The organism is Janibacter terrae NBRC 107853 (assembly GCF_001591405.1).
GTDB lineage: Bacteria > Actinomycetota > Actinomycetes > Actinomycetales > Dermatophilaceae > Janibacter > Janibacter terrae.
In genome coordinates this window covers 1-57,063 of the sequence record NZ_BCUV01000007.1, presented here as the reverse complement: position 1 = coordinate 57,063, position 57,063 = coordinate 1, and the positions used below count along the sequence as shown (strand labels likewise).

The window sequence follows — 57,063 nt, the reverse complement described above, 5'->3', positions numbered from 1 at the left end:
CGACCTGCTCATGCGCGCGATCGAGCACGGCGTCTCCCCGCACGACCTCGCGCGGCTCGGCGTCGAGCACGACCGCCCCGAGTGGGTCGCCGCCGCGCAGGTCGCCCGGGAGTACGACGAGGTCACGGCGCTGTCCAGGCCGGGCGCCTTCGACCCGGCCTGGGTGCTCACCGCGTCTGCCGAGCTCCTCGAGGACGACCCGGAGGCGCGCGAACGGGTGCGCTCGGGCCTGCGGCTCGTCGTCGTCGACGACGCCCACGAGCTCACCGCGCCTGCGGCTCGACTGCTGCGGGTGCTCACCGGGGACGGCGTCGACCTCGTCCTCGTCGGTGACCCGGACGCGACCGTGCAGGGCTTCCGCGGCGCCGACCCGCACCACCTCGTCGGCGATTGGGGCGGGCGGACGGTCATCGACCTCGTCCTGCGCCGGGGGTACCGGATGCCCGAGGCGGTGCACGCGGCCGCGGCCCGCGTCACGCCCAAGATCGCGGCGCTCGGCGGAGGCCGGCAGCGCGCAGCGGCCGCTGCCCGGCCCGGCGGCAGCGTCGAGGCCCACGTGCTCCACTCCAGCGCGCAGGAGGCGGCCTTCATCGCCCACGAGCTGCGCCGGGCCCACCTGCTCCACGGCGTGCCGTGGTCCGAGCTGGCGGTCGTCGTGCGCGGCTCCGCGCGCCAGGCGACGCTGCGCCGGGTGCTCGCCGCCCGCGGGGTGCCGGTCCTGGCCGACGCGCACCGGGTGCCGGTGCGCGACGAGCCAGCGGCACGCCCGCTGCTCCACCTGCTCTCCCTCGTCGTCGACCTCGCCCGGGGGCGCCTCGACGCGCTCCCGGCGACCGACGTCGTCGACCTGCTCGCCAGCCCGCTCGTCGCCGCGGACACCGTCGCCATCCGTCGGCTGCGTCGCGTGCTGCGGCGGGAGGAGCTCGCTGTCGAGGGCACCCGCACGAGCGACGAGCTGCTCGGGGAGCTGGTCCTCGACCCCGAACGGTTGGCCCACCTCGGTGAGGATGCGGCTCCGCTCCTGCGGCTCGCCACCGTCCTCGCGGCCGGGCGGGCCGCGGCGCCGACCTCCGATGACGGCCGTGGGTGGGCGAAGGGGGTGACCGCCGAGTCCGTCCTGTGGCAGCTGTGGCAGGCCACCGGCCTCGCCGAGCCCTGGCGCGCCACCGCGCTCGCCGGGGGACCCGCGGGCGCGCGCGCCGACCGCTCGCTCGACGCGGTCGTGGCGCTCTTCGACGCGGCAGCCGCGCACCAGGACGCCCTGTCGGCCTCCGGCCCGGACGCCTTCCTCGACGCCGTGGCCGGTCGGTCGGTCGCGGCGGACTCGCTCGCCGCGCGCAGCCCCGACCCGGACGCGGTCGCGCTCGTCACCCCGCAGACGGCGGCCGGCAACCAGTGGCACACCGTCGTCCTCGCCGGCGTCCAGGAGGGCGTGTGGCCCGACCTGCGCCTGCGCGGCTCCCTGCTCGGCTCGGAGCGCCTCGTCGACGTCGTCACCGGGCGCGACCGCGCCGGAGCCGGGGCGGCCGCCGCGGTGCGGCACGACGAGACGCGGCTCTTCCACGTCGCCCTCACGCGGGCGAGCGAACGGGTGCTCGTCACCGCCGTGGCCGCCGAGGACGAGCAGCCCTCGGTCTACCTCGACCTCGTCGACCCCCTGCCCGACGACGGACGTCGTCGTGAGCCGACCGACGTGCCCCCGCCGCTCGACCTCACCGGTCTGGTCGCCCGGCTGCGCCAGCAGCTCGTGGGCACCGAGGGCCACCCGCGCTCGCCCGAGGAGGTGGCCCGTGCCGTCGCCCGGCTCTCCTACCTCGCGGCGGCGGGTGTCCCCGGCGCGGACCCGTCCTCGTGGTGGGCGCTGCGCGACCTCACCGACGCCCGCCCCGTGCGGGCGGAGGGCGTGCCGGTCGGCGTGAGCCCGTCCAAGGTCGCCCAGTTCTCCGAGTGCGGCCTGCGGTGGCTGCTGCAGTCGGCCGGTGGGCAAGGGCCGAGCAGCACCTCGATGGAGGTGGGCACCCTCGTCCACGACATCGCCCACGAGCTCGGCGACGCGGGCGAGGAGGCCTTCCGCGCGGAGCTCGAGCGTCGGTGGCCCCAGCTGGGCATGGCTCCGGGGTGGGTCACCGAGCAGAAGTACGAGCGCGCGCAGCAGATGATCCACTGGTTGGCCGAGTACCACCGGCGCTCCGCCGCCGAGGGGTGGCGGCCGGTGGCGACGGAGGAGCGCTTCCGCGTGGAGCTCGGTCGGGCCGTGCTGAGCGGCAGCGTCGACCGGCTCGAGGCCGATGCCGACGGGCGCCTGCGCGTCATCGACTACAAGACCGGCAGCTCTGCGCCGACGGCGGCGGAGGTCGCCGAGCACCCACAGCTCGGGGCCTACCAGGTCGCCGTGGCCGAGGGCGGCTTCGGGCAGCACGGCAGCGAGGTGGCCGGGGCTGCGCTCGTCCAGCTCGGTCGCGGGCACTCCTCGGGCAAGGCCGTGCAGCAGCAGGACGCCATCACGGGGTCGGCGGAGCCGCGCCGCTTCCACGACCTCGTCACCGACACCGCGGAGGGAATGGCCGCGGCCACCTTCGTCGCGACGCCGAGCGAGAAGCAGTGCCGGATCTGCCCGGTCCGCTCCTCCTGCCCGGCCCACGAGGAAGGGGGGCGGCTGCGATGACGCCACCGCCGAAGATCTCCGCCGTCGACCTCGCCCGTGCGCTCGGTCAGGAGCACCCGCCGACCGACGAGCAGCGCCGGATCATCGAGGCGCCGCTCGCCCCGTTGCTCGTCGTCGCCGGCGCCGGGTCCGGCAAGACCGAGACGATGACCGCCCGCGTGGTCTGGCTCGTCGCCAACGACCTCGTGACGCCCGAGCAGGTGCTCGGTCTGACCTTCACCCGCAAGGCAGCCGGGGAGCTCGCGGAGCGGGTCGCGCGACGGCTCGCGACGCTCGAGCGGGTCGGCCTCTGGAGCCCGGCGCAGGACGCCGACGCCGACGGGCTCGGCGGCACGCCCACCGTCTCGACGTACCATGCGTACGCGGGTCGGCTCGTGCGCGAGGGCGCGCTGCGCCTGGGCTACGAGAAGGACTCGCGGATGCTCTCCGAAGCGGCCACCTGGCAGCTCGCCCACGAGGTCGTCATGGCCTGGGACGGGCCGATGGAGGACCTCGACAAGGTCGAGTCGACGGTGACCAGCGCCGTCGTGTCGCTCGCCGGTGAGCTCGCCGAGCACCTGCGCACCCCCGGCGACATCGAGTCGCTCACCGCGCGGACCCTCGCCCACCTCGAGGCGGTCGAGGCGAGCGACAAGGCGCTGACCAAGGACTACCGCAAGCAGGTCATCACGCCGATGAGCGAGCAGCGGCTCATCCTGCCGATCGTCGAGCGCTACCTCGAGGTCAAGCGGGAGCGCTCGGTCATGGACTTCTCGGACCAGATGGCGCTCGCGGCGGCGCTGGCGACCCGCTTCCCCGACCTCGGTCGCGCGGAGCGGGAGCGGTTCCGTGTCGTCCTGCTCGACGAGTTCCAGGACACCTCCGAGGCACAGATGGTCCTCATGCGCCGGCTGTTCGCACCGGACGGGCAGGTCCCGGCTGCGGTGACGGCGGTCGGCGACCCGCACCAGTCGATCTACGCCTGGCGCGGCGCGAGCTCGACCACCCTGTCGACCTTCCCCGAGTACTTCGCCACCGAGGGGCGACCTGCGCCCGTCGAGCACCTGTCGATCAGCTGGCGCAACGACGAGACCATCCTGGAGGTCGCCAACGCCGTGGCCGGTGAGCTGGCCGCGACGACCACGGTGCCGGTCGCCCCCCTTCGTCCTCGGCCGGGGGCGGGGCGTGGCCAGGTGGAGGCGCTGCGCTCGCTCACCGCCCACGACGAGGCGGCGGCCATCGCCGCGTGGATCAAGCCCCGGCACGGAGGGGGTCTGCGCACCGCCGCGGTCCTGTGCCGCAAGCGCTCGCAGTTCACGGCCGTCGTCGACGCCCTCGCGCTCGCCGGGATCCCCTACGAGGTCGTCGGTCTCGGCGGCCTGCTCCTCACCGCCGAGGTCGCCGACGTCATCGCGCTGCTCACCGTCGTGCAGGACCCCGCCCGCGGCGACCGGCTGATGCGTCTGCTCACCGGACCGCCTGGCCTGCTCGGCCCGGCCGACCTCGACGGTCTCGGCGCGTGGGCACGCCACCTCGGTCGGCAGGCCGCGGCCGAGGTCGCCGACGGGGCGCCGACGCCCGGTCCCGAGGACGCGGTGACGATCATCGACGCGCTCGACCAGCTGCCGGAGCCGGGGTGGGCGGGCGACGGCGGCCAGTCCATCTCCGCGGAGGGGCTGGCCCGGCTGCACCGTCTCGCCGGGATGGTGGCTCGGCTGCGGCGGCACGCCGGCATGCCGCTGCCCGACCTCGTCGGCGAGGCCGAGCGCGAGCTGGGCGTCGACGTCGAGGTGCTCGCGCGGCCCGGCTGGTCGCCGGGTGCGGCGCGCGCCCACCTCGACGCCTTCGCCGACGTGGCAGCGCAGTTCTCCTCGAGCGCGGACCGGCCGACGCTCGGCGGGTTCATCGACTGGATCGAGGCCGCCGTCGCCGAGGAGCGCGGCCTGGAGAAGCCCGTCGTCGAGCCGACCAAGGACGCCGTCCAGGTCCTCACGTGCCACGCGGCCAAGGGGCTGGAGTGGGACGTCGTCGCGGTGCCCGGGCTCGTCGAGGGCGGCTTCCCGGCCCACGCGTCGCGGGCCTCGTACCGGGACGGGGACTGGGTCCTCGGCCAGGTCAACGAGTCCGGGTGGATCTCGGGCCTCGACGGCGTGCCCTACCCGCTGCGCGGCGACCGCGGCGGGCTGCCCGTCCTCGACCTCTCGCTCGGTCAGGCCAAGGCGCTGCAGGACGAGCTCAAGCGCTACCGGGCCGAGGGCGGCGAGCACGCGCTGCTCGAGGAGCGCCGGCTGGCGTACGTCGCGTGCACCCGCGCGCGCAGCCAGCTGCTGCTCGGGTCCTGGGTCTGGGGGCCGACGGGCGCGACGCCGCGGCTGCCCTCGCGGTTCATCGAGGAGGCCCGGGCGACGGGCGTGGTCCGCACGATCGAGTGGGCGGCCATGCCGCAGACCAAGGACGAGCCCAACCCCGCGCTCGCCGTCGGCCGCCAGGTCGTGTGGCCCGGGGACGACGTCGCGCCCGAGCGGCCGGGACTGGCCGCCGCTGCCGTCGCGATGGTCGACGGGACCGACCCCGGCACCGACCTGGGTGCCGACCCCCTCGACGACGAGCTGCGCATCCTGCTCGAGGAGCGCGAGCGACGGCGGCGGGCGCGTGGGGCCGATGTCGCGGTCGAGCTGCCGGCGCACCTGTCGACCTCGCAGCTGGTCGGGCTGGCGCGGGACGCGCAGGCCTTCGCGCTGGACCTGCGCCGGCCGATGCCCCAGGCACCGCAGGTCGCGGGGCGGCGGGGGACGGCCTTCCACGCGTGGGTCGAGGAGCACTACTCGCGGGCCGGGCTGGTCGACATCCTCGAGCTGCCCGGCAGCGCGGACGAGTCACTCGGCGACGAGGACCTCGCGCTCATGCAGGAGCACTTCCTCGCCAGCGAGTGGGCCGAGCGCGTGCCCCTCGACGTCGAGCTGTCGCTCGAGACCGTGATCGGGGACCACGCGATCCGTGGTCGCGTCGACGCGGTCTTCGCCGACGACGACGGCGGGGTGACGGTCGTGGACTGGAAGACCGGTCGCCCGCCGCGGGGCGAGGAGATGGCCGTGCGTGCGGTGCAGCTGTCGGCCTACCGGATCGCCTACGCGCGCTGGCGCGGGATCGACCCGGAGCGGGTGCGCGGAGCCTTCTTCCACGCCGCGACCGGCGAGACGACGCGCCCCGAGCTGCTCGACGAGGACCGCGTGGCGGCCCTGCTCACCGCCTCTGCCTGAGGAGCGCGGCTCAGGACCGCTGGGTGTCCGGGGAGACGACGTCGTCCTCGTCGTCGTGGCCGAGCGGGGTGATCTCCGCGGTCTCGTGCTCGCCGTCCCCGGGCGAAGGGGGTCGCTCGGCGTCCGCCACCGGCAGGGTGACCGGGGTCGGGGCGCCGGCCCCCTCGACGACGACCGCGTCCTCCTCGGAGTCGGCGGAGGCGTCCTCCGGCTCAGGTCGGGCCCCGGTGGGCTGCATCTCGATCGGCTGGGTCTCGGCCGGCTGGGTCTCGGCCGGCTGGGTCTCGGTCGGCTGGGTCTCGGCCGGCTGGGGCGGCACGGTCGGTGCCGCGGCGGCAGCGCGCTCCTCCTCGGCGGCCAGCTCGTCGTCGAGCCGGCGCAGGCGGGAGGCGTGGCCCTCGGCGGCGACGTCGTCCCCCGCGGCGACCGCGTGCATCATCGAGCGCACGAGCTGCATCTCGTGGACGAGCCGCGCGCGGCGCTGCAGGTGGCGGTCGGGGCGCTCGACGCGGGCGTGGGCGTAGGCCTCCAGGACGGTGTCGAGGGTCTCGGGGTGCAGCGCGCCGACGAGGGCGGCCAGGTCGTCGGCGGGGTCGGCGACCTGGGCGTGCTCCCAGGCGAGGAAGCCCTTGACGTCCGGCTCCTCGCCGTCGTCGGGGGTCGCGAGGATCGTGCTCGGCCCGATCGCGCCGTGCGTCGGGGTCGTCGTGAAGCGCCACAGCGAGACGTCCTCGAGGGTGCGCTCCCACCGGGTGAGCAGGCCCGTCGGCACCCGACCGGTGGCTGCCGCGCGGTCGAGCTCGGCGAGCCGGCGGGCGCGGTAGGCGTCCGCGTCGTAGACGGGGACGCCGGCCTCCTCGTAGATGCGCCGGTCGAGGCTGTGCAGGTGGGCGAGCGCCCGGCCGAGGCCGGCGGCGAGCTTGGTGCCCGGGGCGATCGACTCCAGGTCGACCATGCGCCCGGTGAGGTACGTCGTGACGGCGGCGCGTCCCCCTTCGGGCAGCGCGACCCAGCCCTTGACGGCCGGGACCGGCATCGTCAGGCGACGGGCCAGCAGCGCGAGGAGCGCCGCGGACTGCTCGAGCTGCGCCGACGCGGCGGGCGTGCGCGGCGAGCGGATGACCCACCGCCGGTGCTCGTCGTCCTGGACGAAGGCGACCTCGAAGGGGTGCGACGCGTCGGTGACGACCCCCTCGACGGAGTCGGGGTCGAGGCCCGGCACGGCGGCGCTGGCCAGGGCGGCGAGTTGCAGCGGTCCACGTGAGGTCACCCGCCCACCGTACGAGTCGGGCGGCCCGGATGCCGGGAGCGACGCCCTCCGGACCACGAATCGGGCCCGGGCCTAGGGTGGGCGACGTGGACCACGACCCGATGCGCGACCTGCCCATGACGGATCCGATCCTCGACCGCGACGGGCCCGCGCGCAGCGAGCCGGGACTCCTCCGCGGACTCCTGGAGGACCCGGCCACCCGGGTCGTGGAGCTCGTCGGTGACCGGGTCCCCCTTCGCCCGGACCGCTCGTTGGCGCTGCGCCCGCCGGCCCCGGAGGACGCCGACACCCTCCTGCTCTACCTCGGCCGGCACGAGGGCGTCGCGCACCTCGCCGCGTGCCGGCCCACCCCGCCCGGCAACCCGGTGCCGCGCGAGGAGCGGCTGGACGCCGCCCCCTTCGCGGGTCTGCGCGAGGTCGCGGTCGACCTGAGCCCGGCGCAGGCCTCGCTCTTCGCCACCGCGCTCGGCCTGGCCAACTGGCACGTGCGCCACCCGCGCTGCCCGCGCTGCGGCGAGCCGACCGAGGTCGTGCAGGCCGGGTGGGTGCGCCGCTGCACGCGCGACGGATCCGAGCACTACCCGCGCACCGACCCGGCCGTGATCATGGCCGTGACCGACGCGGACGACCGCCTGCTCCTCGCGCGCAACATCGGCTGGCCCGAGGGCAGGTTCTCGGTGCTCGCCGGGTTCGTCGAGCCGGGGGAGACCATCGCCGGCGCGGTCGTCCGCGAGGTCGGCGAGGAGGTGGGGGTGACGGTGACCGACGTGCGGTTCGTCGGTGACCAGCCGTGGCCCTTCCCGGCGTCGCTGATGATCGGCTGCACCGCGCGGGCCACGACGAGCGAGCTGACCTGCCAGCCCGACGAGATCGCCGAGGCGCGGTGGTTCACCCGCGAGGAGTTCCGCGAGGAGCTGCTCGCCGGGTACGTCAGGGCGGCGGGGCGGCTGTCGATCTCCGGGCGGCTCATCGAGGGCTGGCTCGGCGGGCGGCTCGACGAGGTCGGCTGAGCGGGTCGTCAGGCCCGGGTGAGAGAGTGCCGGGGTGATCGACGTGACCGGCCCGCAGTCCGCCGACGACGTCCTCGCCGCGCTCGACCCCGAGCAGCGCGAGGTCGCCGCCAACCCGAGCGGCCCGATGGCCGTGCTCGCGGGTGCCGGGACCGGCAAGACGCGGGCGATCACCCACCGCATCGCCTACGGCGTGAGCGCCGGCGCGTACCAGCCGCAGCGGGTGCTCGCGGTGACCTTCACCGCCCGGGCGGCCGGCGAGATGCGCACCCGGCTGCGCGACCTGGGTGTGATCGGTGTGCAGGCGCGGACCTTCCACGCGGCGGCGCTGCGCCAGCTCCACTACTTCTGGCCGCAGGCGATCGGCGGGGCGGCGCCCGAGGTCATGGCCCACAAGGCGCCGGCGGTCGCCGAGGCCGCGTCGCGGATGGGCATGCGGCTCGACCGCAGCGAGCTGCGGGACGTCGCCGCCGAGGTGGAGTGGTCCAAGGTCTCGCTCCTCACCCCGGAGACCTACGCCGCAGCGGCCCGACGGGCCCGCCGCGAGCCTCCGGGCATGGACCTCACCGCGATGGCCCGCCTCATCTCGACCTACGAGGACGTCAAGGGGGAGCGGGGCGTCATCGACTTCGAGGACGTGCTGCTCCTCACCGTCGGCATCCTCGAGGAGCGCGAGGACATCGCGCGCACGGTTCGCGACCAGTACCGGCACTTCGTCGTCGACGAGTACCAGGACGTCAACGCCCTGCAGCAGCGGCTGCTCGACCTGTGGCTCGGCGGGCGTGGCGACATCTGCGTCGTCGGCGACCCCGCGCAGACGATCTACTCCTTCACCGGCGCCACGCCGCAGCACCTGCTGCGCTTCACCGACACCCACCCCCAGGCGTCGACCGTGCGCCTCGTGCGCAACTACCGCTCCACGCCGCCGGTCCTCGCGCTCGCCAACAAGCTCCTGACGGACCCGAGCGGCCAGCGTCGCGGTGGGGCCGTCGAGCTCGTGGCCCAGCGCGAAGGGGGAGATCCACCGCGCCTGACCGCGCTCGACGACGACCCGGCCGAGGCCGCGTGGGTCGCCGACCGGGTCAAGGAGCTCGTCGCCGCCGGGCGGCCGCTGCGGGAGATCGCGGTGCTCTTCCGGACCAACGGGCAGTCCGAGGCCTTCGAGTCCGCCCTCGCCGACGCCGAGATCCCCTACCTCGTGAAGGGCGGGGAGCGCTTCTTCTCCCGCAAGGAGGTCCGCGAGGCGATCCTGCTCCTGCGCGGGGCCGCCCGCACCGACGACGGCAGCAAGCCACTCCCTTCGCTCGTCGGGGACGTGCTCGGCGGCATGGGCTGGCACGAGGACGCGCCCGCGAGCACCGGGGCCGTGCGCTCGCGGTGGGAGTCGCTCAAGGCGCTCGTCGACCTGTCCGCGCGACTGGCCGCCACCAGCCCGCAGGCGCGGCTGCCCGAGCTCGTCCGCGACCTCGACGAGCGAATCGCCGCGCAGCACGCCCCGGACGTCGAGGGCGTGACGCTGGCGTCGCTGCACGCCGCCAAGGGCCTGGAGTGGGACGTCGTCTTCCTCGTCGGCTGCTCCGACGGGCTGCTGCCGATCATGATGGCGGAGGGCGCGGACGAGATCGAGGAGGAGCGACGCCTCATGTACGTCGGCGTCACCCGCGCCCGCGAGGTGCTGCACCTGTCGTGGGCGCGCGCCCGGACGCCAGGGGCCCGGGGGACACGGCGGGTCAGCCGCTTCCTCGACCAGACGGCCGGCATCCTCGGCGAGGGCGCGCGGTCGACGCCGAAGAAGTCGTCGGCGCCCCGCGGGAGCAAGCTCAAGGCGGCGCGCCCGAAGGTGTGCAAGGTGTGCGGCACCGAGCTCGGCACCGCGACCGAGCGGGCCTCCGGCCGCTGCCCCGACTGCCCGCCGTCGTACGACGAGGCGACCTTCGAGCGGCTGCGGTCGTGGCGCCTCGCGGTCTCGCGGGCGGCGTCGGTGCCAGCCTTCGTCGTCTTCACCGATGCCACGCTCGAGGCGATCGCCGAGGCGGCGCCGACGCACCAGCGGGACCTCTCCGCGATCAGCGGTGTGGGCCCCCGCAAGCTCTCCCTCTACGCCGACCAGGTGCTCGCCGTCATCGGTGGGGCGGACCCCGACGAGGTCGCGACGGCCGCCGCCGAAGATCCTGCGGACTGACCGGGGAACATCCGCAGATTTAATGGGTTGGCGCGCTCCCACCGGGTGGTCTACGTTTGATCCTGTCAGTCGGGACGTGCGCGAGCGTGTGGCCCGAAGAGCGCAACCGACGAGAGGAGGGCAGCACCCATGGACACGATCACCACGATGATCCTCGCTCCGATGACGGCTGCCCTCGTGCCGTCCGCCGACCTCCTCGGCGGCGCCACCGGCGTCTTCATCGATCGCGACCGCACGGTCGCCGAGCCGAAGACCCCCTTCGTCGTGGACCCGCGCCCTGCAGGACTCTCCGTCTAGTCGAGACGGACCCAGGTCCTCCCTCTCAGGCCGCGGCATCCCACACACCGGGAACCGCGGCCTTCGTCGTGCTCGGACGTCGCCGCCCCACCCCTCGAACAGCACAGCACCGCACGCTCGCCACAGGAGACCCCGTCGTGACCGCACTGACCACCCACCCACCGATACAGCGGCTGAGCATCCTCACGCCCTGCCAGGTCGAGGATCCGGAGATCTGGTTCGCCGAGACCCCCGCCGGCGTCGAGTACGCCAAGGCCCTCTGCCGGGACTGCCCCTTCCGGGAGCTGTGCCTGGACGGCGCCCTCGAGCGCCGCGAGCCCTGGGGCGTCTGGGGCGGAGAGCTCTTCGACTCCGGCCGCATCATCCCCCGCAAGCGGCCCCGCGGCCGCCCGCGCAAGCACCCCGTCCCCGCGTGAACGACCCCTCGAGAGGAGGTACCGCGATGAAGTTCCTCAAGCTGCCCCGGCTGCGTCCCCTCGACCAGCCCTTGTCCTACGTCCCCGACGTGGAGCGTCGCCTCGCCGAGGCCCGCCGCCACGACCGTCCCGTTCACCTGAGCTTCCGATGATCGGATCTCCCGTCGCCGAGACTCGGGTGATGGCTGCTATTACGAGTGAATAGCAGCCATCACCCGAGTCTCGGCGCGCGGCGAGTGCCGTGGGAGGCTGGAGCGCATGGCACCCTCCCTTCGCATCGCCCAGGACGAGACGGCCGACGAGCTGCTCTCGAGCGACCCCTTCGCCCTGCTGCTCGGGATGCTGCTCGACCAGCAGTTCCCGATGGAGCGCGCGTTCGCCGGGCCGGCGAAGGTCAAGGAGCGCTTCGGCACGCTCGACCCCGCGGCGCTGGCGGAGGCGGAGCCGGAGGCCTTCGCGGACCTGTGCGCGACGCCGCCCGCGGTGCACCGCTACGGGCGCTCGATGGCCGGCCGCATCCAGGCCGTCGCCGCCGTCGTGCGCGACGAGTACGACGGTGACGTGACGCGGATCTGGACCGGTGTCGAGACCGCCGAGGTCGTGCGACGGCTCAAGGCGCTGCCCGGCTTCGGTGACCAGAAGGCGCGCATCTTCGCCGCGCTGCTCGGCAAGCAGCTCGGTGTGCAGCCCGCGGGCTGGCGCGAGGCGATCGGCCCGTACGCCGAGGACGGCTCCCGCCGCTCGGTCGCCGACGTGACCGACGAGACCTCGCTGCAGGAGGTCCGGGACCACAAGAAGGCCGCGAAGGCCAAGGCAAAGGCCGACAAGACCAGCGGGGCCTAGACCGCGGCGAACCCGGGGAGGTGGCGCTCCATCGCCCCGCGCGCCGCGACCGTCGCTCCCAGCTGGCACAGGACCCCGGTGGAGCCGAGGAAGACGCGGTGGATCATCGCGTACTCGCGCGGCATGTTGATCCGCAGCCCGGTGGCGAACTCCGGCGCGCGCAGGTCGGTCACCCCGCGGGTCACCGAGCGCAGCCACTCGCGGGTGAAGGCGTGCTCGGGCTCGCGGAGCGGCTCGATGAAGGGGAGCAGGTAGCGCAGCAGCTCGTCCGCGTCGAGCTCGATGCCGGGCAGGACGAAGCCCTCGGCGCGCAGCCCCTCCAGGACAGCGGCGCTGTCACCGGCGAGTGCGTGACGCGCGAGGGCGCCGATGACCGGCGGGAAGCCCTGGGGCAGGCGGGCGACCGCGCCGTAGTCGACGACCCCGAGGCGCCCGTCGGGGGTGAGGCGGAAGTTGCCGGGGTGCGGGTCGGCGTGGAGGAGCCCCGCGCGCGCCGGGCCCGACAGCATGAACCCGAGGTACAGCTGCCCGACCCGGTCGCGCACGTCCTGGTCGGCCTCCCGGATCACCTGTCCGAGGGGCGCGCCGTCGAGCCACTCGCTGACGAGCACGTGCCGGGTCTGCAGGACGACGTCGGGGACCGCGTAGTGCGGGTCGTCGCGGAAGGCCTCGGCGAAGGCGCGCTGGTTGGCGGCCTCGAGCGCGTAGTCGAGCTCCTCGTCGGCGGCAGCGAGCAGCTCCTCGGTCACCGGCTTGACGTCGAGCGCCGGCATCCACGTCGTCGCGACCCGGGCGAGGCGGGCGATCTGCTGCAGGTCGGACCGGAGCGCCTTGTCGGCGCCGGGGTACTGCACCTTGACCGCGACCCGTCGCCCGTCGGGCATCGTGCCCCGGTGGACCTGCCCGATCGAGGCGGCGGCGACGGGCGTGTCCTCGATCTCGAACTGCTCGCGCCACCGCGGACCGAGGTCTCGGACGAGCACACCGTGCACCTCCTGCGTCGTCATCGGGGGAGCGGCGTCCTGCAGGCGCACGAGCATCTCGCGGTAGGGCTCGACGAGGTCCTCGGGCATGGCGGCCTCGAGGACGGAGAGGGCCTGCCCGACCTTCATCGCGCCGCCCTTGAGCTGGCCGAGCACGGCGAAGAGCTGCTCCGCGGTGCGGCGCTGGATCTCCTCGTTGACGACGTCGGCCGGCGTGCCGGTGAGGCGTCGGCCGATGCCGCGGGCGCTGCGCCCGGCATGGCCGAGCGGGAGCGAGGCGAGGCGCGCGGCCCGGCCGGCGGCTCCGCGTGGGATCTGGGTCACCCGGCCATTGTGTCGCCCCATCCTGAGCGCGGGGCGGAACCCCCTTCGTCCGTGGGTGTCGCGACCGGACGCGCGCTCGGTTGGCCGCACTCGGGGCAGCCCGGCTGGGCCGGCCACCGGTGGCGCTCGAGGGTCGGGCCGGGCGTCGCGACCTCGAAGGACCACTCGGGCCACTCGACCCGCCCCGCGGCGTGGTCGAGGACGAGCGCGGCCGCCAGCCCGGCCGCGAGGAGGCGAAGGGCGGGACGCCCGTCGGCCGGTTCGGGCCCGGTGACCCGCGGCCGGGTCAGCTGGGCGCGCAGGGTCGGCCACCCCGGGTCGAAGCCCGCCCGGGTCAGGTCGAGGCAGTGCAGGCACGGCCGGCCTCCCGGCGCCAGGACCGGGCCGATGCTGGCGTGCTCGGGCTGGCACCACAGCGGCAGGACCGCGGTGCCCCGGGCGAGCCACGGGTGGACGGCGAGCGGGTCTGCGGGCGCGGGGCTCACGACGACGGCCAGGTCGGCGCTCCCTTCGCCTCCGGGACGCACCCGCGCGACGTCCACGTGCTCGCCCTGCCGCAGGACGTCGACGAGGAGGGCGGGCAGCGCCCCGGCCCCGACGACGGCGACCCGGGGCGTGCGCCCGGCGTCGACGGGGGAGAGGACGCCGCGCCCGACGAGCCGGTCGAGGACCTCGGTGGCGCGGGCAGGGTCGATGCCCTCGAGCGCCGCGGTCGTCACGGCCTCGGTGAGCGCGCGGGCGGGGTCGAGCGAGGCGAGCCAGCGGCACTCCGCGTCGGTGAGCCCGACGAGCCGCACCGAGCGTGGTCCGACCCCGAGCTGGACGCTCCCGTCAGGCCGACGAAGGGGACGCAGGCGCGCCCCGCGCAGGTGGGGGGATGGGTGCATGGCGACTCGCTCGACTCGGGTGCGTGGTGCTCTGGGGCACCACTCTGGCCGAGTCCGCGATCGCGCGGCCGCCGTCATCCACAGGCCCCACCCGAACCCGCATTCCCTTGGGGCAATGCACGATCGAGGCTGCATTGCCCTAGGGGAATGCGACCTCGGTGGCGTCGGCGGCGAGGGCGAGGACGGAGGCGTCCGTGTCCGGCGGCAGGGCGTCGACGGGCCACCACGCGACGTCGAGCGACTCGTCGGAGACGACCGGGTCGACCCCGGCACCGGCCACGGCCACCCAGCGCAGGTCGAGGTGCTCGGTGCACCGGCGAAAGCCCGACCCGAGCGCGTGCCGGTCGAGCTGGGCCAGCCCCGGCAGCAGGGTCAGCGCACCGGCGGGCAGGCCCGACTCCTCGACGGCCTCGCGCAGCGCGGCGGCGGCGACCGACGCGTCGCCGGGCTCGATGTGCCCGCCGAACTGCAGCCACCGTCCGACCTTGCGGTGCAGCGTCAGCAGCACCCGCTCCCGAGCCTCGTCGACGACGAGGCAGGAGGCGGTGAAGTGGGCGGGGGGGCCCCCCTTCGCCAGGACGTCAGGGGAGGCACCGGCGTGCGCGTCGAGGTGCCCGAGGTACTCGGCGCGCAGCGCCTCCTGGGCGGCGTCCGGCGCCGACCACGAGGTGAGCAGCGCCCGGAGGTCGTCCTCCCGGGTCACTCCTCGTCCGCCTCGCGCAGGATCGACTCGAGCGCGGCGTCGAGGTCGCTCGTGTCGGGCCCGCCGGCCGCCGTGCGATCGACGAAACCGAGCACGTCGTCGAGGTCGGCGCCCGTGGGCGCGACGTCCGGGTGCGCCCACACGCCGTCGCGACCGGTCGCGCCGAGCCGCTCCTCGAGCGCGGCGAAGAGGTTGGCGGCGTCGCGCAGCCGGCGCGGCCGCAGCTCGAGCCCGACGAGCCCGGCGAAGGTCCGCTCGGCCGGCCCACCCGTGGCCCGGCGCCGCCGGATCGTCTCGGTCATCGCGGCCGTGTGCGGCAGGTGCTCGCGGGTCGCCTGCGCGGCGACGTGGTCGACCCAGCCCTCGACGAGCGCGAGCAGCGTCTCGAGCTGCACGAGCGCCTGCCGTTGTGCCGCCGTCGGGCTCGGGTGCAGGAACCCACCGGTGAGCGCCTCCTGCAAGGCCTCTGCGTCGGTCGGGTCGGCGTCGCGCACCGCGGAATCGATCGCGTCGGTGTCGATGGCGATGCCGCGGGCGTAGGACTGGATCGCCGCGAGGATCTGCGGGCCGATCCACGGCACGGCGGTGAAGAGGCGCATCCGCGCCGCCTCGCGCGCCGCGAGGTGCAGCCACACCTCGTCGAGGCTCACGTCGAGCCCGTCGGCGAACCGCGCGACATTGCCCGGGAGCAGCGCCACCCGCGTCGTGAGCAGCGGCACGCCGGCCTCGGTCGCGGTGAGGGTGTCGGCCGACAGCGTCCCCACGGCCTCGGCCGTCTGCGCGGTCATCAGCTGCGAGGCCATCGTGTCGACGAAGGGAGCCAGCTGCTGCGTGAGTGCCGACAGGTCCATCCCGGGCGGCAGGCCCATCGCCTGCAGGTCGGGGGCGTCGGGGCCCTGCAGGCGTGAGGTCATCGACTCCCGGATCGCGGCGGACAGGCCGTCGGCGACGGGGTCGACGAGCGAGGCCCACACGGGCATCGTCGCCTCGATCCACTCGGAGCGGGAGAGCGCGGCGCCCGTGAGCGAGGGCGCCTCGAGCTCGGTCACCTGGTCGAGCCACATCGAGGCGACGTGCACGGCCTGCTCGGCGAGGACGGCCTCCCTGGTGCCCATCTCGTGATCCTCGGACTCGGCGACCTCCTGGGCGGTCGTGGTCGCGGAGGTGACGTCGACCCCCTTCGTCATGGCCCCGGGGGTGAACATCGACCTGACCTGCGAGGTCATCGCGGCCACCTGCGCGGGGTCGGCGTCGGCGATGCCCATGGCCTTGAGCTGCTCGAGGACCTGGGGTGGCAGGTCGCGGCCGCCGTTGAGGTCACGGAAGATCTTGGCGATCTCCGGTGGCAGACCGTCGTCCCCGGGGGAACCGGACGGGGTGCTGGGGTCGTTGCTCACGCTGGCGTCTCGTCTCTTCCTGAGAGGATGTGCTGTCCCCCAACCCAACCACGAGCGGTCCCGGATGGTTCCCACCCGGGCAGGAGGCCCTGTGAGCGATCCGACCCACACCACGTCGCGCAGCGAACGCGTCGCCACGTGGCTCATCGTGGTCTCGTTGGTCCTCCTCATCGTCGTCCTCGCGGGCACCTTCATCAAGGTCCCGTACGCGGTGGAGAAGCCCGGGCCGGCCACCGACACCCTGGGTCGCCTCGACGACGGCAGCCCGCTCGTCCGGGTCGAGGGCGCCAAGACGTACCCGACGGACGGCGCGCTGTTCTTCACGACGGTCCGCGTCCTCGGTGGCCCCGAGCGGCACATCAGCGGCTGGGAGTGGGTCGCCGGGCACCTCAACCCCGACGCGCGCGTGGTGCCCGAGGAGCAGATCTTCCCGAAGGACACGAGCGAGCAGGAGATCGAGCAGCTCAACGAGGCCCAGATGCAGGGCTCGCAGAAGAACTCGATCGCCGTCGGCATGCGCAGCACGGGTACCAAGGTCCCGCAGCGCAATGTCGTCGCCTCGATCGCCACGGGCCTGCCCGCCGACGGGGTGGTCAGGCTGCGCGACCGGGTCACCGCGGTCGACGGCAAGCCGGTCGCGCACGTCGCCGACATCGTCGCGGCGATCTCCGACCGCCAGCCGGGCGACGACGTCGAGCTGGGCATCACCCGCGGGGGCACGGCGCGCGAGGTCACGGTCAGGACGGCGGACCTCGGCGGCGGCCGCGCCGGCGTCGGGATCGGCGTCGAGGCGACGTACGACTACCCCTACGAGGTGCGCATCGACGCGGGCAACGTCGGCGGGCCGAGCGCGGGCCTGATGTTCGCCCTCGCCGTGCGTGACCGCCTCACCCCGGGCGCGATGACCGGCGGTCAGCAGATCGCCGGCACCGGCACCATCGACGACGCCGGCACGGTCGGCCCGATCGGCGGCATCGCGCAGAAGATGGTCGGCGCGCAGGACAGCGGGGCCACGTGGTTCCTCGCGCCCGACAGCAACTGCGCGGACGTCGTCGGCCATGTCCCGGACGGCCTGCACGTGGTCCCCGTCGGGGACTTCGAGGAGGCGTCCTCGACCGTCGAGGCCATCGCGAAGGGGGAGACCGCGGACTTCCCGACGTGCGAGGACGTCGTCAGGCAGTAGCGACCGTCTCCGCTCCCTGAGGAGGTCGCGAAGCGACCGTCTCCGCTCCCTGAGGAGGTCGCGAAGCGACCGTCTCCGCTCCCTGAGGAGGTCGCGAAGCGACCGTCTCGAAGGGTCAGTCCTCGAGCGTCGCCCGCAGCGCGTGCACCAGGCCCGGGGCGATGTCCTCGCCGGTGGCGACGCGGTCGTCGCGGTCGTTGGCCCGCTGGCGCAGCAGGCACACGGCGCGACCATCGCGGTGCACGGCGACGAGCAGGCGCACGTCCTCGCGCTGCGGGTGGGCCGCGAGCGCGGTCATGGCGTCCGCCGGGTCCTCCGGCAGGTCGCGCTCGGCGCCCGGCGGGATGACGATGCGCTCGACGGCGAGGGCGACGCCGTGGACGGTGTCGGGCCAGGCCATCCGCCCGAGGAGCGACTCGATGTCGGCGGTGCGGGGCAGGTCCTCCTGCTCGATCGCCGTCAGCGCACCCGGCGCCCGGTCGGCGGGGGAGCCGAACTGCGCGGCCAGGCCCGGCTCGGTCGCGACGAGCTCGGCGGTGTCGACGAGGGCGAAGACGCGCGGGTTCTGGTCCCACCCGGCCGAGGCGACGTGGCGCTCGGTCTCGAGGGCGGTGACGGCCAGGGGCTCCGTGGTGGACCCGGCCGGGGGCTCGGGGGACGTGTGGTCAGGTGACGAGTCGGGCACGGGGACCATGCTGCCCCATCGGCTCCCGGGTGGGCTGGGTACGGTAGCCCCACCATGAGCAGCGCGAGTTGGCCGGACGACGACAGAGGGGCGCCGCCGCCCCGGGACGAGGGTCCTCCACCCTCCCGACGCGTGCCCCGACGACGGTTGGTCCGGGTGGCGGTCGCCATCGGTGTCGCCCTCGTGCTCGTGACGCTCGCGGCGAGCCTGTGGACGGAGTCCCTGTGGTTCGGCTCGCTCGGCTACTCCGGGATGTGGTGGTCGCGCCTGCGCACCCAGCTCGTCCTCTTCGTCGTCGGCGCCCTGGTCACCGCCGTGCCGATCGGCGTGAGCCTGTGGCTGGCCTTCCGCACCCGGCCGCTCTCGGTCCCGATGACGCCCGGCGAGCAGGCGCTCGCCCAGTACCGACGGGCCATCGAGCCCTTCCGCAGGGTGACGGTCCTCGCCCTTCCCGCCGTGCTCGGCATCCTCGGCGGTCTGGCCGCCGCCGGTCAGTGGCAGACCTGGCTGCTGTGGCGCAACGGCAGCGGCACCGGGGTCTCCGACCCCGAGTTCGGTCGCGACGTCAGCTACTACCTCTTCGCGCTGCCGTGGTGGAGCTTCGTCGTCGGCTTCCTCACCGTGGCCGCGATCTCCTCGCTGCTCGCGGCGGTCTTCGCGCACTACGTCTACGGCGGCATCGTGCCGCCCGGTCGCGGACGCTCCACCCGCGCCGCCTTCCTCCACCTGGCGATCATCGCCTCGGTCCTCGCGCTGCTGCGGGCGTGGAGCTACCTCCTCGACGCCCACGGCCTGACGACGCGCGAAGGGGAGGTCCTCACCGGTGTCGGGTACACGGGCGCGAACGCCATCATCCCGACGAAGTACATCCTCGCCGTCGCCGCGGCCGTGTGCGCCGGGCTCTTCCTCGCGTCCGTCCGGTCACGCTCGTGGCGGCTGCCGCTCATCGCCGTGGGCACGCTCGTCGTCCTCTCGGTCGTCGTGGGCGCGATCTACCCGGCGCTGGTCGAGACGTACAAGGTCTCCCCGTCGCGCAACTCGCTCGAGGAGCCGTACCTCCAGCGCAACATCGACGCCACCCGCGCGGCGTACGGCGTGACCGGGGTGTCCACGTCGACCTACGACGCGGTCTCCGACGTCTCCTCGGGGCAGCTGCGCGAGGACGCGGCGTCGATCCCGGGCATCCGCCTGCTCGACCCCTCGGTGATGAGCGCGACCTACCAGGAGCTGCAGGCGCAGCAGCCGTACTACACCTTCCAGGACGACCTCGACGTCGACCGCTACGACGTCGACGGCGAGACGACCGACGTCGTCGTCGGCGCCCGGGAGCTCGACCTCGCGAAGGTCCCCGCCGACCGGCGGGACTGGGTCAACGACCACACGGTGTACACGCACGGCTACGGCCTCGTGATGGCCCGCGGCACCCAGGCCCGCGCCGGCAACCCGCAGTGGATCTCGCCGGAGAGCGAGATCGGGGAGTACGAGCCGCGCATCTACTTCGGTGAGGAGATGGACCACTTCTCGATCGTCGGGGAGGGCGACACGTCGACGCCGCGCGAGGTCGACCGCCCGACCGGCGGTGAGGAGTCGCGCTACACCTACCAGGGCAAGGGCGGCGTCTCGATCGGCTCGTGGCCGCGCCAGCTGGCGTACGCGATCACCCACCGCGACACCAAGTTCATCCTCTCCGACGCCGTCGGCTCGGACTCGCGGATGCTCGAGCACCGCACGCCCAGGGAGCGCGTCCAGCGCGTCGCGCCGTGGCTGACCCTCGACGACGACATCTACCCGACGATCGTCGACGGCCGCATCCAGTGGGTCGTCGACGGCTACACGACCTCGCAGAACTACCCGTACTCGACGGCCTTCTCGCTCTCGGGCGTGCAGACGGGCCAGGTCTCCTCGGTCCAGACGCAGCAGCAGAGCTCGCTCGTGGGTGACCGGGTCAACTACATGCGCAACTCGGTCAAGGCCACGGTCGACGCCTACGACGGGACGGTCAACCTCTACAGGTGGGACGAGACCGACCCGATCGTCGACGCCTGGGACAAGGCCTTCCCGGGGACCCTGAAGAGCAAGAGCGAGATCAGCGGCGACCTCATGTCGCACCTGCGCTACCCGGAGGACATCTTCCGGATGCAGCGGGCGGTCCTCGCCGACTTCCACGTGACCTCCGCGGCCGACTTCCGCGCCGGCCAGGACCGCTGGCGGGTGCCGGACGACCCGTCCCGCGGGGACGACGGCGTGGCCCAGCCGCCCTACTTCCTGTCCCTGGCGATGCCGGACCAGTCCTCCCCTTCGTGGTCGCTCACGTCGACGTACATCCCCCGGGGGTCGCGCAACGTCATGGCCGGCTACCTCGCCGTGGACGCCGACGCCGGTGACGTCAAGGGCAAGCCTGCGTCCGGCTACGGCGACCTGCGCCTGCTGTCGGTGCCGCGCAACACGACCGTGCCCGGCGTGGGCCAGGTGCAAAATGACATCGTCTCGTCCAACGCGACGTCGGGCGAAGGGGGGCAGACCCTCACCGACTACCTCAACAACGCCAACCGCGGCGGGTCGCAGGTCTCCTTCGGCAACCAGCTCGCGCTGCCGGTCGGGGAGGGCTTCCTCCACGTCGAGCCGATCTACCTCTCGTCGGCCTCCGGCACGAGCTACCCGCAGCTGCGGATCGTCGTCGTGACCTTCGGCGGCAAGGTGGCCTGGGCCCAGGACCTGGAGACGGCGCTCGACGAGCTCTTCGGCGGTGACGCCGGCGTCACGGGCGGCGGCGATCCGACCCAGCCGCCGAAGGAGCCGACGAAGCCGCCGAAGGAGCCCAAGAACCTCACGGCGGACGAGAAGAAGCTGCGCGAGGCGATCGCCGGGATGCAGAAGGCCTACAAGGACGGCCAGGACGCGCTGAAGGAGGGCGACTTCGCCGCCTACGACGAGGCGCAGAAGGAGCTGAAGGAGCAGCTCGAGGAGGCCGCGGAGGCCCAGCCCGGTGGGGGATCGGCGGACCTCGAAGGGAGCTGATTTGGTCTGCTCCGTCCGTTCACGTAGAGTTTCATCTTGCGAGGCAACGACGCGGGGTGGAGCAGTTCGGTAGCTCGCCGGGCTCATAACCCGGAGGTCGCAGGTTCAAATCCTGCCCCCGCTACCAAGGTCCTGAGGCTCGGCACCGTTCACACGGTGCCGGGCCTCAGGTCGTTTTCGTGGTGCGGGTCGTCAGACGACGGTGCCCTCGACGACCTCGGAGATGCCGGGGATCCCGTCCCGCACGACCGCGGTGGCGCGGGTGAAGACCGGGGCGTCCGGGCGGGTGACGTAGGGCAGCACCTTGATCTCCTGGCGCAGCTCCGACGTCGTGTAGATCGTCTTGTGGTAGCCACGGCGGGTGTTGCCCACCTTCAGCCAGGGGCTGGCCGCCATGCGGTCCCTGGCCTTCGCGTTCTGGTCCGAGCCGTCGCCACCGGAGGTGATCGAGGTGGCCATGAAGTCGGCCCCGACGACCGCAGAGCCGGGCTCGTCGAAGTTGACCAGCAGGTCGGAGGCCATGTTCCAGTGCCCGTTGCCGGCCATGTGCACGAAGTTGCGCACACCCAGGTCGTGGATCCGGCTGAGCAGCTGGGTCCGGTACCACGCGTACCCGTCCCACGGGTCGTTGGGGACGTCCACCGCGGGGCCGACGGCTGCGTCCTGCTGGGCCATCTGGACCGGGTCGGCCATGACGCGCCAGCGCACCGACCGGTCCGCCAGGCCGTCGAGCAGCCACTTCTCCTGGGTGTCGCCCAGCATCGTGCGGTCCGGGGTCCATCGATCGGTGGCATTGGTCGCCCCGGGGTTCTGGAAGGAGCGGTACTGGCGGGTGTCGACCATGTGCACGTCGGCGAGGCGCCCGAACCGGAGGCGCCGGTAGGCCTGGATGTCGTTGCCGACCGGACGCTGGGCCTTGCGCAGGGGGAGGTTCTCGTACCAGGCCTGGAGCGCCCGGGCACGGCGCGCCAGCCACACGTCACGATCCTGGTCGGGTTCGCTGTCGATCTGGGACCTGTCCGCCGCCCAGTTGTTCTCGACCTCGTGGTCGTCGAAGACGCAGAAGAAGGGCGCCGACCCGCGGGCGGCGATCAGGTCGGGGTCGGCGTTGTACTGGCCGAAGCGCACGCGGTAGTCGGCCAGGTCCCAGATCTCCTTGCTGGGAGCATGCGCGCGACCGATGGAGCCGGCCCCCGCGCCTTCGTAGATGTAGTCCCCCACGTGCATGACCAGGTCGACGTCCTCGTCGGCGATGTGGCCCAGCGCCGTGAAGTAGCCGGCGGGGTAGCTCTGGCAGGTCGCCAGGACCGAGGTGAACGACTGGATGTCGGCCCCGGGGGCGGGGGCCGTCTTGGTCCGCCCCACCTGGCTGATCTCGGTGCCGACGCGGAAGCGGTACCAGTACTCGCGGCCGGGCTCGAGGCCGTCGACCTCGGCGTGCACGGAGTGGCCCCACTCGGGGGTCGCCAGTTCGACACCGCGACGCACGATCGCCCGCGCGGCGAAGGACGGGTCGGACGACACCTGCCACTCCACCGGGATCAGCTGGCGCGGATCACGCAGCCCGCCGAGACCGTCCAGGGCTGTGGGTTCGGGCGCGAGTCGCGTCCAGAGCACGACGCTCGTGGGCCACGGGTCGCCGGACGCGACACCGCAGGCGAAGGGGTTTGATCCGACCCGAGGGTCGGCCGCGGCCACCGACGGGGCCAGGACTGCGGAGCCGGCGGCGGCGCCGGCGACGAGAAGCGAACGGCGGGACAGCGTCATGTCAGAGAACCTCCAGGGGGGAACAGGCCATGACGGAACCTAGGCAGCGCCGGTGGCTCCTCCCTGAATGCCAGACGACGCCTCGGGGACCCCCTGACGACCAACGGGGGCCGGGCGACGGACGGGGGGTCCGCTCAGCCGGTGAACCCCTGCAGCCACCCGATGATCGCCTGCAGCGTCGCCTGCGAGATGCCGTGCCCACCCGGGTCGCGGTGGCCGGTCACGGTGGCGCCCGACTCGTCGTGCAGGTAGCTCCACGTGCGGTCGAGCAGCTCGCGCGGGATGACGTGGTCGGCGTCGCCCTGGGTGACGACCACCGGCAGGCCGGCGAGGCGCTGCGGCGTCACGGGCACGCCCGCGTCGAAGGGCAGCGTCGCGTGGAGGATCCCGGCGCCCGCGTAGCGCTGCGGTTCGTCGAGGACGAGCCCGCCGGCGAAGGCCCCGCCGCCGCTGAAGCCGATGACCACGACGGGCCGCCCGGTCGGGGCCGCCTCGTCGAGCCACTCGCGGAACCACGCCATCGTCGCGTCGAGCGACTCGGCGACGGGTCGGCCGATGCCGCGGTTGGCGAACCAGGCGAAGCCACCCCCTTCGGCGATCGGCGCCCGCACGGCGGCGTAGGAGAGCCCGCTCGGGAGGTGGGGTGCCAGGGTGAGGATCTCGCGCTCGTCGGAGCCACGACCGTGCAGCAGCACGACGAGCGGCTGGGTCGGGTCGTCCTCGCCGTGGTGGGCGACGACCGCCGGGGCGAAGGCCGCGCTCATGCGTCCACCTCGCGCGGGACGAGCTCACCGGCGGTGGCCACGCCGGCCCACCGATCGATCTCGCCGGGCAGGTCCAGCGCCTCGACCGGGGCGGCGTTGTCGTACGCGCCCCACTCGCTGCGCGGCAGCATCCACATGACCTCGAACTCGTTGCCGTCGGGGTCGTGGGCGTAGATGCTCTTCGTCGCGCCGTGGCTGGACTCGCCGGCGTACGCGCCGAGCCCGGCGAGGGTGGTGCGCGCCTCGTCGAGGTCCTCGATCGTGTCGACCTGCCACGCGAGGTGGTACAGCCCGATCGAGCCGCGCGGGCGGGGCGGCTGGGCGCCGACCCCGAAGAGGCCGAGGTCGTGGTGGTTGGTCGAGCGCGGCATGCGCAGGAAGGCGGCGCGCATCCGCGGCTCGTACGCGATGGTCTCCGCGCCGAAGGCGGCCTGGTAGAAGGCGATGCTGCGCTCGACGTCGGCGACGAAGAGCACGGCGTGGTTGAGGCGGACGGCTGGGATGGGCACAGGTGGTTCCTTCCGTGAGAGGGGAGCGAAGGGGGCGTCAGGAGACGATGCCGAAGCCCTCGGTCCAGGCGAACTTCTCGCGGGCAGCGAGGGTGATCTGCAGGAAGCCGAGGGCCTCGAGCTCGCGGGCGCGCTTGAGGGCGCCGGCGTCGATGACCTTGAGGCCGCCCGAGGTGAGGACCTCGGTGACGGTCTGCTTGGCGGCCTCGTCGTCACCGGCGACCAGGGCGGTGGTCGTGAGCGGGCCGACGGTGCCCTCGGCGAGGGTGCTGGCGAAGTTGGTGTTGAAGGCCTTGACGACCTGCGAGGACGGCAGCGCCGTGGCGATCTTGGCGGCCATCGAGCTGTCGGCCGGGACGACCAGGTCGTCGAAGGTGTCGAAGTCGACGGGGTTGGTCAGGTCGACGACGACCTTGCCGGCGAGCTGGTCGGCGCGGGTGGCGATGATCTCGTCGATGGCCGTGTGGGGGACCGCGAGGACGACGATGTCGCCGGTCACCGTCGTGCCCTGGTCCTCGGTCCCGAGGAGCTGGACCGGGTGACCGCCGCGCTCGGCGACCGCCTGGATCGCGCTGCCCATGTTGCCCGTGCCGAGGATGGAGATGCTGGTCATGGTGACTCCCTAAAAGTTGTTGGATCAACTAACTGATGGGATCAACCTACTCCGATTTACTTGTACCGTCAAGTAATATGCGCCGAGCGGCCGCCCGGGTTCCGTCTCACCCGCGGGTGGAGACCCCGACCAGCTCCCGCAGCGCGTCCGCCTCGACGTTCGCCCCGAAGGCGGGGGCGCCAGGCTCGAGGCGGCGACCGTCGGCGAGCGATCCGATGGCCACCGGGTCGAAGCCGAGGCCGTCGACGAGCTCCGCCACCGCGGCCACGTCCTGCGCGGAGTCCCCGGCGATCGCGATCGCGCGGCGGCCCGCCGCGCCGGCGGGCCGGGCCCCGTCCTCGAGGTCGTGGTAGCCCATGTGGTTGAGCCCCTTGACGACGCGCGAGCCCGGCAGGTGGGTCGCGACGATCTCGCTGGTCGTCGTGCGCGGGTCGGTCAGGTCGTCGCGGATGCCGTCGACCTCCCACCAGTAGTTCATCGCGTCGACGACGAGCTTCCCGGCGAGCGCGTCGGCCGGGATGCCCGCGTACTTCCCGAGGGGAAGGGCGAGGACCACGACATCCGCTCGGGTGGCCACCTCCTGCGCCGTCGTCGCCACGGCACCGGGTGCCAGGACCTCGACGGTGAGCGCGATCCGCTCGGGGTCGCCGGAGCCGGCGACGAGCACCTCGTGGCCGGCGGCGACCGCGAGCCGGGCGAGGACGGTACCGAGCTTCCCGGCGCCGAGGATGCCGACGGTGCTCATGCGTCGCCCCCTTCGTCCGTCGTGCCCGCGAGCAGCTCCCGCACCCGCGGCGCGACCTCGCGGCCGTAGAGCTCGACGGCCCGCAGGCGGGCGTCGACCGGCGTGCTCCCGCTCGTGTAGACCATGTCGAAGCGGCGCGCGTCGATCGCGCGCATGGCGCCGGCGATGCGCTGGGCGACCGTCTCGGGGGAGCCGATGTACAGCGAGCCGTGGGCGATCTCGTCCTCGAAGGACTCGCGGGTCACCGGCGGCCACCCGCGCTCCGCCCCGAGTCGGTCGCGGTTGCGCTTGTAGTGCGGCCAGACGATGTCCGCGGCCTCCTGGTCGGAGTCGGCGACGAAGCCGTGCGAGTGCATCCCGACCGGGTGGGCCGTCGTGCCGAGCTGCGCGGCCGCCCTGCGGTAGAGGTCGACGTAGGGCGCGAAGCGCCCGGGAGCACCGCCGATGATCGCCAGCATGAGCGGGAAGTCGTAGCGGGCGGCGCGGATGACCGACTGCGGCGAGCCGCCGACCCCCACCCAGGTGTCGAGGTGGCCGGACTCGGTCCGGGGATGGATCTCGGCGCCCTGCAAGGGTGCTCGCGTCGTCCCCTGCCACGTCACGGGCTGCTCCTTGAGCACCTCGGCGAAGAGCTCGATCTTCTCCTCGAAGAGGGTGTCGTAGTCGGCGAGGTCGTAGCCGAAGAGCGGGAAGGACTCGGTGAAGGAGCCACGCCCCAGGATGACCTGCGCGCGACCGCCCGACATCGCGTCGACGGTGGAGAAGCGCTGGAAGACGCGCACCGGGTCGTCGGAGGAGAGGACGGTGACGCCGGACGCGAGCTTGATGCGCTCTGTGCGCGTCGCGAGCCCGGCGAGGACGGTCTCGGGGGAGGAGATCGCGTAGTCGGAGCGGTGGTGCTCACCGAGCGCGATGACGTCCACCCCCACCTGGTCGGCGAGGACGCCCTCCTCGACGACCCGGCGGATCGCCTCCGCCTCGGAGACGAGGTTGCCGCGGCCGTCCTCGGGGATGTCGCCGAAGGTGTCGAGCCCGAGCTCGATCTGGGTGATGGGCGTGGTCATCGTGGCCTTCCGGGAAGAGGGTTGTTGTCAAATCAATCAACTGGTGGCGTCGACAGGCTATTCCGTCGGGCGGCTACCTGCTGCCGCGCAGGGTGTTCACCTCGGTGCGGGATCATGCGCCGGTGACCTCCCCTTCGGCCCTCCTCCCGTCGCTCCTCGCGGGTGACCGCGCGCCGACACCGCGCACCCTCGTCGACATCTTCACGGGGGTCGTGGCCGCGCACCCGGACGCGCCGGCCGTCGACAGCGGGCAGGAGATGCTCACCTACGCCGAGCTCGCGGAGGCCGCGTCCGCGCTCGCCGAGCAGCTGGCGGATCTCGGCATCGGGCCCGGGGACAAGGTCGGCGTGCGGATCCGCTCGGGGTCGACCGACCTCTACGTCGCGATCATCGGGATCATCCTCGCCGGCGCCGCCTACGTCCCGGTCGACGCCGACGACCCCGACGAGCGGGCGCGGGTGGTCTTCGAGGAGTCGGCGGCCGTGGCGATCGTCGGCAACGACCTCGTCGTCACGACCACCGCTGTGGGACGAGGCCGCCCGCCGATCGAGCCGCCGCCGCCGACGACCGGGGACGACGCCTGGGTGATCTTCACGTCCGGCTCCACCGGCACGCCGAAGGGGGTCGCCGTCACCCACCGCAACGCGGCCGCCTTCGTCGACGCCGAGGCGCAGATGTTCCTGCGGGAGGACCCGATCGCGCCGGGGGACCGGGTCATGGCCGGGTTGTCGGTCGCCTTCGACGCGAGCTGCGAGGAGATGTGGCTCGCGTGGGCGTACGGCGCCTGCCTGGTGCCGGCCCCGCGCTCGCTCGTGCGCTCCGGCGTCGACGTCGGGCCGTGGCTCGTCGCCAACGAGATCACCATCGTCTCGACCGTCCCGACCCTCGTCGCGCTGTGGCCGCCGAGCTCGCTCGCACGGGTGCGGCTGCTCATCATGGGCGGCGAGGCCTGCCCGCCGGAGCTCGCCGCCCGGCTCCAGGCGCCGGGCCGCGAGGTGTGGAACACCTACGGCCCCACCGAGGCCACCGTCGTCGCGTGCGGCGCGATGCTCGACGGCAGCGCCCCCGTGCGCATCGGCCTGCCGTTGGCCGGCTGGGACCTCGCGGTCGTCGACCAGGACGGCGTGCCGGTCCCCGAGGGCGGGTCCGGCGAGCTGATCATCGGCGGCGTCGGCCTGGCCCGCTACCTCGACCCCGCCAAGGACGCCGAGAAGTACGCCCCCATGCCCACCCTCGGCTGGGAGCGCGCCTACCGCTCCGGCGACGTCGTGCGCAACGACCCGCTCGGCCTCGTCTTCGCCGGCCGGGCCGACGACCAGATCAAGCTCGGGGGTCGCCGCATCGAGCTCGGCGAGATCGACGAGCAGCTGCTGCGCGTCCCGGGGGTCGTCTCCGCGGCCGCCGCGGTCCGCTCGACCCGGGCGGGCAACAAGCTCCTCGTCGGCTACCTCACCGTCGCCGACGACTACGACGCCGCCCTGGCCCGCGACCTCCTGCGCGAGCGGATGCCCGCGGCCCTCGTCCCGCGCCTCGCGGTCGTCGAGGAGCTGCCGACCCGCACCTCCGGCAAGGTGGACCGCGACGCGCTGCCGTGGCCCCTCCCTTCCCCCGGGACGAAGGGGGAGCCCCCCACCGCCTCGCTCAGCCCGACCGCGCAGTGGATCTCCGCGATCTGGGCCGAGGTCATCGGGGCGCCGGCGAGCAGCCCGACCGATGACTTCTTCGACCTCGGCGGTGGCTCGCTCACCGCGGCGCAGGTCGTGAGCCGGCTGCGCGACAAGCACCCCGAGGCCACCGTCGGCGACGTCTACGAGCACTCGAGGATCAGTGACCTCGCCGCCTGGCTCGACGAGGCGTCGGCGAGCTCGACGATGGTGCGGTCCGACCGTCGCGTGCAGCCGATCCGCACGGGGACCCAGGTCGCCCAGCTCGTCGGGATGGTCCCCCTGCGGGCGCTCGCCGGACTGCGCTGGCTCGCCTGGCTGGCGCTCGGCTCGACGGTGGCGGCCGCGCTCGGCGGGCCCGACTGGCTGCCGACGACCTCCCCGTGGCTGCTCGGCGTCTCGACCCTGCTCCTGCTCACCGCTCCCGGGCGGATGACCCTCGCCGCCCTGCTCGCCCGCGCGGTGCTGCACGGCGTCGAGCCCGGCTCGCACCCGCGCGGCGGGGCGGTGCACCTGAGGCTGTGGTTCGCCGCGCGCATCCAGGACGAGCTCGCGGCCGCGGGCCTGTCCGGCGCCCTCTTCTTCCGGTGGTACGCCCGGCTGCTCGGGGCGAGCGTCGGCACGGGCGTCGACCTGCACAGCCTGCCTCCGGTGACCGGGTGGCTCACCGTGGGCCGGGGTGCGGCGATCGAGCCCGAGGTCGACCTGCAGGGCCACTGGATCGACGGTGACGTCGTCCACGTCGGTCCGGTCAGCATCGGCCCACGCGCGCGCGTCGGTGCCCGCAGCACCCTCTCGCCCGGCGCCGTCGTCGGCGAGGGGTCCGAGATCGCGCCCGGCTCCCACGTGCTCGGCGCGGTCGCCGCGGGCGAGTTCTGGTCCGGGTCGCCGGCGGAGCGCCAGGCAGCGGCGCGGGGGCCGTGGTCGTCCGAGGAGGCGCCCGCGCCGCGCGGGTGGCTGGCCGGGTACGGCGTGCTCGCGCTGCTGGTCTCCGCCCTGCCGGGTCTGGGCGTGCTCGCGGGGGCCGCGCTCGTGTGGCCAGCCGTCTCCGACAGCACCGGTCTCGGTGACGCGCTCGTCGCCGCCCTGCCGTGGCTGCCGCTCGCCGCGGTGGTCGGCTTCGTCGTCCTCGGGCTGCTCGTCGTCGTGCTCACCCGCGTGCTCGCGACCGCGATCGAGCCGGGGCACTACCCCGTCCGCTCCCGCCAGGGCCTGGCCATCTGGGGCACGGTCCGCCTCCTCGACGAGGCCCGCGACTGGCTATTCCCGATCTACTCCAGCGCCTTCACGCCCGTGTGGCTGCGCCTCCTCGGCGCGCGCATCGGCACCGGCGTCGAGGCCTCGACCGTGCTGATGATCCCCAAGCTCGTGCGGGTGAACGACCACGCCTTCCTCGCCGACGACACCCTCGTCGGCTCCTACGAGCTCGGTGGCGGCTGGATCCGCGTCGAGCGGGTCAAGGTCGGCAAGCGCTCCTTCGTCGGCAACTCCGGCATGCTCGCGCCGGGTCGGCGGGTGCCCAAGCGCTCGCTCGTCGCCGTGCTCTCCGCGGCCCCTGGTCGCTCGGTCGCCAGGGCCGGCCAGTCCTGGCTCGGCTCGCCCCCGCGCAGGCTGCGCCGTACCGCCGCGGAGCAGGACTCGAGCCGGACCTACGACCCGCCGACCCCGCTGAAGGTCCTGCGCTCGCTCGTCGAGCTGGGCCGGGTCGTGCCGCTCTGGTGCACGATCGCGCTCGACGTGCTCGTCGCCGCCGCGCTCCTGCGGCTGCTCGAGGTCTCGCCCTGGCTCGCGCTGCTCCTCGCCGGGCCGGTGATGATCCTCGGCAGCCACGTCGCGGCCGGCACCACCGTCGCCGCCAAGTGGCTGCTCGTCGGTCGGCACCGCCCCGGCGAGCACGAGCTGTGGACCTCCTTCGTCTGGCGCAACGAGCTCGCCGACACCTTCACCGAGATGCTCGCGGCGCCGTGGTTCGCGCGGATCACCGCCGGCACACCGGCGCTCAACGCGTGGCTGCGGCTCATGGGGAGCAAGGTCGGGCAGGGCGTCTGGTGCGACACCTACTGGCTGCCCGAGAGCGACCTCATCGAGCTCGGCGACGGCGCGACCGTCAACCAGGGCTGCGTCGTGCAGACGCACCTCTTCCACGACCGCGTGCTCAGCATGGACACCGTCACCCTCGGGGCCGGCGCGACCCTCGGCCCCAACAGCGTGATCCTCCCGGCGGCCAGCGTCGGCAGGCACGCGACCGTCGGACCCGTCTCGCTGGTCATGCGCGGCGAGGGCGTACCCTCGCGGACACGCTGGATCGGCAACCCGATCGGCCCGTGGGAAGGAGAGGACGCATGATGCGGCGAGGGAGCGACCCCTACGTCCCCGGGCACGGCGACTCGTCCTACGACGTCGAGCACTACGACCTCGAGATCGGCTACCGCGTCGACGGCAACCGGCTCGACGGCGAGGCGACCCTGCGGTGCCGGGCCAACGAGCCGATCGACCGGATCGACCTCGACCTCCACTCCCTTCGCGCGGTCAAGGTCCACGTCGACGGTGCGGTCGCCAAGCACCGGGCCCACCTCGGTCGCGTCACCGTGCAGCTCGGGCGGACGGTCCCCGAGGGAGAGGACTTCGAGGTCCGGGTGCGCTACTCCGGCAACCCCAAGCCGATCCGCAGCCGCAAGCTCGGCGAGGCCGGCTGGGAGGAGCTCGAGGACGGGGTCATCGTCGCGGCCCAGCCGCACGGCGCCCCCTCGTGGTTCCCGTGCAACGACCGCCCGGACGACAAGGCGACCTACGACATCGCGATCACCGTGCCCAAGGGCTACCACGTGGCCGTCGCCGGTGAGCCCGCCGGGCAGACCCACGGCCGCTCGGTCACGTGGCGCTACACGCAGCAGGCGCCGATGCCCACCTACCTCGCCACGGTGCAGATCGGCCGCTACGAGGTCATCGAGCAGACCGGCGCCCCCGTGCCGGTGCGCGTCGTCGCGCCCAAGGACCGCCCGCGCGAGGGCTTCGAGGCCGCCTTCGGCATGCAGCCGCAGATGCTCGGCTTCTTCACCGAGACCTTCGGCGACTACCCCTTCGAGTCGTACACCGCGGTGATCACCGACGACGACCTGGAGATCCCGCTCGAGTCGCAGGGGCTGTCGACCTTCGGCCGCAACTTCATGTGCGACGACTGGGAGTGCATCCGCCTCGTCGCCCACGAGCTGAGCCACCAGTGGTGGGGCAACTCGGTGACGCTCACGCACTGGCGTGACATCTGGCTGCACGAGGGGTTCGCCTGCTACTCCGAGTGGCTGTGGTCCGAGCGCATCGGCCTGATGACCGTCGGTGAGCGCGCCGAGGTGCACCACGCCAGGGTCCGTGACGACGACGGGCCCGACCTGCTCCTCGGGGACCCGGGCCCCGAACTGATGTTCGACGACCGCGTCTACAAGCGCGGCGCGCTCACCCTGCACGCGCTGCGGGCGAGGGTGGGGGACGCGAGGTTCTTCGACGCGTTGCGCACCTGGGCCGATACGCACCGCCACGGCAATGTCACGACGGCGATGTTCGTCGAGCACGCCGAGAGGGTGACGGGTGAGGACCTCGGCGGGCTCTTCGAGGAGTGGCTCTACTCCGTCGAGCTGCCGCCGCTGCCCGGCTGAGACCCGAGCACGGCCACCGCGGCCACGAGCCCGGCGGGGGCCTCGAGGTCGACGAGCTGCCAGTCGGCACAGCGGATCTGGCTCATCGGTGTGCGCATGCCCGCGCCGAGCGCCTTGAGCACCGCCTCCTTGCGGCACCACATCGCCGCGCGCTCGGCGGGGGTGTCGGCGCGCTCGTCGGGGTGGAGCACGAGAGCCGGGTCCCAGCGGGCCGCGACCGCCTCGAGCGACTCGACGTCGACGCCGACGGGGCTCGCGGCGACGGCGGTGAGCACGTGGTCGCCGTAGCGGGAGAGGCTCACGTGCGGCGAGCTGCCGTCCGCCAAGCGCACCCACGGGCGGCCGTGGGAGCCCGAGCCGCAGGCCGGGCAGAGGTGACCCGTGGTGACCGGCACGGGGTGGTCGACGTGCGCGCGGAGGGCGTCGTGGGTCGAGGCCCGGTGGTGCCACATGACGTCCGGTCGGTCCACGGCCGTGAGTCTAGGAGCAGGCAAGTACTTGACGCGACAACTACTCTCTTCGTATCTTGGTTGTACTGACAACCGAAGGGCTTCACCATGCGCACCTCCACGACCCCCGTCGTCGCGACCGCCGGTTCCACCGACCCGACCGCGCCGCTCGTCGTGCTCCTGCACGGCCGCGGCTCGGACGAGCAGCAGATCATCGGGCTCGCGGACCACCTGCCCGTCGGCCCCGCGTACGCCGCCGTGCGCGCGCCCATCGCCGAGGGCGGTGGCTACGCGTGGTTCGCCAACCGCGGCATCGGCCGGCCGGTCGCGGAGTCGCTCGCCGAGCACATGACGTGGTTCCGCGGGTGGCTCGACGAGGTCGCGCCGGCCGGTCGACCCGTGCTGCTCATCGGGTTCAGCGGGGGAGCGGCCTTCGCCGGCGGCCTCGTGCTCGGCGACCCGTCGCGGTACGCCGGTGCCGCGATCCTCTACGGCACGCTGCCCTTCGACGCGGGCGTGCCGGTCGAGGCCGGCGCGCTGGCGCACCTGCCGGTCTTCGTCGCGCAGGGGGAGGGTGACCACGTCATCCCGCGTGAGCTGCTCGAGCGCACCTGGGAGCACCTGACCCGCGACTCCGGCGCGCCCGTCACGGCGATCCGCGAGCCCGGCGGACACCATCTGACCGGCACCGGGGTGCACCGCCTCGCGCAGTGGGTCGCGGCCCGCGTGCACCACCTGGGGGCCTTCGGTGCCGCCCCCGTCGGTGCGCCCCAGGACGTCGCGTGGCCGACCCTCGCCGGTGGTCGCCTCGACCCGCGCGAAGGGGGTCGCCCCGACGTCGCGTGGTCCATCCCGCAGCAGCAGCTGAGCGACAACGCGCCGGTCGAGCTGCAGGGCGCGCTCTTCGAGCGGGTGCGCGGCCTCGCGGGCGTCACCGTCGTGGACTCGCAGATCTCGGTCCCGGGCGCGCGCGCCCTCGTCCTCGACGCCCCCGAGGGGCCGGAGCCGGCCTTCCTCGTGCCGCAGGTCGGGGAGTTCGCCCACCTGCACCCGGCCGAGGACGGCTCGATGCACCTCGCGCTGCCGCCGGCGCAGGCCGCCGACCTCGTGGCCCGCGGCTGGGGCACCTTCCACCACTGGGCCGGTACGCGCCTGTCCGCCGGCTTCGTCATGGTCTTCGGCCCGCGCACCCCCCATGAGGTCGACGTCGTCGAGGGCATCGTGCGCGCCAGCCACGCCTACGCGACGGGGCGCTGACGTGGCGGGTGTCTCGTCCGTCACACCGGGCCTCTCGGGGGCCGCGGGGATTTCTCCCTTCGTCAGGGCTGGGTCACAATGGGACGTGTGAGCGCTAACTCTGGCAAGCACCGCGTCGTCATCATCGGCTCCGGCTTCGGCGGTCTGTTCTCCGCCAAGGCCCTGAGTGGCAAGGACGTCGAGGTGACCCTCGTCTCGCGCACCGGCCACCACCTCTTCCAGCCGCTGCTGTACCAGGTGGCCACCGGCATCCTCTCCGAGGGCGACATCGCCCCCGCGACGCGCGACATCCTCGCCCGCGACAAGAACGTGCGCACGATCCTCGGCGACGTCGAGGACATCGACATCGAGGCGCGCACCGTCACCTCCCGCTCGCTGGGCCAGCAGACGGTCACCCCGTACGACAGCCTGATCATCGCCGCCGGCGCCGGGCAGTCGTACTTCGGCAACGACCACTTCGCCCGCTACGCCCCCGGCATGAAGGACATCGACAACGCGCTCGAGCTGCGCGGGCGCATCTTCGGCGCCTTCGAGCTCGCCGAGACCACGACCGACCCGCAGGACCGCGAGCGGCTGCTCACCTTCGTCGTCGTCGGCGCGGGCCCGACGGGCGTCGAGATGGCCGGTCAGATCGCCGAGCTGTCGCACAAGACGCTCGCCCACGAGTTCCGCCACATCAACCCGCGCGACGCCCGCGTCGTGCTCCTCGACGGCGCCGACCAGGTGCTGCCCACCTTCGGTGACCACCTCGGCGGCAAGGCCCGCGCGAGCCTCGAGAAGCGCGGGGTCGAGGTCCAGCTCGGCGCGATGGTCACCGACGTCGACGGCACCGGGCTCGACGTGAAGTACAAGGACGGCTCGACGCGGCGCATCGAGGCCGTGACCAAGGTCTGGGCCGCCGGTGTCGCCGCCTCCGGGCTCGGCACCATGGTCGCCGACCAGGCCGGTGCCGAGACCGACCGCGCCGGGCGCGTCCTGGTCGAGGACAACCTGACCCTCAAGGGCCACCCCGAGGTCTTCCTCCTCGGCGACATGATCAACCTCAAGGGCTACCCGGGCGTCGCGCAACTCGCGATCCAGGGCGGTCGCTACGCGGCCAAGGAGATCCTCGGCCGGCTCGAGGGCAAGGAGCCGCAGGCCCCCTTCGTCTACAAGGACAAGGGCTCGATGGCGACGATCTCGAAGTACTCCGCCGTCGCGAGCATCGGCAAGATCAGCTTCTCCGGCTTCGTCGCCTGGCTGGCGTGGCTCGCCGTGCACCTCATGGCCATGGTCGGCTTCAAGAACCGCATCTCGACGCTGCTCAACTGGATGATCACCTTCCTGGGCAACAACCGCAACGAGCGGGTGACGACGATGCAGCAGGTCTTCGCGCGCCGGGCGATGGAGGACCTCGGTCCCGACGCCTACCCGGAGCTGCCGCGACGCGGTCACGAGGAGCAGCGCGACGCGACGTAGGGTGCCTGCATGCCCCTGGACTTCACCATCGAGGACCACACCCTCGCCAACGGGCTGCGCGTGGTCGTGCAGCCCGACGCCACGACGCCGACCGTCACGGTCAACCTGTGGGTCGGGGTCGGCTCCCGCCACGAGGAGCCGGGGAGGACGGGCTTCGCGCACCTCTTCGAGCACCTGATGTTCCAGGGGAGCGAGCACGTCGACAACGGCGAGCACTTCCAGGCGCTCATGGGCGTCGGCGGACGGCTCAACGCGACGACGTGGTTCGACCGGACCAACTACTTCGAGACGATCCCCTCGGGGGCGCTCGAGCTGGCGCTGTGGCTCGAGGCCGACCGGCACGCCAACCTCCTCGCTGCCGTCAACCAGGCCAACCTCGACAACCAGCGCGACGTGGTCAAGGAGGAGAAGCGCCAGCGGTACGACAACCAGCCCTACGGCCAGGCGCTCACCACCGTCTACGCCACGGTCTTCCCGGAGGGGCACCCCTACCACCACCCGACGATCGGGTCCATGGAGGACCTCGACGCCGCGTCCGTGCAGGACGTGCACGACTTCTTCACTGCCCACTACGCGCCGGACAACACGGTCCTGACGATCGTCGGTGACGTCACGGCGGAGCGGGCGGTCGAGCTGGCCGAGCGCTACTTCGGGCACATCACGCACCGGGCCGCTCCGCGCCGCTCGCCGGTCGACCCGCTGCCGCCGCTCGACGAGCCGGTACGGGTCGAGGTGGCCGACGAGGTCCCCAACGACCGCATCCACCTCGCCTTCCGGCTCCCCGCCGAAGGGGGCGACACCCGGGACGAGTTCCTCGCCGCCTCGATGGCCCTGGACTGCTTGGGCGGGCTGAGCTTCTCGCCGCTCGAGCAGACGCTCGTGCGGGAGGAGCAGCTGGCCAACAGCGTCGACGTCGGGGCGATGGGGTTCGTCGACGGCGTCTCGCTCGGGCTCGTCGTCGCGGACGTGGCCGAGGGCGTCGACACTGACACGCTCGAGGAGCGGATCTGCGCGGAGCTGACGGCCTTCGCCGATGCCGGGCCGACGCCCGAGCAGATGGAGGCGGTCAAGGCGCAGGCCGAGCGCGGGTGGCTCTCGGCGCTGGCCGCCAAGGACGAGCGGGCCGACGTCATCGGGCACTACACCTGCCTCCACGACGACCCCGGCTACGTCAACACCTTCCTCGACCATCTCGCGGAGGTGACGCCCGAGCAGGTGCGCGCCGCCGCGGACCGCTGGCTGCGTCCGCACTCCCGAGCCGCCGTCGTCTACCGCGTCGCCCAGGAGGTGGCCGCATGAGCACCACGATCGTGCCCCGTCCGCAGGTCGCCCCTCCGGCCGACTGGTCCTTCCCGCGGCCGCGCGAGATCGAGCTGCCCAACGGCATCCGGGCGCTCGTCCACGACGTGCCGGGGCAGTACGTCGTCTCGGTGCGGGTGACGATCCCGGCCGCGCTGCGGCACGAGCCGCGCGAGGTCGAGGGGGTCGCGTGGATCATGGCGCGGCTGCTCGACGAGGGCACCCGCACGCACGGGCAGCGCGAGCTGTCGGAGCTGCTCGAGCGCCGTGGCGTGGCCATCGGTGCCGGGATGAGCGAGGCCACGCTCGGCGTCGACATGGACGTCCCGCAGCGCAACCTCGCCGCGGCGCTGGACCTGCTCACCGAGTGCATCACCGAGCCGGCATTCGCCGAGGAGGAGGTCGCGCGGCTGCGGCGCACCCGCCTGGCCGAGATCGAGCAGGAGCGCGCCTCCGCCAGTCGTCGGGCGCTCAAGGAGTGGGCCGCGACGTACTACGCCGCGGACAGCCGGGCCAGCCGTCCCGGGTCGGGGACCCCCGAGAGCGTCGCCGCGATCACGCGCCAGGACGTCGTCGACTTCCACGCGACGCACGTGCACCCCGAGGGCGCGACCATCGTCGTCGCCGGCGACCTCACCGGGATCGACATCGAGGAGCTCCTCACGGGGTCGCTCGGTGCGTGGACGACCGGTGGTCGCACGGTGTCGGTCGACCGCACGACGGCGCCCCGGGCCGCCGACGCGGCGCGCGTCGTGCTCGTCGACCGGCCGGGCTCCGTGCAGTCCGAGATCCTCATCGGCGGGCCGGGCCCGGACCGACGGGTCGACTCGGGTTGGGCCCCCTTCCCGGTCATCGCCTATGTCGTCGGTGGTGCGCCCAACGCCCGCATCGACCAGGTGCTGCGCGAGGACAAGGGCTACACCTACGGCATCCGAGCCGGCTTCCGGCCGCGCCAGGTCGGGTCCGCCTTCGCCATCTCGGGGTCGGTGCGCGCCGACGCGACGGTCGACTCGCTCCGCCTGCTGCGCGAGATCCTCGACGGCGTCGGCGAAGGCTTCTCCGAGGCCGAGACCCGCGCCGGGATCGACTTCCTGACCCTCACCGCACCCGGCCGCTACGACACCGCCGACGCCATCGCCGACGAGACGGTCGGGCTGGCGAGCGACGAGCTGCCGCTCACCTTCACCAGCGACGTCATCGCCGCCATGCGCGAGCTGACCCTGGCCGACCTCGACGCGGCCTGGCGCTCGCACGTCGACCACAGCTGGACGATCGTCGTCGTGGGTGACGCATCGACGTACCGGGACGAGGTCGAGGCCCTCGGTCTGGGCCCGGTGACCGTCGTCCCCACCTGATGGTTGTGTGTTGAAGCGGTAGTCCTGCGAGCCGGGGACCCGGTATCCAGGAGTGCCGGCTCCCGGGACTACCTCTTCAACACACCACCTTGACCTGGGCCGGCTGTCCACAGGTCCGCATATCCCCTGCGCGGCGGGCCGCTCGGCGGCTGTGCTGGTCCGATGATCAGGACACGGGACCAGTGGCGGGGGACTGCGCGCGAGCTGGCCGCGGCCGTGGCACGAGGCGAGGTACTGAGGGTCGGTCGGTACTATGTCTCGCCCGACGCGCCGCAGGAGGTCCGGGCGGCGCTGGCCGAGGGACTGCGGCCGACCTGCACCACGGCGGCAGAGCAGCACGGGCTGTGGGTCCCCCCGGTTGCGGGCGTGCACGTCTACTCGCGTCGAGGGAGCACACCCCCCGGGTTCGTGGGGCACGGGTGGCACCACCGATGGCCCGAGGACTCTGCTGTCGCCTCACCCCAGCTCGCGCTGAAGCACGCGATGGGCTGCCTGGACCCGCTGGATGTCGGGATCATCGTGGACTCCGCGCTCCACCAGGGTCTGCTCGGCGCACAGCAGGTGAGGGACCTGGCCGAGGGCGCACCGCGGGGGGTGGCCCGCGTCTTGGCGCGCGCCTCCGGCCTGGCGCAGTCCGGGACCGAGAGCAAGGCCAGGCTCTTCATGCAGCTGCACAACGTGACGGTCACCCCGCAGGTGGAGATCGACGGTGTGGGGAGGGTGGACAACCTGGCCGGGCGCCGGTGGATCCTCGAGTGCGACAGCCGGGCGCACCACACCGGTGTGACGACCTACGCCACTGACCGTGCGCGGGACCTGCGGGCTCTCGAGCTCGGGTACTTCACGACGCGCCTGACGCACTGGATGGTCTTCACCGGGTGGCGCCGGACGTCGGCCACCCTGCTCCGGGTGATCCGCAGCGGTCGGCACCTGGATCCACCCGAGCGGTGGGCTCTCTGAGCCGATGGTTGTGTGTTGAACCGGTAGTCCTGCGAGCCAGCAACCTCGTGGACATGGGTGCCGGCGCTGCCAGCTACCACTTCAACACACAACCACACCCCCTCAGGCGTCGGGCGACAACCGGGCCAGCACCTCGTCGTGCAGCAACCCGTTGGAGGCCACGGCGTTGCCGCCCCAGGGGCCCGGTGCGCCCTCGAGCGAGGTGAACCGGCCGCCGGCCTCCTCGACGATGGCGACGAGCGCGGCCATGTCGTAGACCTCGAGGTCGGGCTCGGCGGCGATGTCGACCGCGCCCTCGGCGACGAGCATGTACGACCAGAAGTCCCCGTACGCACGCGTGCGCCACAGGTCCGAGGTGAGGTTGAGGAAGGCCCTGCCGCGGCCGCGCTCGCGCCAGCCCTCCAGCGAGCTGTACGACAGGGAGGCGTCCTGCAGCCGCGAGACCCGGGAGGCCCTGATCTGCCTGGCCTGGGAGAGCGAGCGACCGGTCCACGCCCCCGCGCCCTTGGCGGCCCACCATCGGCGACCGAGCGCCGGCGCGGCGACGAGGCCGACGACGCAGTCCTCGCCGTCGACGAGGCCGATGAGCGTGGCCCAGACGGGCACGCCGCGGACGTAGTTCTTGGTGCCGTCGATCGGGTCGATGATCCAGCGACGCTGGGAGGTGCCGGTGCTGCCGAACTCCTCCCCGAGGATCGCGTCGCGGCCGCGGGCACGGCTCAGCTGGGCGCGGATGGCTTCCTCGCAGCTGCGGTCGGCGTCGCTGACCGGGGTCAGGTCCGGCTTGGACTCGACGACGAGGTCGGAGGCCTGGAACCGTGCCATCGTGATCCGCTCGACCTGGTCGGCCAGCACGTGGGCGAGGCGCAGGTCATCGGCGTAGTCGGAGGGGAGCATGCCGCCAAAGTACCTGTCCGCCAGCGTCAGCCGTGGCCCTCCTCGCCGGAGCGTGCCCGCAGCAGCCGACGAAGGGAGTCCAGCCGCAGCTCCCCGCCCGACCCCGCGTGGCCCTCGGCGACCCACGCGTCCAGGGCGCAGTCGGGCTCGTCGTGGGTGCAGCCGCGGGGGCAGCCGGCGTCGGCGCCCTCGGCGAGCTCGGGGAAGTGCCCGATGATCGTGTCGGCCTCGACGTGCGCGAGGCCGAAGGACCGGATCCCCGGGGTGTCGATGATCCACCCCGCCGCGTCCGGGTCGGATCGGGACTCCTCGGTCGAGGCCCCGTCGACCAGCGGCAGACGCAGCGCGAGGGCGCTCGTCGAGGTGTGGCGGCCCCTGCCCGTGACATCGTTGACATGGCCCGTCGCTCGGTGCGCGGCCGGGCACAGCGCGTTGACGAGCGTCGACTTGCCCACGCCCGAGTGCCCCACGAGCACGGACACCCGGCCGGCGAGGCGGCGGCGCAGCTCGGCCAGGCCCTCGCTGCCCTCGGTGAGGACGGAGGTGACGACGTGCGGGACGTCGAGCGGCGCGTACTGGGCCAGGAAGTCCTCCGCCGAGGCCAGGTCGGACTTGGTGAGCACGAGCAGCGGGTCCATGCCGGCGTCGTAGGCCGCGACGAGGCAGCGGTCGATGAGCCGGGGCCGCGGCTCGGGGTCGGCGAGCGCCGCGACGACGACGAGCTGGTCGGCGTTGGCGACGATGACGCGCTCCACCGGATCGGTGTCGTCGGCGGTGCGGCGCAGCACCGTGGAGCGCTCCTGGATCCGCACGATGCGGGCGAGGCCGTCGGGTCGACCGCTGGTGTCGCCGACCATCGCGACGTCGTCACCGACGACGACCGGTGAGCGCCCGAGCTCACGGGCGCGCATGGCGATGACGACCCGCTCGGGCTCGGAGCCGGTGGCCGGCACGAGGGTGGTCCAGCGACCACGGTCGACCGCCGTCACGCGTCCGACGACGGCGTCCTCGTGCTTGGGCCGGTCCTTGGTGCGCGGCCGGGAGCCACGACGGTTGGGGCGCACCCGCACGTCCGACTCGTCCCAGCTGCGCGCCGACCGGCCCATCAGCCGCCCGTCTCCACCGCGGACTCCCAGAGCGGCACGAAGTCGGGCAGCGTCTTGCCGACCGTCGCGGGGTCCTCGATGACCGTGCCCGGCGCACGCAGCGCCAGCAGCGCTCCCGCCATCACCATGCGGTGGTCGGCGTAGGTGTGGAAGGTGCTCGGCCGCAGGGGTGCCGGGTCGATCCTCAGCCCGTCCTCGAGCTCGGTGACCCCGACGCCGAGACCACCCAGCTCGCGCGAGAGGGCGCTGATCCGGTCGGTCTCGTGGCCGCGGATGTGCGCGACGCCGCGGATGATCGACGGGCCGTCCGCGCACGCGGCGAGGGCCGCGACGACCGGGGTCAGCTCGGCGGCGTCGTGGAGGTCGACGTCGATGCCGCCGGGGCGCCCTTCGCCGGTGACGGTGAGGCGCCGCGAGTCCAGGGTGACGTCGGCACCCATCTGGTCGAGCACATTGCGGATCATGTCGCCGGCCTGCGTCGTGTGCTGCGGCCAGTCGGGCACCGACACCGAGCCGCCGGCGACGAGCGCGGCGGCGAGGAAGGGGGCCGCGTTGGACAGGTCCGGCTCGACGGTGACGTCGAGCGGGAGCAGCTCACCGGGCTCGACCCGCCAGGTGTTGGCCTCGGAGTCGTCGACCGCGGCGCCGGCATCGCGCAGTGTCTCGACGGTCATCTCGATGTGGGGGAGCGAGGGGACCGGCTTGCCGTCGTGGACGACCGTGATCCCCTCCTCGAAGCGCGACCCGACGAGCAGCAGCGCCGAGATGAACTGCGAGGACGCGGAGGCGTCGAGCACGACCCGGCCTCCGCGCACGGACCCCTCACCCTGCACGACGAAGGGGAGGGTCCCTCGCCCTTCGTCCTCGACGCCCACCCCGAGGTCCCGGAGGGCGTCGATGATCGCGGCCATGGGCCGCACCCGCGCGTGCTCGTCGCCGTCGAAGGTCACCGGCCCCGACGCGAGCGCCGCGACGGGCGGGAGGAAGCGCATCACGGTCCCGGCGAGGCCGCAGTCGACGGTGCGGCCGCCGCGCAGCGTCGCCGGCGTGATGATCCAGTCGGGGGAGCCGCCGAGGGAGGTGGCGTCGTCGACGCCGGCGCCGAGCTGGCGCAGCGCCTGGGCCATGAGCTCGGTGTCCCGGGAGCGAAGGGGGCGGCGCAGCCGGGAGGTGTCGGTCGCCAGTGCGGCGAGGACGAGGTAACGGTTGGTGAGGGACTTGCTCCCCGGCAGCGTCACGGTCGCGTCGAGGCGGCCGGACGCCGCCGGGGCATGCCAATCAGGACTGGTCATCGCGGGTCAGGACACCGCGTTCTTCGCCTGGAGGGCGGCCAGCTTGGCCTCGCGACGAGCGGCCTGGCGGGCGTGGCGCGCGGTGCGCCCGACGCTCTCGCCAGCGAGCTTGGCGCGGTAGGTGACGCCGGGCTTGCCCGCGGTGTCGACGGCGGCGAGCATCAGGCCGCCCATGAGGGACAGGTCCTTGATGAACTGCGTCATCTTGCCCTGCTTGGCCTGCGGGTCCGACTCGGCCCAGAAGTCGTGCGTGGCGGCGGTCGGCACGAGCGTGCCCATGAGGACGGTCGAGGCGAGGCGCGGGGCCTTGCCGGTCGCGAGGAGGGCGCCACCGAGGACCATCGCGGCGCCGTTGGCGCGCACGAGCATCTCGGTGTCGTCCGGGAGCTGGGTCTTGGCCGCGAGGGGCTTGGTGACCTTCTCGGCGGCGGGGGCGTGGGCCGAGGGGTAGCGCAGGGCGTTGATGCCACCCCACACGAAGATGCCGGCCAGCAGCGGGCGGGCGATGCGACGAACGATCATGGTGGTGCCTCCTTGTCGTCGTGGACGTCGCCGGGGAGGTCCCGACGGGTACGTGACTACCGTAGTCGCGATCCCGGTGGGCCTACGCTCGGAGGGTGTGCGGACGCTATGCGGCAACGGCCGGCCCCGATGACCTCGTCGAGGAGTTCGAGATCGACGTGGACCGGACGGGCGACCCGGCCCGCTCGCTCCTGAAGTCGCCCCAGGACCCGCCGCCCGGCCGGCCGGACCACAACATGGCGCCGACCAAGCAGGCGCCCGTGGTGCTCACCCGCGCGTCGAAGGACGAGCCGGGCGACCCCCTTCGCCAGCTGCGGCTGCTCACGTGGGGCCTCGTGCCGTCGTGGGCGAAGGAGACGAAGGTCGGCCTGCGGATGACCAACGCCCGCGCGGAGACCGTGCTGGAGAAGTCGAGCTTCGCCAAGGCCGCGGCGAGCCGGCGCTGCCTCGTGCCGGCCGCGGGTTGGTACGAGTGGCAGGTCTCGCCCGTCGCGACAGATGCGAAGGGGAAGCCGCGCAAGCAGCCCTTCTTCGTCCACCGCGGCGACGGGGCGGACCTCGCCTTCGCGGGGCTGTACGAGTTCTGGCGGGACCGGGCCGTGGCGGACAACGACGACCCGGACGCGTGGCTGACGACCTTCACGATCATCACGACGGCAGCCGACCCCGGCATGGACCGCATCCACGACCGGCAGCCGCTCGTGCTCGAGCCGCGGGACTGGGCGCGCTGGCTCGACCCGACCCTCACCGACCTCGCCGAGGTGGGGGAGATGCTCGCCTTCGCGCAGCCGGGGCGGTTCGCCGCGTACCCGATCTCGACGGCGGTCAACGCCACGCGCAACAACGGCCCCGGGCTGCTCACTCCGCTCCCGGAGTCGGAGCTCGTCGGCGTCGTCGACCCGGAGACCGGGGAGATCCACGGGGGCCAGGATGGGTGAGGTGCCCACCACCCAGGGCCCGGCGCGCCTCCACGTCACCGAGGCGAAGGGGGACCCCCGCGGCACCCTGCTCCTCACCCACGGCGCGGGCGGGGGCGTCGACGCCAAGGACCTCGTGGCGATCGCGGCGACCCTGCCGGAGCACAGCTGGCAGGTCGCGCTCGTGGAGATGCCGTGGAAGGTCGCCGGCAAGAAGGTCGCGCCCATGCCACCGAAGCTCGACGCCGCCTGGCGGGAGATCGTCGCAGGGGCGCGGGACTCCCTCCCGGGCCCGGTGGTCTTCGGCGGACGCAGCGCCGGGGCCAGGGTGTCCTGCCGGCTCGCGTCGGAGCTCGGCGCCGGCGGGGTGCTCGCGCTGTCCTTCCCGCTCGTGCCGCCCGGCAAGGGGCCGGACAGGTCCCGCATCGACGAGCTCGTCCTCCCGGTCGAGGCGGGCCTGCCGGTCCACGTCGTGCAGGGGGCTCGGGACCCCTTCGGCTCCCCGGACGACGTGCGCGCGGCGCTCGCCGACGCAGGGATCGGCCCGGGCGTGGTCGGTGTCGACGAGGCCCCCGGCACCCACTCCTTCACCGGCGGTGGCGCCGTCGCCGAGTCGGTCGTCCGCTGGGTGGAGTCTGCATTCCCCTAGGGCAATGCAGACTCTCGACGTCAAGATGTGCCATTGCCCTAGGGGAATGCAGGTCAGCGGTCACCGCCCGCGGCCGAGGGCCAGCAGGATCGTCAGCACCTCGTCGGGGTCGTCGAGGCGCTCGCCGAAGAGGTCGCGCACCTGGTTCATGCGGTACCGCACGGTCTGCGGGTGCACGTGCAGGCTCTCGGCGACGAGCTCGCGACGGCCCTGCAGGAGCAGCCACGCGCGCAGCGTCTCCGCGAGCCGGTCGGCCGCGCCCTCACCCACCTCCGCGAAGGGGGCCAACGCCGCCTCGCGCAGGTCGGCCAGCGCTGTCGGGTCGGCCTGCAGCACCAGCTCGGGCAGCACGGCGTCGGTGTCGACCACCCCCGGGCCGAGGTCGACGGCGCGGGCGGCGCGCTCGTAGGACTCGTGGGCGCGCTTCCACGGACGGGCGGGGCCGACGACGGCGTCGTGCCCCTCCAGGAGGGCGAGCAGCCGCTGCCGGGAGGGCCCCCCGCTGTCGGGGACGAGCAGCACCGAGCGGGTCACGACGGCGTCGGCGACGGGCAGGTCCTCGCCGAGGGTGAGGGTGCGCGGGTCGAGCAGGCCGGCCGTCGCAGGCAGTCGGCCGCGGGGGACGAGGACGGCGGTGAGCGTGCGGGGCGGGGTCCAGCGCGCGGCGGCCGCCGCACCGTCGAGCTCGACCTCCCCGAGGCCGGTGAGGAGCCCGCGGGTGAGCCGGTCGAGGTGGACGATGCGGTCGCGCTCGGCACTGCTCGTCTCCTGGTTGTGCCCGGCGACGGAGGCGGCGGACAGCTCGTCGATGTAGGTGAAGACGAGCTCGGCGAAGCGCCCCAGCGTGGGGGCGTCCACACCGGCGGCCAGGGCCTCGACGGACAGCTCGCGCCACGCGGCCCGGGCGCCGACGCGGTAGGCGGCGAGCAGCGCCTCGACGGGCCGGCCGTTGCGGGCCTCGGCCCGGCCCAGCTCGCTGGCGGCGGCGGCACCGACCCCGACGGGCGCGCCCTGGGGTGCGGACCCGGAGGCCAGCGCGACGAAGCTCTCGAGCGAGACCTGCACCGCCTTCTCGATGACCCGCCCCATCCGCCCCTGGAAGGGCACGTCGTAGGCCGGCACCTGCTCCATGACCTCGGCGACGACGAGCTTGGCGACCCGCGGCAGGTGGGAGCGGACGGCCGTGACGGTCGTCTCGTCGAGCGCGAGATCCGGGGTGCTCATGGGCGTCCTTTGTCCTCAGCGAACAATTCCTTGCATCAAAGCCTACTCGCGAGAGACATGGTCCGGCACCTGTTGAGGCGGGAGGATGGACACATGACAACTTTCGCGACCCGTGACGCCGTCCGGACCCAGCCCTTGCTGAAGGCCCGCGACACGGCTGTCCGCATCGCGCGCGGCCTGGCCACGCCGGTCGTGCCCGAGGAGTACCTCGACCTCTTCGCCCCCCTTCGCTCCGGGGCCGACCTGCGCGGCCGCATCGTCGCGGTCGTGCCCGAGACCCGCGACGCCGCCACCATCACGATCCGCCCCGGCCGGGACTGGCAGGGCCACGCGCCCGGTCAGTACATCCGCCTGGGTGTCGACGTCGACGGCCGCCGCCACTGGCGGGCGTACTCGCTGACCTCCGACACGAGCGCCCGTGACGGCCTCATCTCGATCACCGTCAAGGCGATGCCCGACGGTCTCGTCTCCCGGTACCTCGTGCACCACGCCCGACCGGGCACGATCGTCCAGCTCGACCAGGCGACCGGCGACTTCATGCTCCCGCAGACCGTCCCCGCCAAGGTCCTCTTCCTCACCGGTGGCTCCGGCATCACGCCGGTCATGGGCATGCTGCGCAACCACGACTTCGACGGGCTCGACGTCGTCCACGCGCACTCCGCGCCGACGGCCGACGACGTGATCTTCGCCAAGGAGCTCGCCAGCCCGGCGCCGGGCGTCCGCGTCATGGTCCGCCACACCGACGACGAGGGCATGTTCACGCCGGACCTGCTCGACGAGCTCGTCCCCGACTGGCGCGACCGCGAGACCTGGATCTGCGGGCCCGCCCCGATGCTCGACGCCTTCGAGACCCACTACGAGGCCGCTGGCCACAGCGACCTGCTCCACGTGGAGCGCTTCCGCCCGACGATCGTCGAGGCCGGCGAAGGGGGGACCGCCTCCCTTCGTACCGGGGCGGACACGACCACCCTCGAGCTCGACGGCGCCACGACCATCCTCGACGCCGCCGAGGACGCCGGCGTCCTCATGCCGAGCGGGTGCCGGATGGGCATCTGCTTCAGCTGCGTCCTGCCCATGACCGACGGCGCCGTGCGCGACCTGCGCACCGGCGACCTGACCACCACGACCCCCGACGACCCGCCGGTGAAGGTGCAGACCTGCATCTCCGCCGTCGCGGGTTCCTGCACCATCGAGACCCAGGAGAAGTGACCATGACTGCCACTCTCGAGCGCCCCCGCGCGACCGATGCCCGCATCACCGGCGGCAAGGCCGACGTCGTCCACACGACCGTCAACCTCGCCGACTCGCCCATCGCCCACCTCACCCCGGAGCGGATCGAGGAGCTCGGCCGCGAGCTCGACGAGATCCGCGCGTCCGTCATGGACTCGTTGGGGGAGAAGGACGCCCAGTACATCCGTCGGGTGATCAAGGCCCAGCGCTACCTCGAGATCGGTGGCCGTGCGGCCCTGCTGTTCTCGGGCAACCCGATCGCCTGGGTCGCCGGTACCGCCGCGCTCAGCGCGTCGAAGATCCTCGACAACATGGAGGTCGGGCACAACATCATCCACGGCCAGTGGGACTGGATGCGTGACCCCGCGATCCACTCCTCGACGTGGGAGTGGGACAACGTCACCCCGGCGGACCACTGGAAGAACAGCCACAACCAGGTGCACCACACGTACACCAACGTCGTCGGCCACGACAACGACCTCGGCTACGGGATCATGCGCGTCGACGACGCCCAGAAGTGGTACCCGGGATACCTGATCCAGCCGATCACGCAGTTCATCAACGCGACCTTCTTCGAGTACGGCATCGCCGCGTACGACCTGGAGCTCGGCAAGCACTGGGCGACCCGCAAGGACAACCCGGAGTGGATGGCCGAGGCGAACAAGGTCGTCAACAAGATCAAGAAGCAGGCCGCGAAGGACTACCTGCTCTTCCCGCTGCTCTCCGGGCCGAACTTCCTCTCGACCCTCGGCGCGAACGTGGTCGCCAACCTCGTGCGCAACTACTGGACGCACTCGGTCATCATGTGCGGTCACTTCCCGGCCGGCGTGAAGACCTTCACCAAGGACTCGATCGACGGGGAGACCCGCGGCGAGTGGTACCTGCGCCAGATGCTCGGCTCGGCCAACATCTCCGGCTCGACGCCGATGCACATCGCCACCGGTCACCTGAGCTACCAGATCGAGCACCACCTCTTCCCCGACATGCCCAGCCGCCGCTACCCGGAGATCGCGCCGCGCATCCGGGCGCTCTTCGCGGAGTACGGGCTGGAGTACCTGACCGGCCCGCTGCACAAGCAGGTCGGCTCGGCGTGGAGCGAGATCATCCGCCTCTCCCTGCCCAACGACACCTCGCTGCGGCAGGCCGTGGGCATCCTGCGCACGTCCGGCATGAAGGGCCTGAAGGCGCGCGCCCGCCAGACGCGCTTCCGCCTCGCCGGCTGACCGCGAGACTCGGCTGATGGCCGCTATCCACCCCGGATAGCGGCCATTGCCCGCGTCTGGGCGGGTCTAGGCCGGGTAGCCCTGCGGGTTGGCCGACTGCCAGCGCCACGTGTCGGCACACATCTGCTCGATCGTGCGCGTCGCGCGCCAGCCGAGCTCGGCCTCGGCGCGGCTCGGGTCCGCGTAGCAGGCGGCGAGGTCCCCGGCCCGGCGAGGGGCCAGCTCGTACGGGACCGGGCGCCCGCTCGCGGCGGCGAAGGCGGCGACCATCTCGAGCACCGACGTGCCGTGGCCGGTCCCGAGGTTCCACTCGCGCACCGGGGTCTCGGGGTGCCGCTCGAGGTACTGCAACGCCGCGACGTGGCCGGCGGCGAGGTCTTCGACGTGGATGTAGTCGCGAAGGGGGGTCCCGTCCGGCGTGGGGTAGTCACCGCCGAAGACCCGGAGCCGCTCCCTCCGCCCGACCGCCACCTGCGCGATGAAGGGCATGAGGTTGTTGGGGGTGCCTTGGGGGTCCTCGCCGATCCGCCCCGAGGCGTGCGCGCCCACCGGGTTGAAGTACCGCAGCAGCGCGACCTGGACGGCTCCGGTCGCCGCGACGTCCCGCAGGATCTGCTCCTGCATGACCTTCGTCCACCCGTAGGGGTTGGTCGCGCTCGTCGGGAGCTCTTCGGGCATGGGCACGGTCTCGGTCTCGCCGTACACCGTGGCGGACGAGGAGAAGACGAGCCTGCGCACTCCCTGCCGTTCCATGGCCCGCAGGAGCGAGAAGGTCGTGCCGAGGTTGTTCTCGTAGTACTCGAGCGGGATCCGGCTCGACTCGCCCACCGCCTTGAGGCCGGCGAAGTGGATGACGGCGTCGAACCCCCCTTCGCCCAGGAGCGCGGAGGTCTTGTCCGCGTCCCGCAGGTCGAAGCCGTGCGTCTCGACCCGCCGGCCGCTCAGCTCCTCGAGCCGGCCGATGACCGACGGGCGCGAGTTGACGAAGCTGTCGACGACCACCGGCTCATGGCCGGCGGCGACGAGCTGGACGACGGTGTGGGAGCCGATGTACCCGGCTCCGCCGGTGACGAGGACGCGCATGGCGTCAGGGTACGGCTCAGCCCTCGGTGGAGATCTGCCGGATCTGGGTCACTTCGGTCCACGACCCGTCGTTGCAGATCGTGGTGATCTTCTGCATGATCGTCGCGCGCAGCTGCGGCGGGGCCTGCTCCCGCGCGCAGGAGCGCTGGAGGACCTGGCGCATGACCTGGTCGAGGTCGTGCTCGGCCAGGCACGGGCCGCACTGCGCGAGGTGCTCGGCGATCCCCTGGGCGTCCTCGCGCGACATCTCGCCGTCGAGGTACTCCATCATCCGGTGGAGCGCCTGGGAGCAGTCCATGTGCTCGGGGTCGTGGCTCATGCCTGACCCTCCTTGGCGGATGCGATGCCGCGATCGGCGGCGTAGTCGGTGAGCTTTTCGCGGAGCTGGCGACGTCCCCGGTGCAGGCGCGACATCACGGTGCCGATGGGCGTGCCCATGATGTCGGCGATCTCCTTGTAGGCGAAGCCCTCCACGTCGGCGAGGTAGACCGCCATGCGGAAGTCCTCGGGCAGCTCCTGCAGCGCGCGCTTGACCTCGGTGTCGGGCATGCGGTCGAGCGCCTCGACCTCGGCGGAGCGCAGCCCCTTGGAGGTGTGCTGCTCGGCCTTGTGGAGCTGGTAGTCCTCGATCTCGGGGGAGTCGGACTGCTTCGGCTCGCGCTGCTTCTTGCGGTAGCTGTTGATGTAGGTGTTGGTGAGGATGCGGTACATCCACGCCTTGAGGTTGGTGCCGGGCCGGTACTGGTGGAAGGCGGCGAAAGCCTTGGCGAAGGTCTCCTGGACGAGGTCCTCGGCGTCGGTCGGGTTGCGCGTGGTGCGAAGGGCGGCCGAGTACAGCTGGTCGAGCAGCGGCATCGCCTCGCGCTCGAAGCGCGCACGCCGCTCCTCCGTCGTCTCCTGGGAGACGTCGACGGAGGCATCCGCTGCGGCCATGGCCTCCAGCTCGTCAATCGTGGGATCAGTCATCGCGCTCCACCCTAGCGGGGCGGCGGTGCGCTCTCCGGCGTGCAGTACCAGCACGTGCACTCCTGTCCTTCGTGGCCGTTGTGCTGGTGGGTCCAACGCCCTCGCCCGGCCCCTCATTCCCCCTCGCCGAGACTCGGCTCATGGCCGCTATGTCGCCACTTTTGAGGCCATCGCCCGAGTGTCGATGAGTCCACAGGCGAAGGGGGCGGACCCGCACCGTCCACAGAAGGCCGGTGGGGGTGTGCCCGAGGCGCTGGGGAGGGTGGGGTCGGTACATGGGAAGACGACCGCAGCAGCTGCCGGGGGACCTGTCCGGTGCCGGCTTCACGATGGCCGACGCGCGGGACCTGGGCGTCCGGGGGCGTCTGCGCACGGGCTTCGAGATCCCGTCGCACGGACTGCGGTTCCGCCCGGGTCAGCAGGGACCGTCCGACGTCGGTGAGCTGGCGAGGCTGGTCCGCTCGGTGGTGCCCCGGGACGCAGTCGTCAGTCATCTCACGGCGGCCCGGTTGCTCGGGCTGCCGACGCCCCGGCCGTGGAGCCGCGACGAGCCGGTCCACGTCAGTCGCGACAGCGGCCGGCCGTGGCTCGAGCGGCGCGGCGTGCTCAGCCACAACGGCCTCGAGACGCGCGCCGTGACGCAGGTGCACGGGTTGCCGGTCGTCGCCGCCCTGCACACCTGGTCGGACCTGGCCGGCAGCTGGACGCGCCCACAGCTCGTGGCCGCCGGTGACGCCCTGCTCCGCGACCATGACGTGACGCCGGCCCAGGTCCTGCGCCACCTCGAGACGCTGTCCGGCCGACGCGGCATCCGCACGCTGCGGGAGGTCGCCCCCTTCCTCGACCCGGGATCCGCCTCCCCGAAGGAGTCCGAGGCCCGGCTGCTGTTCCGGGACCACGGTCTGCCCACGCCCGAGCTCAACGTCAGGGTCTGCGACGACTGGGGCGTCCTCATCGGCGTCGCGGACTTCCTGTGGCGCGAGCCCAAGGTCGTGGCGGAGTACGACGGCGACCAGCACCGCACCGATCGGAGCGCGTGGCAGTACGAGCGGGACCGTCGGGCGCGGTTCGAAGCCGCGGGGTGGACGTACGTGGAGCTGACCAACATCCACCTGGTCAGGGCGGCCTACACCCGGCGGCTCATCACCCGGCTCGGGGATCTCCTCCTCTGACCGGCCCCCGAGACGTGGCGCATGGTCGCAAAGAGCCGGGTTCTGTGGCCATGGCCCGAGTCTCGGCCGGGCATGACGAAGGGGGCCGGCCCGGGTGGGCGGCCCCCTTCAGTGCACGAGGTGCAGATGCTCAGGCGTTGGGCTTCTTGCCGTGGTTCGCGGACTTGCCCTTGCGCGAGCGACGCTTGCGGGCGCGCTTGCTCATGAGGTGACTCCTTGCTGGATGCCCCCGGCGACGTGCCGGGCGGTGATCGACGAGTCATTGTGTCATAGCGTTATCAATGACCCTTCCTCTTTGACCCACATTGATGGCATCATAGGATCGTGAAGAAAATCACCGTAGCCCTTGCCGCTGCCGCCCTCCTGACCGGTGTCGCCGGTTTCACTGCGATGCGCGCCGCCAGCGTCGACTGGGCGGGTGCTCAGCGCAGCGTCGACTGGGCCGGCGCCCAGTCCAACAGCGTCGACTGGGCGCTGCCGTCGCCTGACGCACCGTCCACCGACGCCTGAGCTTGACCACGGCGTCGACCGGGGTACCCCCTCGCTCGACGCACGCTTACGTCGCGACGACTGCCATCCTGGCGGTGGTCGCGACGGGTGTGTCCGCAGCCCTCGCGGGCCCCCCTCGAGAGCTGAGCTGGGTCGTGGCGCTGCTCGTCGTGGCCAGCCTCGCCTCGATCAGCAAGCCCCAGGCGGTCGGGCCCTTCCAGCTGTCGGTCGCCGGCATGATCCACATCGCCTCCATCCCCCTCGTGGGACCGGTGGGGGCGATCGTCGTCGCGGTCCTACCCGTCCTCCTCGACCGCAACAACACGGTCAAGCGGGTCTTCAACGCCTCGCAACGTGTGCTCCTCGTCATCGCCGGCTCGGCCGCCTACGCCGCGGCCGGAGGCTGGCAGCTGGGCATGACCGACACGATGCCGACCCCCCAGAACCTCGCCCTGCGCGTCGCCGTCACCGCGGTCGCAGCGAGCCTCATCAACGCGTTCCTCCTCGCCGGGGTCCTGCAGCTCAGCACCAACGCCCCGTGGCGCGTCGTCCTCGTCGACGTCCTGAAGCAGACCAGCTCCGCCTACGCGCTGTCCATCGTCGGGGCCTACCTCCTCGTCGTCCTCTGGGCCCCCGCCGGCCTGGGGTGGGTCGCCGCCCTGTTCTTCCTCCCTTCGCTCCTCGTCATCCAGTGGGGTCTGCGCCAGCACGCGGAGGAGTGGGCGACGCGGCACGACGTGCTCGCCCCCTTCGTCGGCGCGCTCGAGCTGCGCCACCCGGGGGCCGCCGAGGACGCGCGGGTCGTCGCCGCCGCAGCGGGCGCCATCGCGACCACCATGGGTCTGTCCGCGCGGGTCGTCGACCAGGTCACGGCCGCCGCGCGCCTGCGTGATGTCGGCAAGCTCGCGCTCGAGGACGCGCCGCCGGCCATCCGCCGCCGGGACCACGCCGACGCCTCGCGCCGCGTCTTCGGGTCGATCGCCTTCCTCGACGAGTCGATGGAGATCATCACCGCGCACCAGGAGCGCTACGACGGCGAAGGTCGGCCGCACGGGCTCATCGGCCGCAGCATCCCGGTCGGTGCCCGGGTCCTCGCGACCGCCGACGCGTGGGGCACGTGCGTGCTCGAAGGGGTGTCCCCGGAGGAAGCGGTCACGTCCTGCGAGCGCATGGCCGGGCACGCCCTCGACCCGAAGTGCGTCATGGCCCTGAGGCGGGCACTCGAGCGGGACCAGCTGCCGAAGGCCGTGGTGTGACCGAGCGTCCCGGCCGATCCGGCCTGATCCTCTTCGTCGGCGCGATCCTCATCGGGTCCTACGCCGCGATCAACGCCAACTTCAGCGCAGACGTCCTCACCGGCTTCACCGTGGTGGCCGTCATCGCGATCATCATCGGTGAGCAGGTGCCGCTCGTCGTCGCCGGTCGCGCCATCGCGCCGCTCACGACCGCGCCCGCGCTGGGGCTCGTCCTCGCAGCGTCCACCGGCACCGTGGTCGACGGCTGGACCGTCCTGGCCGTCGTGTGGCTGAGCATCCTCATCGGTGGCCTCCTCGTCCGGGCCCGGGGCGGTTCGGTCATCGAGGGCTCGCTCGGTGCGCGCTTCCTGGGGGTGGCCGTCACGACCTACCTCTCCCATTCCCCGGCGGTCCGGGGGGAAAACCTCGTCGAGTGGACGTTCGACCCCGCCCACTCGTCCACCCTGGGCGCGCTCGGCATGCTCGCGGCCGCTCTCGCGGGTGGTCTCGTCGAGCGCGCGCTCGAGACGCTCGTGCTGTGGCTGGGGGAGGAGCGGCCGCTGGCACGAGTGCTCGCGGTCGAGGTCGGGCCGCTGGCCGGGATCGGGGGCGCGACGATCGCGACCGGACCGCTCATCGCCTTGTCGAGCCCCTACCTCGAGTGGGCCGCGATCCCGCTGCTCATCATCCCCGTCGTCCTGACGTACGTGGCCGTGCGGCGCGTCATCGGCATCCGCGATGCCCTCGAGCAGTCGATGCTCGCCATGTCCCGGCTCAGCGAGGTCGCCGGCCTCACCCGTCCCGGCCACTCCCAGCGGGTCGCTCGGCTCGCGGTCGCGATCGGTCGCTCGCTCGAGATGGACCTCGCTGCCCTGCGCCTCGTCGAGCGCACGGCGCTGCTCCACGACCTGGGCCAGCTGGGTCTGGCGGAGCCGCTGCGCGGTGGCGCGACGATCCACGCCACCGCGATCCAGGAGGCCCAGATCGCGTACTCGACCCGGCGCCTGGTGGCCGGGACCCCGCAGCTCGCGGAGCTCCTCCCGCTGCTCGACCAGGTCCGTACCCCCTTCCGCCGCACGCGCGAGTTCGGCGAGCACATCCCGATCGCCTCGCGCATCGTGCGGGTCGCCAATGCCTGGGACGACATCACCGAGGGCGCCCGCTCCCCGCGCGCCCAGGCCGTGGCGCTCGAGCGACTGCACCTCGGTCTGGGGTACGACTACGACCCGGAGGTCGTCGCCGCACTCGAGCAGGCCGTGATGGAGCGCGCCGTCTGACGACGACAACGTCTGACGACGACAACGTGGCCGCCACCCCGGAGGGTGACGGCCACGCAGGAGGACGAAGGGGGGTCAGCCCTGCTTGGTCTCCTTGAAGATCTTGTCGATCTCGGCGATCTTCTCGAGCAGCTCCTCGGCCTTGGCCTGGTCGAGCTCACCCTTGGTGCCGCCGGCGCCGGCGAGCTTGGTGGCTTCGTTGACGAGGGTGTGCAACTGCGGGTACTTCTCGAAGTGCGGCGGCTTGAAGTAGTCCGTCCACAGCACCCACAGGTGCTCCTTGACGAGCTGGCTGCGCTGCTCCTTGATGAGGATCGCGCGGGTGCGGAAGTCGGGGTCGTCGTTGTCGGCGACCTTCTTGATGATGGCGAGGACCGACTCGGCCTCGATGCGGGCCTGGGCGGGGTCGTAGACGCCGCAGGGGAGGTCGCAGTGGGCGCTGGCCTGGGTGATGCGGAAGATGTCACGAAGTCGCATGGAGTGCCTTCCTCTCGTGGGGGCTGGATCGCCCGCGGTGCGGACGACGCTGGTTTCAACGTACCCAACGCACGTCGCTGCGTCACGCAAAGGGCCTTCTCCTGCAAGGGAGTCGCAACAGGACGCGGGCGAGCACGGCGTCCTCGGCGAGCGAGCCGACCGACCACGAGTCGACGCCCTCGCGGGGGTTGTCCCGCTCGACCCACCACCGGGTGGGGTCGGCGGGGTCGCGCCCCGTCACGCGCTTGACCGCGACCGGGCGCGCGAGCCCGGCGTCGTCGTCCGGGAGGCGCACGAGCGCGAGGCCGCCGGTGCGCGGTCGTGCGCCCCACAGCACGAGCAGCAGGTCGCCGTCACGCAGCGTCGGCTCCATCGAGCGTCCGACGACGCGGGTCAGGCCGGGCAGGAGCATGCGCGCATCCTCGCAGCCCTTCGAGACGCTTGCTGCGCAAGCTCCTCAGGGAGCGTGGGCCGGGAGCGGGGTCGCGTGCTGCGCAAGCTCCGCAGGGAGCGGGGTCAGCGCGCGATCGTCTTGCTGTACGAGTAGATCGAGCCGCTCGAGTAGCCGGTGCGGCGGGCGACGACCTTGGCCTTGACCAGCTGGCCGCGGTCGAGCGATCGCACCACGTAGGTCTTGCTCGTGGCCCCCGAGATGGCCACGCCGTTGCGGTACCACTGGTAGGCGTACGTGCTCGGCGTCGGCGTCCAGCTCCCGTTCGTCACCGCGATCGTGCTGCCGGCGCGGAGGGTGCCGGAGATGCTCGGTCGCGTCGTGTTGTAGATCGGGATGCCGACGCGGGCCGAGGTCGCGGACTTCGAGGTGTAGCCCGAACGCCGTGCGGTCACGGTGACGGTGAGGTAGCGGCCGGCGTCCGAGCGGGTCGGCGTGTACGTCTTGGCCGTGGCGCCGTAGATGCTCGTCCCGTTGCGCTTCCACCGGTACGAGTACGACGTCGGCGTCGGCGACCACGTGCCGTTGGACGCGGTGAGGAGCCTGCCGACCCCCTTCGTCCCGGTGATCCTGGGGGCCGTCACGAGCGTGAAGGGGGAGAGGGTCGCCGAGTTGGTGACTCGCACCGTCGCCCCGGTCGACGTCGCCGAGAGCGTCGTGATCGTGATGCGGCCGTCGTAGCTCCTGAGGGTGCGCCCGACGGTCAGCCGCGAGTCGCCGTCCGGGGTGCCGGTCGGCGACGCGTCGAGCAGGACGCTGGAGTCCTCGTAGCGGTTGTGGCGCAGGACCTTCACGCCCGGCGTGACCCAGGTCGAGGCGAACGCGTCCTGACCCGCGGAGGTGCGGTACTCGACGAGGTACACCGCACCGGTGATCGCGTTGGTGATCTGCGCGACGCGGACGCCGCTCGTCCCCGCCATCGGTTTGAGCGTGACGGTGGTCGTGCCGGTGCCGACGAGGACGCGTGCGGCCGACTCGAGGGTGCCCTCGTACCGGGCCTGCGGGCTGGAGAGCATCGCCGGGGGCCCGCCGAGGTCGGGTCCCATGACGTCCATGTAGTCCGCGTACTCGTACTCGTCGCAGCCGCTGAAGACGCCGCTCGAGTACGCGCCGTCGCTCTTGCCGCCGGCGCAGGCGATGGTGTTGGCGTGCCCGAGACCCATGTTGTGGCCGACCTCGTGGGCCAGCACGCTGGTCGTGTACGACCCGAAGTACACGTAGCCCCCGCTGTTGGGGTCCATGCCGACCGAGCCCAGGCCGTAGGAGCAACCTCCGCTCACGTATGACGCCTCGGGGAACTTCAGGACCAGGGTGGAGTCCTGCTCCGCGACCCACCCGCGCGCGTTCGCCGCGTCCTCCCACAGGGCGAAGGGGTTGTCCGCGCAGCCGTACGGGGATGCGTAGTGCGAGCGCATGATCGGCGTGCCGAGCCGCAGGGTGCTGCGCGAGTTGAGCCGCCAGTAGGCGTCCGACGAGGACACCTGCGTGCTCGCCTGCGAGCTGCTGAGCGGCTCACGGGTGATCCCCCTCGGCGTCACCTCGATGTAGGTGATCTTGCGCGTCGCCGGCGTGTACGCGGCGGCGGTGCGCGGGGTGCTGGAGACGAGACGCTTCACCGGCAGCGGGTCGGCGCCGGGAGCCAGCGGCACCGTCGTCGTCGCCCGCCCGATGGCGCTGTCGGCGCTCGCCGGCGTCGCGTCGGAAGCCACCCGCAGGTCCGCGGGGGAGAGGTCGTGCTGGCGGGCGCGACCGCCCAGGCCCGGGATCGAGATCGTCCGGTCCGCGGCTGCCGCGCTGCTCACCGTGGCGGGCACCTCGACGTCGACGGTCACGGTGCTGCCGGGCCTCACCCGCCCGAGGACCGCGCCCCGCACCGGCACGAGCCGGTCACCGTCGCGCACCGCGTACCAGGCCGTGGGCGAGCCGCGCTCGACCGAGGTCGCGAGCAGCGTGCCCGATACCCGGACCAGCGCGTCGGGCGCCGAGGCGGTCGAAGGGGGTTGGGCCGAGCTCGTCGTCGACGCCGCGGCGACCGCGACTCCGGCGGCGAGGATGGCGGGCAGGACTCGACGTGCGCGCATGGCAGCCCCCGTGGCGTGGGATCGGCGTCGTGGCGGGGAGTCCCGCTCGGCGATGAGCACACGCTAGGACCGGCGGTCCGCGGCACGTATGGGTAGTTGGTGCCACCCCTTCGAGA

At 73.0% G+C, this 57,063-nt stretch carries 50 protein-coding genes and 1 tRNA gene (1 of these 51 only partly in view); 26 read left to right on the top strand and 25 right to left on the bottom strand.

What is annotated here, in order from left to right:
• Positions 1-2,665, top strand: the 3' portion of a protein-coding gene (locus JT1_RS09745; protein WP_255218301.1) for an ATP-dependent helicase. 509 nt of this gene lie to the left of the window's left edge; 2,665 of the gene's 3,174 nt are visible here — the last part of the coding sequence; the start codon falls outside the window, past its left edge; it ends in the stop codon at positions 2,663-2,665.
• Positions 2,662-5,904 carry an ATP-dependent helicase gene (locus tag JT1_RS09740; protein WP_068325628.1) on the top strand — a complete coding sequence of 1,081 codons (3,243 nt, stop codon included), beginning with the start codon at positions 2,662-2,664 and terminating at the stop codon, positions 5,902-5,904. Before JT1_RS09745 ends, JT1_RS09740 begins: the two co-directional genes overlap by 4 nt.
• A gap of 10 nt (positions 5,905-5,914) precedes the next feature.
• Here JT1_RS09740 and JT1_RS09735 read toward each other — a convergent pair whose 3' ends face one another.
• Positions 5,915-7,174, bottom strand: a complete 1,260-nt coding sequence (locus JT1_RS09735; RefSeq protein WP_068325625.1) for a phosphotransferase — start codon at positions 7,172-7,174, stop codon at positions 5,915-5,917.
• An 86-nt stretch (positions 7,175-7,260) separates the two neighbouring features.
• Here JT1_RS09735 and nudC point away from each other — a divergent pair, with 86 nt between their 5' ends.
• The 6 genes from nudC (at position 7,261) to JT1_RS09715 (ending at position 11,922) form a co-directional block, all read left to right on the top strand.
• A complete protein-coding gene (gene nudC, locus JT1_RS09730; RefSeq protein ID WP_068328990.1) occupies positions 7,261-8,184 on the top strand; it encodes an NAD(+) diphosphatase in 924 nt (307 codons plus the stop codon).
• Positions 8,185-8,218: 34 nt separating this feature from the next.
• A complete protein-coding gene (locus JT1_RS09725; protein ID WP_068325624.1) occupies positions 8,219-10,366 on the top strand; it encodes an ATP-dependent DNA helicase UvrD2 in 2,148 nt (715 codons plus the stop codon).
• Positions 10,367-10,495: 129 nt separating this feature from the next.
• The gene (locus JT1_RS18385; RefSeq protein ID WP_169701948.1) at positions 10,496-10,663 is read left to right on the top strand and encodes a hypothetical protein; all 168 of its coding nucleotides are present in this window, start codon (positions 10,496-10,498) and stop codon (positions 10,661-10,663) included.
• Positions 10,664-10,800: 137 nt separating this feature from the next.
• On the top strand, positions 10,801-11,079 hold the full coding sequence (locus JT1_RS09720) for a WhiB family transcriptional regulator (protein WP_068325622.1): 279 nt from the start codon (positions 10,801-10,803) through the stop codon (positions 11,077-11,079).
• 26 nt (positions 11,080-11,105) lie between these two features.
• Positions 11,106-11,231 (top strand): hypothetical protein, encoded by a 126-nt coding sequence (locus JT1_RS18920; protein WP_255218300.1) that lies wholly within the window; start codon positions 11,106-11,108, stop codon positions 11,229-11,231.
• A 106-nt stretch (positions 11,232-11,337) separates the two neighbouring features.
• Positions 11,338-11,922 (top strand): HhH-GPD-type base excision DNA repair protein, encoded by a 585-nt coding sequence (locus JT1_RS09715; protein WP_068325620.1) that lies wholly within the window; start codon positions 11,338-11,340, stop codon positions 11,920-11,922.
• Here the strand turns inward: JT1_RS09715 and JT1_RS09710 are convergent.
• From JT1_RS09710 to JT1_RS09695, 4 genes are all read right to left on the bottom strand, one after another.
• The gene (locus tag JT1_RS09710; protein ID WP_068325618.1) at positions 11,919-13,229 is read right to left on the bottom strand and encodes an ABC1 kinase family protein; all 1,311 of its coding nucleotides are present in this window, start codon (positions 13,227-13,229) and stop codon (positions 11,919-11,921) included. The two genes, JT1_RS09715 and JT1_RS09710, sit on opposite strands and share 4 nt — an antisense overlap.
• A complete protein-coding gene (locus JT1_RS09705) occupies positions 13,226-14,116 on the bottom strand; it encodes a TOMM precursor leader peptide-binding protein (RefSeq protein WP_169701947.1) in 891 nt (296 codons plus the stop codon). The genes JT1_RS09710 and JT1_RS09705 overlap by 4 nt, the downstream gene beginning before the upstream one ends.
• Positions 14,117-14,255: 139 nt before the next feature.
• Positions 14,256-14,819: an NUDIX hydrolase gene (locus tag JT1_RS09700; protein ID WP_068325614.1), complete on the bottom strand. Its 564-nt coding sequence runs from the start codon at positions 14,817-14,819 to the stop codon at positions 14,256-14,258.
• Entirely contained in the window at positions 14,816-16,216 is a 1,401-nt protein-coding gene (locus JT1_RS09695; protein WP_068325612.1) for a zinc-dependent metalloprotease, read from the bottom strand. Before JT1_RS09695 ends, JT1_RS09700 begins: the two co-directional genes overlap by 4 nt.
• A gap of 91 nt (positions 16,217-16,307) precedes the next feature.
• Between JT1_RS09695 and JT1_RS18380 the strand changes: the two genes are divergently transcribed.
• Positions 16,308-17,399: a YlbL family protein gene (locus tag JT1_RS18380; RefSeq protein ID WP_068325610.1), complete on the top strand. Its 1,092-nt coding sequence runs from the start codon at positions 16,308-16,310 to the stop codon at positions 17,397-17,399.
• A 115-nt stretch (positions 17,400-17,514) separates the two neighbouring features.
• On the opposite strand, the gene JT1_RS09685 is transcribed toward JT1_RS18380, so the two are convergent.
• Positions 17,515-18,093 carry a PPA1309 family protein gene (locus JT1_RS09685; protein ID WP_068325608.1) on the bottom strand — a complete coding sequence of 193 codons (579 nt, stop codon included), beginning with the start codon at positions 18,091-18,093 and terminating at the stop codon, positions 17,515-17,517.
• Between the two features lie 123 nt (positions 18,094-18,216).
• On the opposite strand from JT1_RS09685, the gene JT1_RS09680 reads away from it, so the two are divergent.
• Both JT1_RS09680 and JT1_RS09675 read left to right on the top strand, forming a co-directional pair.
• The gene (locus tag JT1_RS09680; protein ID WP_068325606.1) at positions 18,217-21,102 is read left to right on the top strand and encodes a UPF0182 family membrane protein; all 2,886 of its coding nucleotides are present in this window, start codon (positions 18,217-18,219) and stop codon (positions 21,100-21,102) included.
• A gap of 50 nt (positions 21,103-21,152) precedes the next feature.
• Positions 21,153-21,229 (top strand) — tRNA-Met (locus JT1_RS09675).
• Between the two features lie 65 nt (positions 21,230-21,294).
• Here the strand turns inward: JT1_RS09675 and JT1_RS09670 are convergent.
• The 6 genes from JT1_RS09670 to JT1_RS09645 form a co-directional block, all read right to left on the bottom strand.
• Positions 21,295-22,869, bottom strand: coding sequence for an alkaline phosphatase D family protein (locus JT1_RS09670; protein ID WP_068325604.1), 1,575 nt, complete (start codon positions 22,867-22,869; stop codon positions 21,295-21,297).
• A gap of 134 nt (positions 22,870-23,003) precedes the next feature.
• Entirely contained in the window at positions 23,004-23,633 is a 630-nt protein-coding gene (locus JT1_RS09665) for an alpha/beta hydrolase (RefSeq protein WP_068325602.1), read from the bottom strand.
• A complete protein-coding gene (locus tag JT1_RS09660) occupies positions 23,630-24,142 on the bottom strand; it encodes a VOC family protein (protein WP_068325600.1) in 513 nt (170 codons plus the stop codon). The genes JT1_RS09665 and JT1_RS09660 overlap by 4 nt, the downstream gene beginning before the upstream one ends.
• 37 nt (positions 24,143-24,179) lie before the next feature.
• Positions 24,180-24,755, bottom strand: a complete 576-nt coding sequence (locus JT1_RS09655) for an NADPH-dependent F420 reductase (protein ID WP_068325598.1) — start codon at positions 24,753-24,755, stop codon at positions 24,180-24,182.
• Between the two features lie 106 nt (positions 24,756-24,861).
• Positions 24,862-25,500, bottom strand: coding sequence for an NADPH-dependent F420 reductase (locus JT1_RS09650; RefSeq protein WP_068325596.1), 639 nt, complete (start codon positions 25,498-25,500; stop codon positions 24,862-24,864).
• Positions 25,497-26,564 (bottom strand): LLM class flavin-dependent oxidoreductase, encoded by a 1,068-nt coding sequence (locus tag JT1_RS09645; protein WP_218005579.1) that lies wholly within the window; start codon positions 26,562-26,564, stop codon positions 25,497-25,499. The genes JT1_RS09650 and JT1_RS09645 overlap by 4 nt, the downstream gene beginning before the upstream one ends.
• A 122-nt stretch (positions 26,565-26,686) precedes the next feature.
• On the opposite strand from JT1_RS09645, the gene JT1_RS09640 reads away from it, so the two are divergent.
• Positions 26,687-30,574, top strand: a complete 3,888-nt coding sequence (locus JT1_RS09640; protein ID WP_255218299.1) for a Pls/PosA family non-ribosomal peptide synthetase — start codon at positions 26,687-26,689, stop codon at positions 30,572-30,574.
• Positions 30,571-31,878, top strand: a complete 1,308-nt coding sequence (locus tag JT1_RS09635) for a M1 family metallopeptidase (RefSeq protein WP_068325592.1) — start codon at positions 30,571-30,573, stop codon at positions 31,876-31,878. Before JT1_RS09640 ends, JT1_RS09635 begins: the two co-directional genes overlap by 4 nt.
• Here the strand turns inward: JT1_RS09635 and JT1_RS09630 are convergent.
• A complete protein-coding gene (locus JT1_RS09630) occupies positions 31,845-32,348 on the bottom strand; it encodes a 4'-phosphopantetheinyl transferase family protein (RefSeq protein WP_169701946.1) in 504 nt (167 codons plus the stop codon). The two genes, JT1_RS09635 and JT1_RS09630, sit on opposite strands and share 34 nt — an antisense overlap.
• A gap of 87 nt (positions 32,349-32,435) precedes the next feature.
• Here JT1_RS09630 and JT1_RS09625 point away from each other — a divergent pair, with 87 nt between their 5' ends.
• From JT1_RS09625 to JT1_RS09605, 5 genes are all read left to right on the top strand, one after another.
• Positions 32,436-33,584, top strand: coding sequence for a luciferase domain-containing protein (locus JT1_RS09625; RefSeq protein WP_068325588.1), 1,149 nt, complete (start codon positions 32,436-32,438; stop codon positions 33,582-33,584).
• A 78-nt stretch (positions 33,585-33,662) separates the two neighbouring features.
• Entirely contained in the window at positions 33,663-35,042 is a 1,380-nt protein-coding gene (locus JT1_RS09620; protein ID WP_068325586.1) for an NAD(P)/FAD-dependent oxidoreductase, read from the top strand.
• Between the two features lie 9 nt (positions 35,043-35,051).
• Positions 35,052-36,341: a M16 family metallopeptidase gene (locus JT1_RS09615; protein WP_068325584.1), complete on the top strand. Its 1,290-nt coding sequence runs from the start codon at positions 35,052-35,054 to the stop codon at positions 36,339-36,341.
• Positions 36,338-37,696 (top strand): M16 family metallopeptidase, encoded by a 1,359-nt coding sequence (locus tag JT1_RS09610; RefSeq protein ID WP_068325582.1) that lies wholly within the window; start codon positions 36,338-36,340, stop codon positions 37,694-37,696. Before JT1_RS09615 ends, JT1_RS09610 begins: the two co-directional genes overlap by 4 nt.
• A 162-nt stretch (positions 37,697-37,858) precedes the next feature.
• Positions 37,859-38,656 carry a putative endonuclease domain-containing protein gene (locus JT1_RS09605; protein ID WP_068325580.1) on the top strand — a complete coding sequence of 266 codons (798 nt, stop codon included), beginning with the start codon at positions 37,859-37,861 and terminating at the stop codon, positions 38,654-38,656.
• 102 nt (positions 38,657-38,758) lie between these two features.
• Here the strand turns inward: JT1_RS09605 and hisN are convergent, their stop codons facing one another.
• Genes hisN through JT1_RS09585 form a run of 4 tightly spaced genes read right to left on the bottom strand, consistent with a single transcriptional unit; the run spans position 38,759 to position 42,473 of the window.
• On the bottom strand, positions 38,759-39,553 hold the full coding sequence (hisN, locus tag JT1_RS09600; protein ID WP_068325578.1) for a histidinol-phosphatase: 795 nt from the start codon (positions 39,551-39,553) through the stop codon (positions 38,759-38,761).
• 26 nt (positions 39,554-39,579) lie between these two features.
• Positions 39,580-40,659 (bottom strand): ribosome small subunit-dependent GTPase A, encoded by a 1,080-nt coding sequence (gene rsgA, locus JT1_RS09595; RefSeq protein ID WP_068325576.1) that lies wholly within the window; start codon positions 40,657-40,659, stop codon positions 39,580-39,582.
• Positions 40,659-41,951 carry a 3-phosphoshikimate 1-carboxyvinyltransferase gene (gene aroA / locus JT1_RS09590; protein ID WP_068325575.1) on the bottom strand — a complete coding sequence of 431 codons (1,293 nt, stop codon included), beginning with the start codon at positions 41,949-41,951 and terminating at the stop codon, positions 40,659-40,661. The genes rsgA and aroA overlap by 1 nt, the downstream gene beginning before the upstream one ends.
• Before the next feature lie 6 nt (positions 41,952-41,957).
• Positions 41,958-42,473 carry a DoxX family protein gene (locus JT1_RS09585; protein ID WP_068325573.1) on the bottom strand — a complete coding sequence of 172 codons (516 nt, stop codon included), beginning with the start codon at positions 42,471-42,473 and terminating at the stop codon, positions 41,958-41,960.
• Between the two features lie 95 nt (positions 42,474-42,568).
• On the opposite strand from JT1_RS09585, the gene JT1_RS09580 reads away from it, so the two are divergent.
• Together JT1_RS09580 and JT1_RS09575 are read left to right on the top strand one after the other, a co-directional pair.
• Positions 42,569-43,411 (top strand): SOS response-associated peptidase, encoded by an 843-nt coding sequence (locus JT1_RS09580; protein ID WP_068325571.1) that lies wholly within the window; start codon positions 42,569-42,571, stop codon positions 43,409-43,411.
• Complete coding sequence (locus JT1_RS09575) at positions 43,404-44,039, top strand: alpha/beta hydrolase family protein (protein WP_068325569.1); 636 nt, start codon at positions 43,404-43,406, stop codon at positions 44,037-44,039. The genes JT1_RS09580 and JT1_RS09575 overlap by 8 nt, the downstream gene beginning before the upstream one ends.
• Positions 44,040-44,099: 60 nt before the next feature.
• On the opposite strand, the gene JT1_RS09570 is transcribed toward JT1_RS09575, so the two are convergent.
• Positions 44,100-45,263: a PucR family transcriptional regulator gene (locus tag JT1_RS09570; RefSeq protein WP_068325567.1), complete on the bottom strand. Its 1,164-nt coding sequence runs from the start codon at positions 45,261-45,263 to the stop codon at positions 44,100-44,102.
• Positions 45,264-45,356: 93 nt separating this feature from the next.
• Between JT1_RS09570 and JT1_RS09565 the strand changes: the two genes are divergently transcribed.
• Both JT1_RS09565 and JT1_RS09560 read left to right on the top strand, forming a co-directional pair.
• Complete coding sequence (locus tag JT1_RS09565; protein WP_068325565.1) at positions 45,357-46,472, top strand: ferredoxin reductase; 1,116 nt, start codon at positions 45,357-45,359, stop codon at positions 46,470-46,472.
• A 2-nt stretch (positions 46,473-46,474) separates the two neighbouring features.
• The gene (locus JT1_RS09560) at positions 46,475-47,716 is read left to right on the top strand and encodes a fatty acid desaturase family protein (RefSeq protein WP_082807596.1); all 1,242 of its coding nucleotides are present in this window, start codon (positions 46,475-46,477) and stop codon (positions 47,714-47,716) included.
• Between the two features lie 66 nt (positions 47,717-47,782).
• Here JT1_RS09560 and galE read toward each other — a convergent pair whose 3' ends face one another.
• The 3 genes from galE to JT1_RS09545 are packed head-to-tail and all read right to left on the bottom strand — an operon-like array spanning position 47,783 to position 49,765.
• Positions 47,783-48,799 carry a UDP-glucose 4-epimerase GalE gene (gene galE / locus JT1_RS09555; RefSeq protein WP_068325563.1) on the bottom strand — a complete coding sequence of 339 codons (1,017 nt, stop codon included), beginning with the start codon at positions 48,797-48,799 and terminating at the stop codon, positions 47,783-47,785.
• Positions 48,800-48,815: 16 nt separating this feature from the next.
• Positions 48,816-49,118 (bottom strand): mycothiol system anti-sigma-R factor, encoded by a 303-nt coding sequence (rsrA, locus tag JT1_RS09550; RefSeq protein ID WP_068325561.1) that lies wholly within the window; start codon positions 49,116-49,118, stop codon positions 48,816-48,818.
• Entirely contained in the window at positions 49,115-49,765 is a 651-nt protein-coding gene (locus JT1_RS09545) for a sigma-70 family RNA polymerase sigma factor (protein ID WP_068325559.1), read from the bottom strand. The genes rsrA and JT1_RS09545 overlap by 4 nt, the downstream gene beginning before the upstream one ends.
• A gap of 275 nt (positions 49,766-50,040) precedes the next feature.
• On the opposite strand from JT1_RS09545, the gene JT1_RS09540 reads away from it, so the two are divergent.
• Entirely contained in the window at positions 50,041-50,937 is an 897-nt protein-coding gene (locus JT1_RS09540) for a putative endonuclease domain-containing protein (protein ID WP_068325557.1), read from the top strand.
• A 130-nt stretch (positions 50,938-51,067) separates the two neighbouring features.
• Here JT1_RS09540 and JT1_RS19220 read toward each other — a convergent pair whose 3' ends face one another.
• A complete protein-coding gene (locus tag JT1_RS19220) occupies positions 51,068-51,142 on the bottom strand; it encodes a 50S ribosomal protein bL37 (RefSeq protein WP_370639715.1) in 75 nt (24 codons plus the stop codon).
• Between the two features lie 119 nt (positions 51,143-51,261).
• Here JT1_RS19220 and JT1_RS09535 point away from each other — a divergent pair, with 119 nt between their 5' ends.
• The 3 genes from JT1_RS09535 (at position 51,262) to JT1_RS09525 (ending at position 53,938) form a co-directional block, all read left to right on the top strand.
• Entirely contained in the window at positions 51,262-51,447 is a 186-nt protein-coding gene (locus JT1_RS09535) for a hypothetical protein (protein WP_068325555.1), read from the top strand.
• A gap of 74 nt (positions 51,448-51,521) precedes the next feature.
• Positions 51,522-52,682 carry an HD-GYP domain-containing protein gene (locus JT1_RS09530; protein ID WP_068325553.1) on the top strand — a complete coding sequence of 387 codons (1,161 nt, stop codon included), beginning with the start codon at positions 51,522-51,524 and terminating at the stop codon, positions 52,680-52,682.
• Positions 52,679-53,938, top strand: a complete 1,260-nt coding sequence (locus JT1_RS09525) for an HD-GYP domain-containing protein (protein ID WP_068325551.1) — start codon at positions 52,679-52,681, stop codon at positions 53,936-53,938. Before JT1_RS09530 ends, JT1_RS09525 begins: the two co-directional genes overlap by 4 nt.
• Before the next feature lie 75 nt (positions 53,939-54,013).
• Here JT1_RS09525 and sodN read toward each other — a convergent pair whose 3' ends face one another.
• The 3 genes from sodN to JT1_RS09510 form a co-directional block, all read right to left on the bottom strand.
• A complete protein-coding gene (gene sodN / locus JT1_RS09520; protein ID WP_068325549.1) occupies positions 54,014-54,415 on the bottom strand; it encodes a superoxide dismutase, Ni in 402 nt (133 codons plus the stop codon).
• Positions 54,416-54,497: 82 nt separating this feature from the next.
• Positions 54,498-54,827, bottom strand: a complete 330-nt coding sequence (locus JT1_RS09515; RefSeq protein WP_068325547.1) for a S24/S26 family peptidase — start codon at positions 54,825-54,827, stop codon at positions 54,498-54,500.
• 104 nt (positions 54,828-54,931) lie between these two features.
• Positions 54,932-56,947, bottom strand: coding sequence for a hypothetical protein (locus JT1_RS09510; protein ID WP_068325545.1), 2,016 nt, complete (start codon positions 56,945-56,947; stop codon positions 54,932-54,934).
• Between the last annotated feature and the right edge of the window lie 116 nt (positions 56,948-57,063).

What these genes read in the sequence shown, in the direction of transcription:
- JT1_RS09715 (WP_068325620.1), top strand. Translation starts at nt 11,338, where the DNA reads ATGGCACCCTCCCTTCGCATCGCCCAGGACGAGACGGCCGACGAGCTG.
- JT1_RS18920 (WP_255218300.1), top strand. Translation starts at nt 11,106, where the DNA reads ATGAAGTTCCTCAAGCTGCCCCGGCTGCGTCCCCTCGACCAGCCCTTG.
- JT1_RS09615 (WP_068325584.1), top strand. Translation starts at nt 35,052, where the DNA reads ATGCCCCTGGACTTCACCATCGAGGACCACACCCTCGCCAACGGGCTG.
- JT1_RS09515 (WP_068325547.1), bottom strand. Translation starts at nt 54,827, where the DNA reads ATGCTCCTGCCCGGCCTGACCCGCGTCGTCGGACGCTCGATGGAGCCG.
- JT1_RS09585 (WP_068325573.1), bottom strand. Translation starts at nt 42,473, where the DNA reads ATGATCGTTCGTCGCATCGCCCGCCCGCTGCTGGCCGGCATCTTCGTG.
- JT1_RS09645 (WP_218005579.1), bottom strand. Translation starts at nt 26,564, where the DNA reads ATGACCACGCCCATCACCCAGATCGAGCTCGGGCTCGACACCTTCGGC.
- JT1_RS09575 (WP_068325569.1), top strand. Translation starts at nt 43,404, where the DNA reads ATGGGTGAGGTGCCCACCACCCAGGGCCCGGCGCGCCTCCACGTCACC.
- sodN (WP_068325549.1), bottom strand. Translation starts at nt 54,415, where the DNA reads ATGCGACTTCGTGACATCTTCCGCATCACCCAGGCCAGCGCCCACTGC.
- JT1_RS09610 (WP_068325582.1), top strand. Translation starts at nt 36,338, where the DNA reads ATGAGCACCACGATCGTGCCCCGTCCGCAGGTCGCCCCTCCGGCCGAC.
- JT1_RS09650 (WP_068325596.1), bottom strand. Translation starts at nt 25,500, where the DNA reads ATGAGCACCGTCGGCATCCTCGGCGCCGGGAAGCTCGGTACCGTCCTC.
- JT1_RS18385 (WP_169701948.1), top strand. Translation starts at nt 10,496, where the DNA reads ATGGACACGATCACCACGATGATCCTCGCTCCGATGACGGCTGCCCTC.
- JT1_RS09540 (WP_068325557.1), top strand. Translation starts at nt 50,041, where the DNA reads ATGGGAAGACGACCGCAGCAGCTGCCGGGGGACCTGTCCGGTGCCGGC.
- rsrA (WP_068325561.1), bottom strand. Translation starts at nt 49,118, where the DNA reads ATGAGCCACGACCCCGAGCACATGGACTGCTCCCAGGCGCTCCACCGG.
- galE (WP_068325563.1), bottom strand. Translation starts at nt 48,799, where the DNA reads ATGCGCGTCCTCGTCACCGGCGGAGCCGGGTACATCGGCTCCCACACC.
- JT1_RS09510 (WP_068325545.1), bottom strand. Translation starts at nt 56,947, where the DNA reads ATGCGCGCACGTCGAGTCCTGCCCGCCATCCTCGCCGCCGGAGTCGCG.
- JT1_RS09560 (WP_082807596.1), top strand. Translation starts at nt 46,475, where the DNA reads ATGACTGCCACTCTCGAGCGCCCCCGCGCGACCGATGCCCGCATCACC.
- JT1_RS09670 (WP_068325604.1), bottom strand. Translation starts at nt 22,869, where the DNA reads ATGACGCTGTCCCGCCGTTCGCTTCTCGTCGCCGGCGCCGCCGCCGGC.
- JT1_RS09665 (WP_068325602.1), bottom strand. Translation starts at nt 23,633, where the DNA reads ATGAGCGCGGCCTTCGCCCCGGCGGTCGTCGCCCACCACGGCGAGGAC.
- JT1_RS09705 (WP_169701947.1), bottom strand. Translation starts at nt 14,116, where the DNA reads ATGCACCCATCCCCCCACCTGCGCGGGGCGCGCCTGCGTCCCCTTCGT.
- JT1_RS09625 (WP_068325588.1), top strand. Translation starts at nt 32,436, where the DNA reads ATGCGCACCTCCACGACCCCCGTCGTCGCGACCGCCGGTTCCACCGAC.
- hisN (WP_068325578.1), bottom strand. Translation starts at nt 39,553, where the DNA reads ATGCTCCCCTCCGACTACGCCGATGACCTGCGCCTCGCCCACGTGCTG.
- JT1_RS09685 (WP_068325608.1), bottom strand. Translation starts at nt 18,093, where the DNA reads ATGGTCCCCGTGCCCGACTCGTCACCTGACCACACGTCCCCCGAGCCC.
- JT1_RS09565 (WP_068325565.1), top strand. Translation starts at nt 45,357, where the DNA reads ATGACAACTTTCGCGACCCGTGACGCCGTCCGGACCCAGCCCTTGCTG.
- JT1_RS09635 (WP_068325592.1), top strand. Translation starts at nt 30,571, where the DNA reads ATGATGCGGCGAGGGAGCGACCCCTACGTCCCCGGGCACGGCGACTCG.
- JT1_RS09545 (WP_068325559.1), bottom strand. Translation starts at nt 49,765, where the DNA reads ATGACTGATCCCACGATTGACGAGCTGGAGGCCATGGCCGCAGCGGAT.
- JT1_RS09620 (WP_068325586.1), top strand. Translation starts at nt 33,663, where the DNA reads ATGGGACGTGTGAGCGCTAACTCTGGCAAGCACCGCGTCGTCATCATC.
- JT1_RS09605 (WP_068325580.1), top strand. Translation starts at nt 37,859, where the DNA reads ATGATCAGGACACGGGACCAGTGGCGGGGGACTGCGCGCGAGCTGGCC.
- JT1_RS09655 (WP_068325598.1), bottom strand. Translation starts at nt 24,755, where the DNA reads ATGACCAGCATCTCCATCCTCGGCACGGGCAACATGGGCAGCGCGATC.
- JT1_RS09570 (WP_068325567.1), bottom strand. Translation starts at nt 45,263, where the DNA reads ATGAGCACCCCGGATCTCGCGCTCGACGAGACGACCGTCACGGCCGTC.
- aroA (WP_068325575.1), bottom strand. Translation starts at nt 41,951, where the DNA reads ATGACCAGTCCTGATTGGCATGCCCCGGCGGCGTCCGGCCGCCTCGAC.
- rsgA (WP_068325576.1), bottom strand. Translation starts at nt 40,659, where the DNA reads ATGGGCCGGTCGGCGCGCAGCTGGGACGAGTCGGACGTGCGGGTGCGC.
- JT1_RS09740 (WP_068325628.1), top strand. Translation starts at nt 2,662, where the DNA reads ATGACGCCACCGCCGAAGATCTCCGCCGTCGACCTCGCCCGTGCGCTC.